This is a genomic window from Paraburkholderia panacisoli, from assembly GCF_008369935.1.
Classification (GTDB): domain Bacteria; phylum Pseudomonadota; class Gammaproteobacteria; order Burkholderiales; family Burkholderiaceae; genus Paraburkholderia; species Paraburkholderia panacisoli.
The window spans coordinates 114,318-170,637 of the sequence record NZ_VTUZ01000016.1; the positions used below are offsets into that span (position 1 = coordinate 114,318).

54 protein-coding genes and 2 pseudogenes (1 of these 56 running past the window's edge) are annotated in these 56,320 nt (G+C 63.8%); 27 read left to right on the forward strand and 29 right to left on the reverse strand.

What is annotated here, in order from left to right; all coding sequences use genetic code 11:
- Window positions 1–579, reverse strand: partial view of a tetratricopeptide repeat protein gene (locus tag FVF58_RS23740; RefSeq protein WP_149672272.1) — the start only. Its footprint begins 1,611 nt before the window's first position; only the first 579 of its 2,190 coding nucleotides appear in the window; the start codon lies at window positions 577–579; the stop codon falls past the left edge of the window.
- Between the two features lie 190 nt (window positions 580–769).
- Between FVF58_RS23740 and FVF58_RS23745 the strand changes: the two genes are divergently transcribed.
- The 5 genes from FVF58_RS23745 to FVF58_RS23765 all read left to right on the forward strand — a co-directional run bounded on the left by FVF58_RS23745 (window position 770) and on the right by FVF58_RS23765 (window position 7,387).
- Entirely contained in the window at window positions 770–1,171 is a 402-nt protein-coding gene (locus FVF58_RS23745) for a DUF2946 domain-containing protein (RefSeq protein ID WP_149672273.1), read from the forward strand.
- 82 nt (window positions 1,172–1,253) lie between these two features.
- Window positions 1,254–3,632 (forward strand): TonB-dependent receptor, encoded by a 2,379-nt coding sequence (locus FVF58_RS23750; protein WP_149672274.1) that lies wholly within the window; start codon window positions 1,254–1,256, stop codon window positions 3,630–3,632.
- 67 nt (window positions 3,633–3,699) lie between these two features.
- Complete coding sequence (locus FVF58_RS23755; RefSeq protein ID WP_149672275.1) at window positions 3,700–5,217, forward strand: PepSY-associated TM helix domain-containing protein; 1,518 nt, start codon at window positions 3,700–3,702, stop codon at window positions 5,215–5,217.
- A 212-nt stretch (window positions 5,218–5,429) separates the two neighbouring features.
- Window positions 5,430–6,224 (forward strand): DeoR/GlpR family DNA-binding transcription regulator, encoded by a 795-nt coding sequence (locus FVF58_RS23760; RefSeq protein WP_149672276.1) that lies wholly within the window; start codon window positions 5,430–5,432, stop codon window positions 6,222–6,224.
- Window positions 6,221–7,387 carry an MFS transporter gene (locus tag FVF58_RS23765; protein ID WP_149672277.1) on the forward strand — a complete coding sequence of 389 codons (1,167 nt, stop codon included), beginning with the start codon at window positions 6,221–6,223 and terminating at the stop codon, window positions 7,385–7,387. Before FVF58_RS23760 ends, FVF58_RS23765 begins: the two co-directional genes overlap by 4 nt.
- Window positions 7,388–7,444: 57 nt before the next feature.
- Here the strand turns inward: FVF58_RS23765 and FVF58_RS23770 are convergent, their stop codons facing one another.
- The 5 genes from FVF58_RS23770 to FVF58_RS23790 form a co-directional block, all read right to left on the reverse strand.
- Entirely contained in the window at window positions 7,445–8,311 is an 867-nt protein-coding gene (locus FVF58_RS23770) for a sterol desaturase family protein (protein WP_149672278.1), read from the reverse strand.
- A gap of 876 nt (window positions 8,312–9,187) precedes the next feature.
- Window positions 9,188–9,955 carry a M23 family metallopeptidase gene (locus FVF58_RS23775; protein WP_246217175.1) on the reverse strand — a complete coding sequence of 256 codons (768 nt, stop codon included), beginning with the start codon at window positions 9,953–9,955 and terminating at the stop codon, window positions 9,188–9,190.
- A 623-nt stretch (window positions 9,956–10,578) separates the two neighbouring features.
- Window positions 10,579–10,806, reverse strand: coding sequence for a hypothetical protein (locus FVF58_RS23780; protein ID WP_149672279.1), 228 nt, complete (start codon window positions 10,804–10,806; stop codon window positions 10,579–10,581).
- 351 nt (window positions 10,807–11,157) lie between these two features.
- Entirely contained in the window at window positions 11,158–11,448 is a 291-nt protein-coding gene (locus FVF58_RS23785) for a hypothetical protein (protein WP_149672280.1), read from the reverse strand.
- A 286-nt stretch (window positions 11,449–11,734) separates the two neighbouring features.
- Window positions 11,735–12,067, reverse strand: a complete 333-nt coding sequence (locus tag FVF58_RS23790) for a DUF2322 family protein (protein ID WP_149672281.1) — start codon at window positions 12,065–12,067, stop codon at window positions 11,735–11,737.
- A gap of 122 nt (window positions 12,068–12,189) precedes the next feature.
- Here FVF58_RS23790 and FVF58_RS23795 point away from each other — a divergent pair.
- A pseudogene (locus FVF58_RS23795) lies at window positions 12,190–12,402 on the forward strand (hypothetical protein); the annotation flags it as partial.
- Between the two features lie 274 nt (window positions 12,403–12,676).
- Here the strand turns inward: FVF58_RS23795 and FVF58_RS52945 are convergent.
- On the reverse strand, window positions 12,677–12,892 hold the full coding sequence (locus FVF58_RS52945) for a hypothetical protein (RefSeq protein WP_246217176.1): 216 nt from the start codon (window positions 12,890–12,892) through the stop codon (window positions 12,677–12,679).
- Window positions 12,893–12,967: 75 nt separating this feature from the next.
- Between FVF58_RS52945 and FVF58_RS52950 the strand changes: the two genes are divergently transcribed.
- Window positions 12,968–13,351 (forward strand): hypothetical protein, encoded by a 384-nt coding sequence (locus FVF58_RS52950; protein ID WP_246217177.1) that lies wholly within the window; start codon window positions 12,968–12,970, stop codon window positions 13,349–13,351.
- 44 nt (window positions 13,352–13,395) lie between these two features.
- On the opposite strand, the gene FVF58_RS23805 is transcribed toward FVF58_RS52950, so the two are convergent.
- From FVF58_RS23805 to FVF58_RS23830, 6 genes are all read right to left on the reverse strand, one after another.
- Window positions 13,396–14,310 carry a PhzF family phenazine biosynthesis protein gene (locus tag FVF58_RS23805; protein ID WP_149672283.1) on the reverse strand — a complete coding sequence of 305 codons (915 nt, stop codon included), beginning with the start codon at window positions 14,308–14,310 and terminating at the stop codon, window positions 13,396–13,398.
- A 240-nt stretch (window positions 14,311–14,550) separates the two neighbouring features.
- Entirely contained in the window at window positions 14,551–15,402 is an 852-nt protein-coding gene (locus FVF58_RS23810) for a carbohydrate ABC transporter permease (protein ID WP_149672284.1), read from the reverse strand.
- An 11-nt stretch (window positions 15,403–15,413) separates the two neighbouring features.
- Window positions 15,414–16,391 carry a carbohydrate ABC transporter permease gene (locus tag FVF58_RS23815; protein WP_149672285.1) on the reverse strand — a complete coding sequence of 326 codons (978 nt, stop codon included), beginning with the start codon at window positions 16,389–16,391 and terminating at the stop codon, window positions 15,414–15,416.
- A 263-nt stretch (window positions 16,392–16,654) separates the two neighbouring features.
- A complete protein-coding gene (locus tag FVF58_RS23820) occupies window positions 16,655–17,911 on the reverse strand; it encodes an ABC transporter substrate-binding protein (protein ID WP_149672286.1) in 1,257 nt (418 codons plus the stop codon).
- Between the two features lie 72 nt (window positions 17,912–17,983).
- The gene (locus FVF58_RS23825) at window positions 17,984–19,969 is read right to left on the reverse strand and encodes a beta-galactosidase (RefSeq protein WP_149672287.1); all 1,986 of its coding nucleotides are present in this window, start codon (window positions 19,967–19,969) and stop codon (window positions 17,984–17,986) included.
- A gap of 21 nt (window positions 19,970–19,990) precedes the next feature.
- The gene (locus FVF58_RS23830; RefSeq protein ID WP_149672288.1) at window positions 19,991–21,145 is read right to left on the reverse strand and encodes an ABC transporter ATP-binding protein; all 1,155 of its coding nucleotides are present in this window, start codon (window positions 21,143–21,145) and stop codon (window positions 19,991–19,993) included.
- 193 nt (window positions 21,146–21,338) lie between these two features.
- On the opposite strand from FVF58_RS23830, the gene FVF58_RS23835 reads away from it, so the two are divergent.
- Window positions 21,339–22,373 carry a LacI family DNA-binding transcriptional regulator gene (locus FVF58_RS23835; RefSeq protein ID WP_149672289.1) on the forward strand — a complete coding sequence of 345 codons (1,035 nt, stop codon included), beginning with the start codon at window positions 21,339–21,341 and terminating at the stop codon, window positions 22,371–22,373.
- A 301-nt stretch (window positions 22,374–22,674) separates the two neighbouring features.
- Here the strand turns inward: FVF58_RS23835 and FVF58_RS23840 are convergent, their stop codons facing one another.
- A complete protein-coding gene (locus tag FVF58_RS23840) occupies window positions 22,675–22,920 on the reverse strand; it encodes a hypothetical protein (RefSeq protein ID WP_149672290.1) in 246 nt (81 codons plus the stop codon).
- On the opposite strand from FVF58_RS23840, the gene FVF58_RS23845 reads away from it, so the two are divergent.
- The 4 genes from FVF58_RS23845 (at window position 22,903) to FVF58_RS23860 (ending at window position 27,170) form a co-directional block, all read left to right on the forward strand.
- On the forward strand, window positions 22,903–23,907 hold the full coding sequence (locus FVF58_RS23845) for a sugar ABC transporter substrate-binding protein (protein ID WP_149672291.1): 1,005 nt from the start codon (window positions 22,903–22,905) through the stop codon (window positions 23,905–23,907). The two genes, FVF58_RS23840 and FVF58_RS23845, sit on opposite strands and share 18 nt — an antisense overlap.
- A gap of 87 nt (window positions 23,908–23,994) precedes the next feature.
- The gene (locus FVF58_RS23850; RefSeq protein ID WP_149672292.1) at window positions 23,995–24,981 is read left to right on the forward strand and encodes an ABC transporter permease; all 987 of its coding nucleotides are present in this window, start codon (window positions 23,995–23,997) and stop codon (window positions 24,979–24,981) included.
- A gap of 130 nt (window positions 24,982–25,111) precedes the next feature.
- Complete coding sequence (locus tag FVF58_RS23855; RefSeq protein WP_149672293.1) at window positions 25,112–25,909, forward strand: ATP-binding cassette domain-containing protein; 798 nt, start codon at window positions 25,112–25,114, stop codon at window positions 25,907–25,909.
- Between the two features lie 31 nt (window positions 25,910–25,940).
- Entirely contained in the window at window positions 25,941–27,170 is a 1,230-nt protein-coding gene (locus tag FVF58_RS23860; RefSeq protein WP_149672294.1) for an ROK family transcriptional regulator, read from the forward strand.
- A 56-nt stretch (window positions 27,171–27,226) separates the two neighbouring features.
- Here the strand turns inward: FVF58_RS23860 and FVF58_RS23865 are convergent, their stop codons facing one another.
- Together FVF58_RS23865 and FVF58_RS23870 are read right to left on the reverse strand one after the other, a co-directional pair.
- The gene (locus FVF58_RS23865; protein WP_149672295.1) at window positions 27,227–30,307 is read right to left on the reverse strand and encodes a transglycosylase domain-containing protein; all 3,081 of its coding nucleotides are present in this window, start codon (window positions 30,305–30,307) and stop codon (window positions 27,227–27,229) included.
- 193 nt (window positions 30,308–30,500) lie between these two features.
- The gene (locus FVF58_RS23870; protein WP_149672296.1) at window positions 30,501–31,484 is read right to left on the reverse strand and encodes a LysR family transcriptional regulator; all 984 of its coding nucleotides are present in this window, start codon (window positions 31,482–31,484) and stop codon (window positions 30,501–30,503) included.
- A gap of 145 nt (window positions 31,485–31,629) precedes the next feature.
- Here FVF58_RS23870 and FVF58_RS23875 point away from each other — a divergent pair, with 145 nt between their 5' ends.
- The 5 genes from FVF58_RS23875 (at window position 31,630) to FVF58_RS23895 (ending at window position 36,632) form a co-directional block, all read left to right on the forward strand.
- Window positions 31,630–32,562 carry a dihydrodipicolinate synthase family protein gene (locus tag FVF58_RS23875; protein WP_149672297.1) on the forward strand — a complete coding sequence of 311 codons (933 nt, stop codon included), beginning with the start codon at window positions 31,630–31,632 and terminating at the stop codon, window positions 32,560–32,562.
- A gap of 473 nt (window positions 32,563–33,035) precedes the next feature.
- Window positions 33,036–33,605 (forward strand): RNA polymerase sigma factor, encoded by a 570-nt coding sequence (locus tag FVF58_RS23880; protein WP_149672298.1) that lies wholly within the window; start codon window positions 33,036–33,038, stop codon window positions 33,603–33,605.
- Window positions 33,605–34,387, forward strand: a complete 783-nt coding sequence (locus tag FVF58_RS23885) for an anti-sigma factor (protein ID WP_149672299.1) — start codon at window positions 33,605–33,607, stop codon at window positions 34,385–34,387. The genes FVF58_RS23880 and FVF58_RS23885 overlap by 1 nt, the downstream gene beginning before the upstream one ends.
- A gap of 165 nt (window positions 34,388–34,552) precedes the next feature.
- Window positions 34,553–35,842, forward strand: coding sequence for an NAD(P)/FAD-dependent oxidoreductase (locus FVF58_RS23890; protein ID WP_149672300.1), 1,290 nt, complete (start codon window positions 34,553–34,555; stop codon window positions 35,840–35,842).
- 94 nt (window positions 35,843–35,936) lie between these two features.
- The gene (locus FVF58_RS23895) at window positions 35,937–36,632 is read left to right on the forward strand and encodes a TetR/AcrR family transcriptional regulator (protein ID WP_149672301.1); all 696 of its coding nucleotides are present in this window, start codon (window positions 35,937–35,939) and stop codon (window positions 36,630–36,632) included.
- 88 nt (window positions 36,633–36,720) lie between these two features.
- Here the strand turns inward: FVF58_RS23895 and FVF58_RS23900 are convergent, their stop codons facing one another.
- The 3 genes from FVF58_RS23900 to aroQ all read right to left on the reverse strand — a co-directional run bounded on the left by FVF58_RS23900 (window position 36,721) and on the right by aroQ (window position 39,525).
- Window positions 36,721–38,082, reverse strand: a complete 1,362-nt coding sequence (locus FVF58_RS23900) for an MFS transporter (protein ID WP_149672302.1) — start codon at window positions 38,080–38,082, stop codon at window positions 36,721–36,723.
- 85 nt (window positions 38,083–38,167) lie between these two features.
- The gene (locus tag FVF58_RS23905; RefSeq protein WP_149672303.1) at window positions 38,168–39,073 is read right to left on the reverse strand and encodes a shikimate dehydrogenase; all 906 of its coding nucleotides are present in this window, start codon (window positions 39,071–39,073) and stop codon (window positions 38,168–38,170) included.
- On the reverse strand, window positions 39,070–39,525 hold the full coding sequence (aroQ, locus tag FVF58_RS23910) for a type II 3-dehydroquinate dehydratase (protein ID WP_149672304.1): 456 nt from the start codon (window positions 39,523–39,525) through the stop codon (window positions 39,070–39,072). Before aroQ ends, FVF58_RS23905 begins: the two co-directional genes overlap by 4 nt.
- A gap of 310 nt (window positions 39,526–39,835) precedes the next feature.
- On the opposite strand from aroQ, the gene FVF58_RS23915 reads away from it, so the two are divergent.
- From FVF58_RS23915 to FVF58_RS23925, 3 genes are all read left to right on the forward strand, one after another.
- Entirely contained in the window at window positions 39,836–41,719 is a 1,884-nt protein-coding gene (locus FVF58_RS23915; protein ID WP_149672305.1) for a bifunctional sugar phosphate isomerase/epimerase/4-hydroxyphenylpyruvate dioxygenase family protein, read from the forward strand.
- Between the two features lie 280 nt (window positions 41,720–41,999).
- Window positions 42,000–42,332: a hypothetical protein gene (locus FVF58_RS23920; RefSeq protein WP_149672306.1), complete on the forward strand. Its 333-nt coding sequence runs from the start codon at window positions 42,000–42,002 to the stop codon at window positions 42,330–42,332.
- A 154-nt stretch (window positions 42,333–42,486) separates the two neighbouring features.
- On the forward strand, window positions 42,487–42,747 hold the full coding sequence (locus FVF58_RS23925; protein WP_149672307.1) for a hypothetical protein: 261 nt from the start codon (window positions 42,487–42,489) through the stop codon (window positions 42,745–42,747).
- Between the two features lie 157 nt (window positions 42,748–42,904).
- Here the strand turns inward: FVF58_RS23925 and FVF58_RS23930 are convergent, their stop codons facing one another.
- The 6 genes from FVF58_RS23930 to FVF58_RS23955 form a co-directional block, all read right to left on the reverse strand.
- Window positions 42,905–43,234, reverse strand: coding sequence for a hypothetical protein (locus tag FVF58_RS23930; protein WP_149672308.1), 330 nt, complete (start codon window positions 43,232–43,234; stop codon window positions 42,905–42,907).
- Window positions 43,235–43,244: 10 nt separating this feature from the next.
- The gene (locus FVF58_RS23935) at window positions 43,245–44,012 is read right to left on the reverse strand and encodes an AraC family transcriptional regulator (protein ID WP_149672309.1); all 768 of its coding nucleotides are present in this window, start codon (window positions 44,010–44,012) and stop codon (window positions 43,245–43,247) included.
- 137 nt (window positions 44,013–44,149) lie between these two features.
- Window positions 44,150–45,442, reverse strand: a complete 1,293-nt coding sequence (locus FVF58_RS23940; protein ID WP_149672310.1) for an FAD-dependent oxidoreductase — start codon at window positions 45,440–45,442, stop codon at window positions 44,150–44,152.
- Window positions 45,439–45,714, reverse strand: coding sequence for a (2Fe-2S)-binding protein (locus FVF58_RS23945; protein ID WP_149672311.1), 276 nt, complete (start codon window positions 45,712–45,714; stop codon window positions 45,439–45,441). The genes FVF58_RS23940 and FVF58_RS23945 overlap by 4 nt, the downstream gene beginning before the upstream one ends.
- A complete protein-coding gene (locus tag FVF58_RS23950) occupies window positions 45,701–46,834 on the reverse strand; it encodes an NAD(P)/FAD-dependent oxidoreductase (RefSeq protein WP_149672359.1) in 1,134 nt (377 codons plus the stop codon). The genes FVF58_RS23945 and FVF58_RS23950 overlap by 14 nt, the downstream gene beginning before the upstream one ends.
- Window positions 46,831–47,787, reverse strand: coding sequence for a 4-hydroxyproline epimerase (locus tag FVF58_RS23955; RefSeq protein WP_149672312.1), 957 nt, complete (start codon window positions 47,785–47,787; stop codon window positions 46,831–46,833). The genes FVF58_RS23950 and FVF58_RS23955 overlap by 4 nt, the downstream gene beginning before the upstream one ends.
- Window positions 47,788–48,134: 347 nt before the next feature.
- Here FVF58_RS23955 and FVF58_RS23960 point away from each other — a divergent pair, with 347 nt between their 5' ends.
- Window positions 48,135–49,040, forward strand: coding sequence for a dihydrodipicolinate synthase family protein (locus FVF58_RS23960; protein ID WP_149672360.1), 906 nt, complete (start codon window positions 48,135–48,137; stop codon window positions 49,038–49,040).
- Window positions 49,041–49,056: 16 nt separating this feature from the next.
- Here FVF58_RS23960 and FVF58_RS23965 read toward each other — a convergent pair.
- Window positions 49,057–49,386: pseudogene (locus FVF58_RS23965) on the reverse strand (winged helix-turn-helix domain-containing protein); the annotation flags it as partial.
- A 157-nt stretch (window positions 49,387–49,543) separates the two neighbouring features.
- Complete coding sequence (locus FVF58_RS23970; protein WP_149672313.1) at window positions 49,544–49,882, reverse strand: hypothetical protein; 339 nt, start codon at window positions 49,880–49,882, stop codon at window positions 49,544–49,546.
- A gap of 1,517 nt (window positions 49,883–51,399) precedes the next feature.
- On the opposite strand from FVF58_RS23970, the gene FVF58_RS23975 reads away from it, so the two are divergent.
- Window positions 51,400–51,639 (forward strand): hypothetical protein, encoded by a 240-nt coding sequence (locus FVF58_RS23975; RefSeq protein WP_149672314.1) that lies wholly within the window; start codon window positions 51,400–51,402, stop codon window positions 51,637–51,639.
- 31 nt (window positions 51,640–51,670) lie between these two features.
- Window positions 51,671–51,973, forward strand: coding sequence for a hypothetical protein (locus FVF58_RS23980; RefSeq protein ID WP_149672315.1), 303 nt, complete (start codon window positions 51,671–51,673; stop codon window positions 51,971–51,973).
- On the opposite strand, the gene FVF58_RS23985 is transcribed toward FVF58_RS23980, so the two are convergent.
- A complete protein-coding gene (locus tag FVF58_RS23985) occupies window positions 51,948–52,154 on the reverse strand; it encodes a hypothetical protein (protein ID WP_149672316.1) in 207 nt (68 codons plus the stop codon). The two genes, FVF58_RS23980 and FVF58_RS23985, sit on opposite strands and share 26 nt — an antisense overlap.
- A 14-nt stretch (window positions 52,155–52,168) precedes the next feature.
- Between FVF58_RS23985 and FVF58_RS51580 the strand changes: the two genes are divergently transcribed.
- Both FVF58_RS51580 and FVF58_RS23990 read left to right on the forward strand, forming a co-directional pair.
- A complete protein-coding gene (locus FVF58_RS51580) occupies window positions 52,169–52,321 on the forward strand; it encodes a hypothetical protein (RefSeq protein ID WP_188130915.1) in 153 nt (50 codons plus the stop codon).
- 73 nt (window positions 52,322–52,394) lie between these two features.
- Complete coding sequence (locus FVF58_RS23990; protein ID WP_149672317.1) at window positions 52,395–52,613, forward strand: hypothetical protein; 219 nt, start codon at window positions 52,395–52,397, stop codon at window positions 52,611–52,613.
- A 54-nt stretch (window positions 52,614–52,667) separates the two neighbouring features.
- Here the strand turns inward: FVF58_RS23990 and FVF58_RS23995 are convergent, their stop codons facing one another.
- Complete coding sequence (locus tag FVF58_RS23995; protein ID WP_149672318.1) at window positions 52,668–53,036, reverse strand: hypothetical protein; 369 nt, start codon at window positions 53,034–53,036, stop codon at window positions 52,668–52,670.
- 320 nt (window positions 53,037–53,356) lie between these two features.
- Here FVF58_RS23995 and FVF58_RS24000 point away from each other — a divergent pair, with 320 nt between their 5' ends.
- Complete coding sequence (locus FVF58_RS24000) at window positions 53,357–54,394, forward strand: IS481 family transposase (protein ID WP_149672319.1); 1,038 nt, start codon at window positions 53,357–53,359, stop codon at window positions 54,392–54,394.
- A 330-nt stretch (window positions 54,395–54,724) separates the two neighbouring features.
- Entirely contained in the window at window positions 54,725–56,188 is a 1,464-nt protein-coding gene (locus FVF58_RS24005) for a mechanosensitive ion channel family protein (RefSeq protein WP_149672320.1), read from the forward strand.
- Window positions 56,189–56,320 lie beyond the last annotated feature (132 nt).

Sequence of the window (56,320 nt, forward strand, 5' to 3'; positions counted from 1 at the left end):
GTTGCCGAGGTTGTTGTGCACCTCGGGGTGGTTTTGCAGTACGGGCAGCGCCCGGCGAAAAGCGGCTTCGGCTTCATGCGGGCGGCGCAGATCGCACAGCAGGATGCCGTGGTTGTAGTGCGCTTCCGCATAGTCGGAGCGCAGCGTCACCGCCTGGCGATACGACGCCTCGGCTTCGTCCTTGTAGCCGAGTCCGTAGAGCACGTTGCCGAGATGGTGATGAGCGGCGGCGTGATCGGGCCGCAGCGCGACCAGTTGCCGATACATCGCCTTCGCCGCGGACAGGCGCCCGAGCGACTGGAACAGCGAGCCAAGGCTGCCGTACACGTCGGCGTAGTCGGGCTTGACGCGCAGACAGTGGCGCCAATGGCTTTCGGCATCGGTCATGTTGCGCAGCGCGAAACAACACGCGCCGGCGATATTCAGCGAGTCGGCCCGCGCGTCGTTCGGCAGCGTGGCGTCGTCGAGCCACGGCGTCACCATCGTCAATGCCTCGCCGAACTGTCCGGCCGAACATAACGCGACAGCCCGCTGGTTGAGGTCGGCTATCGGAGAGGCAAGCGTTTGCGTGAGCGTCATGAGTCCTGGCGAGTGGGGTCGGCGCCGTCGGTGCGATCGGCATTTCACCACGCAGCTTAAGGGATTCAAGGTGGTTCCAACGCGGAGAAATGAGCGGCTTTTAGCCGTCTAATCCACCGCTATAACCGGCATCACGCGAGAAAAGATCGTGCGGCAATGTTAGAATCGCCCCGCCTTTATCCCGACCATCATGACGCTACGATCCCGCAACCGCATGACCGCATGGCTTGGCCTGTTCGCCATGTGGCTCGTCGTGTTCGCGCCGCTCGCGAGTCAGATGCTGATGTCGAGCCGCGCGCACGAGCCCATTGCCGCGCTCTGTTCGGCACTGCAGCCGTCCGGCGCGAGCGAGGCGGGTCTCGTCGCGCACGCCGCTGCGGAGCCGGTGCATCTAAGCCACGACGATGCATTCGGCGCGTGCGGCTACTGTCATCTGCTCCAACATCACGTCGCGATGCCGACGATCGCCGCCGTCGAGCCGCCTGCCGCTCTCGCGCTCGCCGGCACCGCGCCGCCCGCGCTCTCCACCCGCTTCACGCCACTCGGCGCGTTCCCGTCTGGACGCCCCAGAGCCCCACCTGTCGTTTCCTGATCGCTGCCGGTCCTGATCGCGCATTCGTCGCACCCGTCGAGGGGGCGCGCGATCGCCTGTTCAATGCATCAAGGAAACGTTCATGTTCAACTTCGCCCTGCGAAGGCTGCCCTTTTGCGTCCGCCGTGACGCTCGCGGCGTCCCGTTTCGACGGCTAGCCCAGCCGCTTTTTCCAGCGTATTGGCCCGCGCTGATTCCGGCGTTCGTGCCGGCCTTCGTCTCGTCGCCCGCCCACGCCGACAACTCGGCCACCGACGCCACGCTGCCCGCGGTGAGCGTCACCGCAAGCGCGAGCGCCTCGCCGCGCGCCGTCGATCCGAACCTGCCTGCGTCCGTCGAAACCGTCACCCGCGAGCAGTTCGACAACTGGAACGTCGTCAACACCGAGGACGTGCTGAAGTACATGCCGAACCTCGCGGTGCGCAAGCGCTTCATCGGCGATCTGAATTCGCTTATCGCCGTGCGCGGCACCAGCAACTCGCAAAGCGCGCGCGGTCTGGTGTATGCAGACGGCCTGCTGCTTTCCAACCTGCTCGGCAACAGCTTTACGTTTGCGCCGCGCTGGTCGATGGTCTATCCCGATGAGATCGAGCAGGTCGATGTGATCTACGGGCCGTTTTCCGCGCTGTATCCGGGCAACTCGCTCGGCGCGACGGTGCTCATCAGCACGCGCATGCCGAAGCAATTCGAAGCCAACGCGGACGTCAAGGCGTTCACTCAGCACTTCAGCCTGTACGGCGTGAACCGGAATTTCAACGGCAGCGAAATGAGCGCGTCGATCGGCGACCGGGTCGGCAAGTTCTCGTATCTGCTCGGCGCGAACCATCTGGAGAACACCAGCCAGCCGCTGCAATTCGCCACGCTCGCGCAATCTCGCACGCCCGCGAAACCCGGCGACACGCCCGTGACCGGCGCGTATTTCTACAACAACCAGACCAATACGCCGACCGCCGTACTGGGTGTGAACGGCGAAGGCATCGAGCACACGGTGCAGGACCAGCTCAAGCTGAAGATGCAGTACGACTTCACGCCGACGCTGCAGGCGGGCTTCACGCTCGGCTACTGGCACCAGACCTACGACAGTCAGACATCGAGCTTCCTGCGCGATGCGAACGGCAACGCCGTATACAGCGGCACGGTGTCGATCGGCGGCTACCGGTACACGATTCCCGCTGCCGCGTTCGCGCCGAGTCTCGGCCACAGCGAGAACTGGCTATACGGCGTGTCGCTGAAAACGCGCAACGCCACCGGCTGGAACGGCGAAGCGATTGCCTCGTACTACGACATCGGCAATAGCGTGGCGCGCACGGCAATTGCAGGCGCGCCGGGCAATGGTCCGGGCACGGTCATCTTCGGCGACGGCACCGGCTGGAAAACGTTCGATCTGCGCAGCACCTACACGCCTGCGACCACGCAAGCCGGTCTCGCGAATCACGCACTGAGCTTCGGCTATCACTACGACAACTACTTTCTCGACAACCAGAGCTACAACACGCTGAACTGGCGCGACGGTGACGCGGCCTCGTTTGCCAACGCGTTCGTCGGCAAGACGCAGACCCAGGCGCTGTACGCGCAGGACGCATGGCGTTTTCTGCCGCGCTGGAAGCTCGTCTACGGCGTGCGCTATGAAGACTGGCAAGCCTATGACGGATCGCAGTCGCTGCCCGGCCAGACCATTGCGTTCAGCGATGCGAGCCAGCGTCACTTCTCGCCGAAAGCCTCGCTGTCGTTCGACGTGAGCGACGATCTGACCTTGCGCGCTTCCATCGGCCGGGCGTACCGCTTTCCGACCGTCAGCGAATTGTTCCAGGGGCAAATCAACGGCTCGTCGATCGTCAACAACAATCCGAACCTAAAACCCGAGGACGATCTGTCGAAAGAACTGAGCGCGGAATGGGCGCACTGGAACGGCGTGTTCCGCTTCTCGCTGTTTCAGGACGACGTGAAGAACACGATCTTCAGCCAGACCGACACGACCGTGATTCCCAACGTGACGAACTTCCAGAACATCGGCAAGGTCCGCTCGCGCGGCGTCGAAACGAGCTACTCGGGACAGGACGTGCTGGTGCGCGGACTGGACCTTCTGGCGAGCGTGGCTTACACGCAGTCGAAGATCATCGCCAACGCGCAGAACCCGGCTACGGTCGGCAAGTACTTTTATCGGATTCCGCTGTGGCGCGCGGATGTCGCGGCGACCTATCACTTCGACGAACGCTCGGCGCTCACGCTTGCCGCGCGCTATTCGGGGCGTCAGTACAACACCCTCACCAATACCGACACCAATCCGGATGTATTCGGCGGCACCAGTTCGTACACGGTGGCGGACGCGAAGTTCACCTTCAGGCCGACGAAGCTCAGCGAAGTAGGCATCGGCGTCGACAACCTGTTCGACGCGCGCTACTTCGTCTATCACCCGTATCCGGGCCGCACGTTCTTTGTCGAAGCGAAGCTGCGCATCTGAGTACGCGACATGAGTGATTCACGCACCCGCAAACCGATCGACCCATTTCCGCCCGAACGAGGATTCCATGTCCACCACCACCACCGCTGAACGCATCGGCTCTGCAACCGGCACGACGAACCCAGGCTATCGGACGCTCTGGCGATGGCACTTTTACGCCGGCCTGTTCGTGATGCCGTTTCTGGTTGTGCTCGCGATCACCGGCACGCTGTATTGCTTCCAGCCGCAAATCGAACCGCTGCTTTATCGTCAGCGCCTCGTCGTCGAATCGCAGGCGACACCCCGGCTGCCCGAGAACGCGCTGCTTGCGAGGGCGCGCGCGGCGATGCCGCCTGGCTCTGCAGCGGTGACCGCGACCATCACGAACGATCCGCGACGCAGCGCCGAATTCATCTTCCGTCTCGCCGACGGCGAAAAACAGAGCGTCTATCTGAACCCGTACAACGGCGACGTGCTGGGCACGCTCAGTGTCGAGCGCCGCTTCATGCAGGTGGACCGGATGCTTCACCGCAAGCTGCTGCTCGGCAAACCGGGCGAGCTGCTGATGGAGTTGGCCGCCTGCTGGACACTGGTGATGATCGGCACCGGCATCGCACTCTGGTGGCCGCATGAGAAAACCAGCGCACGCGGCGCGCTACTGCCGCGCTTCGCGCTGAAGGGGCGCGCGCTGTGGAAGAACCTGCACGCGGTAATGGGCATCTGGCTCGCGCTCGGCGCACTCGCGTTCGTATTGACGGGCCTGCCCTGGTCGGGTTCGTGGGGCAAGCAGTTCAAAGCGCTCGCGAGCGCCGCAAATCTCGGCGCGCCGCCGGGCGCCTGGGGCGGCTTGCCGTTGCACTCCGCGCGGCCGGCTGCGCGCGACGAGCGGGACTCGACAGTCGAGACGCATGTCGCGAACCCCACCCAGCAAGCGCACGATGAACATAGCGCCCATTCGGCGCAAGTGGACTCGATGCCCGGCATGGTGATGGACGATCTGCCCCTTCCGCTCACACCATGGGCGGTCGGCAATTCGCGCGTGCCCTCTTCCAATGCGGACTCTGCCGCCGCGGACGCGCCGCAACCGGTGCCGCTCGGACGCATCGTCGCGATCACGGCATTGCTAGGCGTGACGGACGACTACAGCATCGTGCTGCCAACCTCGGCGACCGGCGTCTACACGGTGTCGTACTTTCCTGGCAATCCGAAAGATGAGCGCACGCTATACATCGACCAATACAGTGGTGCGGTGCTGAAGGACATCCGTTACGCCGACTACGGCGCGGTGTCGAAGGCGGTGTCGTACGGCACGTCGCTGCATATGGGCCGCTATTTCGGCGTCGCCAACCAGATTCTCTGCGCGGCGATTTCGCTCGGCCTCGCCGCGATGGCCGTGACCGGATGTGTGATGTGGTGGAAGCGGCGGCCGCAGCGCTCGCTCGGCGTACCGTCGCGCGAACGCGCCGCGCCGCCGATGCGCGGCTGGGGAACCGGCCTCGTCCTGCTCGGCATCGTGTTTCCGTTGATGGGCGCGACGCTCGTCGCGGTATGGGTCGTCGACCGGGTGTTTTTTGGGCGGACCATGCGGCGGCTGAATAGCGTCTAGTCGTCACACGGGCAAAGCAGGCACGGAGGCGCGCGGCGCGGCAAGCTGATCAGGCTCGCGCACCGCCCGCCCAGCACTCGTGCGCCGCAGCTATGTGGGACTTCAATTGTCAGGAGATTTCGCACCGTTGTAACGCAAATTGCAATCTCTGCACGTTTACGCTATATTTTGCTCGTTTATGATCGATTAACAGCCGACGGCAAGGTGGCCCCATGCAGCGAACGCGAGAAGACGCGATGAACGGACTATTGCCCGAGCAGCGCGAGCAGGTGATTCTGGAGCGGCTACGCACGCACGGGCGCGTACTGGCGGCGGCGCTGGCCGCCGAACTGCAGACCTCGGAGCACACGGTGCGCCGCCATCTGCGCGATCTGGCCGAACAGGGGCACTGCAAGCGCGTGTACGGCGGCGCCCTGCTGATCTCGCCCGCCGACAAGCCCGCCGCGGTCCGCATGAGCGAAGCCGTGGATCGCAAGGCGTGCCTCGCCGACGCCGCGGCTTCGATCGTCCGCCCAAAGCAGGTGATTCTGCTGGACGCCGGTTCGACCAACGCCGCCATCGCGGCCGCGCTGCCGGACAACGCGGACCTGACCGTCGTGACGAATTCGCCCGACGCATGCACCCGCCTGCTGAATCGGCCCGGCTTTGACGTGATTCTGATCGGCGGGCGCATCGCGCGAGGTGCGGCGGGCTCGCTCGGCGCGACCGCTCTGCTGCAAATCCAGCAAATCCGTGCCGATCTGTGCTTCCTCGGCGCCTGTGCGTTCGACCCTGACGAAGGCGTCGCCGCATTCGACGTCGAAGATGCCGAACTCAAACGGGCCATGGTGAAAGCAAGCGGTCAGATCGCGATCGCACTGACTTCGGAAAAGCTGATGACCGCCGCGCCCTTCGCGGTTGCGCCCGCATCGGCCGTCGACTATCTGTTCGTCGAAGCCGATGTGCCGGCCGCGCGGCTCGCGAGTCTCGAAGCGGTCTGCGACAACGTGATGGTGGCGCGCTCATGACCACGCTTGCCACTTCTCACATCAAGCCGCTGAACGAGCGCATCGCGACCGTCGGCGTGTTTCTCGCGAACGGCTTCGGCATCGGCGCGTGGGCAGTCGAAGTGCCGCGCATCAAGGAAAGCCTGGCGCTCAACGACACCTCGCTCGGCCTCGCGCTGTTCGCCTTTGCGCTGGGCGCGATCGTCGCGATGCCGCTCGCGGGGCAACTCGCGCCACGCTTCGGCAGCGGCCGCGCGACCGCGCTGCTCGGCGCGGCGTTCGTCATCACGCTGCCGCTGCCCGCATTCGCGCCCAACCTGGTCACGCTTTGCATCGTGCTGCTCGCGCTTGGCGCGGCGAACGGCGCGCTGGACGTGTCGATGAACGGTCACGCCAGCACCATCGAAACGCAGTGGCGCGCGCCGATCATGTCGTCGTTCCATGCGGCCTGGAGCGCGGGTGGACTGCTCGGCGCGGCCACCGGGGCGATGCTGCTCAAAAGCGGCGTCGGCGTGAGCGGCGGCCTGCTGGCGCCGACCGGGTTCATCGCAGTCCTGATCGTCTGCGCCGCGTTGCTGGCATTGCGCGACCTCGGCCCGCGCGCGGCCCCTGCGTCGAGCGGCTTCGCGTGGCCCAGCGGCGGCGTGATGAAACTCGCGCTGCTCGCGTTCCTCTGCATGCTGGTGGAAGGCGCGGTGGCCGACTGGAGCGCGGTGTACTTGCGCTCGACGCTGAACCAGGAGGCCAGTGTTGCCGCGATCGGCTATTCCGCGTTCGCGTTCTCGATGGCCGCGTGCCGCATCGTCGGCGATGTGTCCGTGCGCCGCTTCGGTTCGAGCCGGGTCGTCGCGCTCGGCGGTCTGATCGCGATGGCCGGGCTCGCCCTGGTGCTCAGCATGCCGACGGTGCTCACCGCGTGCGTGGGCTTTGCGATGGTCGGCGTCGGCCTCGCGAATATCGTCCCGGTGATTTTCAGCGCGGCGGGCCGCTCGACTGTCACGCCCGCGATCGGTGTGTCGATGGCGGCTACTGCGGGTTATGCCGGATTCCTGGTTGGGCCGCCGTTGATCGGTCTCGGCGCTGGCCTGCTCGGCTTGCGCGTTGCGCTGTGCGTGCTCGTGATGGCTGCGTTGATTGTGTGCGTGCTGGGCGGCAAGGCAGTGCGCAGCGCGCGGCTCGCGTAGAGCGGCGCCGCTTGCCGCGCGTCAACTCCAACTGGGCCTGCCCGCAGCCAGCGGTGTTTACTTCGTCTCTTTGTCCAGCAGCGCGGCGGGCTCGCGACTGAGCGCCGCCGCGCGTCCTGCATGCAGGTCCAACGGCCAGCTGATGACGCCGAGCAGCGAGTGCGGCTGTGCTCCACCGTCGAGCCCCGTTGCCGGCCACTCGTGCTTCGCCGGCACCCACAACGTGCCGAACAGGTGATCCCACAGCGGCAGCAGTTGCGTGAAGTTGTGGTCGAGATGTTCGGCGCGGATCGAATGATGCAGGCGGTGATATTGCGGATTATTGACCCACGTGACGAAGCGGCCCAGGTCCACGCGCAGATTCAGATGCGCGAAGTAGTTGCCGAACATGAACACGAAGGAAGTCAGCCCGACGATCCACGGCTCGACCTTGAACAGCACGCCCACCAGCGGATAAAGCAGACAGCCTTTGATCAGAACTTCGAACCAGTGATGCCGCAGCGTCACGGTGACATTGAAGTCGACCGCGCTGTGGTGCAGCGAATGCAGCTTCCACAGTACGGGCCAGGTATGCTGCAGACGGTGAAACGCGTATTCGAGCAGGTCGATGGTGAGCAGCACGATCACGAACGACGCCAGCGCGCCCCATCCGCGCGACACCAGCACGACCATGCCGCCGCCGAGCGCGTTTACGATGGCGACGCTGGCCGCGGCCGTCAGCGGCTTCACCGCTTCCACGAGCGCCAGATACAAGGCGGCATAGGCCATGTTCAGACGCTGCGCCGAGCGCGATTGCAACAATGCGGCCGGCCAGCGGCGCTCCAGCGTCGCACCCACGGCCATCATCACCAGCACGAGCGCGTACGCCTGGAGCCAAAGACTCGCGTGGTGCAGCAGGCCGGCAAACGGGCTTGACGCAAACATGTGATTCCCCGGGGATACGGTGCATCGAGAGCCGCTGGCCTTGCGCTGCGCACGGTTGCGGGCAACCTCACGGGAAGCGCCGGAACGCTCTACGTCAGCAGGGCAACAGGCGCGTTAATGCGATCTTCGCAGTCCGCTGGGCCGCGCGCAAGCGTCGTGTGGCGCGCGGTTCGTCGATATGGACACCCGGCGAAGCAGCGCCCAGGCCCCTCTATGGACTCGAAAAAAGTGGCGAGGTCGCCGCTTCACGTCGTCACGATCACGGGCGGTCGATACCTCGAGTACTGACCGCCCCTGTCGCTGTTTTATCGACATCCGTTTTATGTTGACCCCGCCGCACCTCGCAAACGCGTTGACCTCCCCGAACGCTATCCGCGAGACGGTACTGCCGCCGGAATTTGTTCACTACTTGTGCTGGTCCGTTGCCGGCTGCAACGTGTTTTTGTTTTGTGAGTCTCATAACGCAACGGCCATGCCATGAGGCCTCAAAGCCTTGCCCGACAACGACGTTCGGTTCAACGCGCGGTCTGGAGCCCACTCAACGGCACTCGATGAATCGTAGTTGAGACGCTGCCGTGCGCCGTGGCAGCGCTTCCGCGCGAGCGACGGCCTGTCATCTCGCGGACGCTGGAAAACCCGTAGGCGGGTTGACTGGCAGAGCTTCGGCGAACGCTTCGGTCAGATATACCGCTGCCTGATCGATCGAAGCAGCAGTGCCGGGCGCGGTCCTATGTGTCGCAGAACTGAGACGGCGACGTGGGGCCTTTCCAACAACCTGCATGCAGGCAACGCAGGCCAGTTTCATCGCAAGCAGTTAGCGAACTGCAACCGCTCAGGCGCCCGCGAATAGCGTGCCTGGCAATGTCACGCGCCGGTTCACAACAGTGCCGACAACTGCGCCACGCGGGCCTTGAACTGCTGCATTTCGGCGGCCTGCAACGGCGTCTTCTGCGGCAACTCGACCGTCAGCGGATCATGCGGCGCGTGATGCACATGAACCTCGTAGTGCAAGTGCGGGCCGGTCGCCCAGCCGGTTTCGCCGACATAACCGATCACCTGATCCCGACTCACGCGGCTGCCACGGCGCAGCCCATTCGCGAAACGCGACAGATGGGCGAAGGTCGTCGAATACGGCGGCGGGTTCTGAATCACGATCACCTTCCCGTAGCCGGTCTGCCGGCCGATGAAGCGGACCACGCCGCGCGCCGTCGCATGCACGGGCGTGCCGATCGGCGCGGCAAGATCGACGCCGTCATGACTTTGCCAACGATGCAGGACGGGATCGAAACGACGTAACGAGAAGTCCGAGGACACCCGCGTAAAGTCCAACGGATAGCGTTCGAAAGAAGGGTTGGTACTCGCGCCGTCTTTCGAATAGTAGAAGGGCTTGCCCTGGAGATCCTTGTGCAGGTACACGTCGTGCGCGGTTGCGCCGCGAACGACGCGAACCGCCAGTGGTTCACGCGCGGCTTGGCTGTCGCTGCTTTCGTCGAATACCGCGCTCACGCGATCACCGGGCTGCAGATCGCGCGAGAGGCTTGGATCGCTGCGCAATGCGCGGGCCAGCATCGCCGTCGTTCCCGCGTCGACGCCCATGCTTTGCGCGGCGGCGGCAAAACTGTGCTCGATCGAGGCCTTCTTCACGGTGAACGCGGGGGGCTTTGTCGCCGGTGCACCCGACGCGCCAGGTGCAGCGTCGGCAGCCGAGGACGCGGCGGCTGGCGAAGCTGCGGCGGCGGGCCGGGAGGAATCTTTGCTTACCAGGGAGACGTCGGGTTCATCGGTACGCGCAGCACGCTCATGGCTCACGAGGTAAGCCGCGCACACGGAACTGATCGCACACACAAAAACGATTTTGCCGACGCGCCCGGGCAGGACGCGAGCTACGGAGAGAGGCATTGACTGGAACTAAGCGGTCGACCGTCACATGCGCCGACGACGCGCACGTACAGGTGGGTTCATTGAATCAGCGCCTGCGGGCACTGCGTAAGGCGCTGCTTAAAAGCTGCTGGCAAGCCTAGGGAGGCTTTCTTAAGTCAGACTTAAGCTGCCCCTAATAAGCGAGTGAGCGCTTGACGGAGTGCATGACGACGAGCTTGCGCGGGTGCGGGCCGCGCGCATCATTGTTGGCCGGCCTGCTTCTCATGTTCCCCGCCGCTTACGCGCCCTTTCCCTTCGCGCGCGAATCGCGAGTCAGCGCTGCTTCCAGCGGTTTCTTCTGGCGGTCGCTCTGATCACCGCTTGATGCTTCGTGTCGCCGTCTTCTGTCAAGACAACGAAGCCAGCATGTTCGACAGCCGTCTCATATGAGCCTTGAACGCGTCGCTCGCTTCGCGATCGGTTGTCGGGTTCAGATGCGACGTCTCGGCGAGTTCGGCCTGCTCGTGAAAATCGTTGGCGAGGGTGCGTTTGATGTCGGCGGGCAACGACCGCACGATGGAGACCAGCAAAGCCTCTTGGGCATGCATCATGCCGAGAATCGAATGAGTGTCCATGCGAAAACCTCCGGTGAAGGCATCGTCAGCGCAAGCCAGCGTGAGCGCTGGCGCACTTCATGTTACCCCGCCGGCTCGCGCGATGGCGGCGCGCATCGGATGGATTGGCTGGCGCGCGCAAGTGCTAACCCCCGGCCTGCGCGTGAACGCCGTTACTCCGCGATCGAATAGCGCGACGGACGGCTTTGCGGCGCTTTCGCCGGGCGCTCGACGCGCGGACTGGCGCCACGGATAAAAAGGATCACGCACAGGGCGACCATGGCCCAGATGCAGAGAATTATCGTCAAAGCGCTCATTTCGGTATTCGGGAAGGTCGAGATTGCGATTGATACGGTCGGGCCAGGCGGCCGCTCAGTGCGTCGTCGGTTGCCCGGAGTCGCCGAACAGAAGCTCGTCGATCATTTGCGTGGTCTGCGTCAGTTGCTTTTCGAGCGACGCGCGCGCCGCTTGCGCGCCAGCCATGTCGCTGCGCGCGACCGCTGCGTGCGTCTGCGTCGCGAGCTGCAACACCATTTCCGACGCGCGTTGCAGCTCGTGCATCGTGCCGGCGTCGGCGCCCGCCGACGGGCGGTTCCAGTCAGATGCGCCGATTTCCGGCAAGCTTGTTTCGAACTGGTGATCTTTGTCGTGGCGGGAAGACATCGCAGGCTCCTGGCGGGATTGGACGAGGTCAGTTTGCGCCGGACCCGCGATTTTCAATCTCTCGAACAGAAGCCGATTTTCAAGCCAATCCAAGGCGTTCTGGAAAACGTGGCTTTCTACTGAAGAATAGGCGGCCCGCCAGGGACCGCGAGCGGCTTGTGTCAACTCGCGGGTTCGCTGCGCGAGGGGCGCATTCGTCGCCCTCCAGCGGGAAAATCCGCCGAGGACGACGGCGCTCTCGACGTCAGTAAATAACGGCAACTAGCCCGACACGAAATGCCTCGCCTCAAGCAGCGGGGATCACGTCGACGCGCAATGCGTCGCCGCCGGCCGCGATCGCGAGCAGAAGGTCGACGTTCGGATGCGCGCCGGGACGGTTGCGCGCGTCGGCCGTGTGTTCGGCGAACAACGCAAGACCGTGTTCAGCGGCGATCGCGTCCAGCGAGCCGAATGTCTCGCGCAGATAGTTGTATACCGTGAGCGAGCCCTGCTTGCCCGGCTTGTTCTCGATGCTCGCGACCACGGCGCCCTTGCCATCCACCAGATCGATACGCGCGATGCCGTCGATGGCGGGCATCTGGGCGAGGTTCTCCTTGAACACGCTGCTCGGTTGAATCATTGAAAAACACTCCTTCCGTTCTAAAAAATTGCATGGCGGGCCGTATCTTATCCGATAGGGGTTTGCACGGCCGCGGCGGGGCGATCGGGTGATTACGGCGAGCACAGTGTGCCGGGCAGAACTTGCGCAACTGGCTTGGTCGACGCAACCTGACGTTCTCGTCCGCAACCGACCCGGCTATCGCCACGATGGGCGCACGTGACGCGCTGCTGTACACGCTCACCAATCACATCCGCAATGATTCTTCCGGCGGCTTTTCCGACGAAGCCGCGAAGACCCACACGACCTATTGCGACCAGGCCCGTTTCGATCGCTACAGTACGCTGCTGATCGGTGGCCTATTCGTTCATCTACAAGGCAGCCTATCGTTTCGACACATTCTGACGCTGACGTGAACTGAGCGTAGCAACTCGCGCCGGCCTTCTTCGGAGGGCCGGCGTTTGTACATGCATTGCGGCTCGAACGAAGGGAGGTAGCAGTCATACCAGTAGCAGAGGTTGCCTTGTTAGCCATGAATGTCATCGCAACAATGCTGATGCAGCTATCGACCCAGCCATCGACGCCACGCATCAAACCAGCATCGACACGATGAATCCGACTCAGACAACTTCATTGAGGTAACGCGCAATGCGCATTTCTTTTTTGCATACGATCGACGGGAACAGGCAGGTATTCGAACAGGCCGCCCGCGACCTTGGTTTGCATGCCGACGATCTTCGCCATGAAGTAAGGGCGGATTTGCGCGAGGCGGTTCAACAGGCGGGAACGTTTCCCATCGACTTGCGCAAAGAGACCAGCCGCTGCCTGCTGGAACTCGCGGCCCATGCCGATGCCGTCGTTTTGACTTGCGCTACGCTTGGCCCGGCTGTCGCGGAGATCGAAAATTCGCCCGCGCCGATCGTGAGAGCCGATGCCGCGTTGGCCGCTGCGTCAGCGAAAGCCGGCGGAACCATTGCCGTGTTGTGTGCCGCTGAATCCGCGATCGAGTCCACGCGCAAGCTGTTCACCGAGCACGCGCGCGAAAACAACGCATCCGTCGAAGTCGTCCATCTCGCGCACGCTTGGGCGCTGTTTCAGAGCGGTGATCTCGACGCATGCTTCACGGCGATCGCATCGTCGGCGGAGCAAGCGTATGACGCAGGCGCAACCGTCGTCGCGTTCGCTCATCCGTGGATGTCGCCTGCCGTGCAACTCGCCGGCAAACGCAGACGGCCGCTCGACAGCGCGCACGCCGCGCTACGCGCCGCGATGCAACAGTTCAACGAACGTTCGGCGGGCGACTGACTGGAACGCACATCGCGAAGTTGAAGCACCAGCCGGAACGGCGGTCAGTGCTCACCTGCGAGTTCGAACGAGCCTTCCATCACGCTGACGCATTTTCCGCCGACCCGAACCTCCGCCCGATCATCACGCGTATCGACCTTCACGGACAGGATGCTCGGGCGTCCCATATCCACGCCTTGCGCGACGCACAACGACAATTCCGACAGCCCGCGCACCTCGGCAATGAGGGCGGCCGTCGCGGCTGTCGCGCTGCCGGTGGCGGGGTCTTCGGTCATGCGCGGCGTGAACATACGCGCGTCGAGATCGCAGATCGTTCCGGACCTGGCCGGGCCGACCTCGCGCGTATAAGCGTAGATGGACACCGCGCCGTCGATAGGCAGCACACCTTTGTACGCGCCGAGATTCGGCATACACCGCCGCAACGCGTCGCGTGAAGCGAGTTCGACCACGAGAAACGGCAGGCCGACCGACGCAACCTGTGGTGCATGCGTGTTGACGAGAACATCGTCGGCTGTGAGCGATAGACAGGCCGCGACCCGCCCGGCGGAAACTTGCGACAATCGCGTCAACGGCTCCGGCGCGACGAGTTCGGCGCCGACCACGGTGTCGCCCTCTTTCAATTGCCTCACCGGAACGAGGCCCGCTATCTCCTCGAAGACGAGCAGGTCCGGCAACGGCTGCTGCCTCATCGCCGCCTTTTCTGCGAGCACGAATGCCGTGCCGATGTTCGGATGTCCCGCGAAAGGTATTTCGCGGCTCGGCGTGAAGATTCTCACCCATGCAGTGTGAGCGGGATTGCGCGGCGGCAGTACGAATGTCGTTTCGCTGTATCCGAACTCGCTCGCGATGGCCTGCATCTGGGCGCTCGACAAGCCTTGCGCATCGAGCACGATGGCGACCGGATTGCCGCTGAATTTCGTGTCCGTGAAGACATCGGCAGTGACGTAGCGGCGATTCATGGCATTCCTCGGCTGGGTAATGGCTTTCCAATGTTATGCCTATTTTCGCCATGAGTCGCCGATACGACAGATACAGTTTCATCCACCCGAACCGGGCCAACCCGGCCATTGTCCGCCTCATCGGGTTCGATGAGTCAGAAGAAAAAACATCGAAAAAAAAGCCCGCTTTCGCGGGCAACCCTTCTCCTGGCAACAGGCAACAGGCAACAGACAACAAAGCAACAGCTAACGCCTACACCCTCACCCCTTCGTCGCCCCAAACGTCAAGCCGGCGACAAAATGCTTCTGCATTGCAAAGAACATCGCAACCGACGGCAGCGCGGCCAGAATCGACCCCGCCGAAACGAGATTCCACGCCGTCGTCCACTGCCCTTTCAACGCGGCGACGCCTACCGTGATCGGCGCGGCATCATCGCCTTGCGTCAGACAGAGCGCCCAGAAATAGTCGTTCCACACGAACGTAAACACGAGAATGGCCAACGCCGCGAGCGCCGGACGAATCAACGGCAGCACGATCCTGAAGAACACCGTCCACTCGTTCGCACCTTCGATCCGCGCTGCCTCGACCAGTTCGAACGGCAACTGCTTGATGAAGTTGCGCAGAAACAGCGCGCAAAAACCCGTCTGAAACGACACATGAAACAGAATCAGCGCGCTTACCGTATTGAACAATCCGAGTTGCAAGGACAGATCACGCACCGGAATCATCAACACCTGCACCGGCACGAAATTCCCCGCGACGAACGTTGCGAACAACGTCGAATTGCCGCGAAACCGGTAGATCGCCAACGCGAATCCGGCCATCGCCGCCAGTGCAATCGAACCCACCACGGCAGGTACCGTGATCAGCACGCTGTTCCAGAAGTAATGCAGCATCGGCGACGTGGTCAACGCCTCGCGATAGTTGTCGAACATCGCGAAGTGCTTCGGCCAGCCCCAGTAATTGCCCTCGCTCAGTTCCTCGGTCGAGCGCACGGAGGTGACGAGCACCGCGATCATCGGCAGCAGCCAGATCAGCAGCGCGATGGGCAAGGTCAGTTTGTACGTCCGGCGCGCGGCCGGCTTCCATTTGTCGATCGGAATCGGAAACATGATCGGTTCCTTTATTGCTCGGTGCGCAGCATGCGCCGCAAGTGATAAATGATGTACACCAGCATGATGCCGAACAGCACGACCGCCACCGCCGCCGAATAGCCGATGCGGTAATACTTGATCGCCTGGTCGTACATGTAATACGCGAGTACGGTCGAACTTTCGAACGGGCCGCCGCCGGTCATCACCGAGATCAGATCGAAACTGCGCAACGCGCCGATGATGGTGACGACGATCGCCATGAACGTGGTCGGGCGCAGTTGCGGCAGGATCACGTGCCACAACATCGACCAGCCGTGCGCGCCTTCCATGCGCGCGGCCTCGATCTGCTCGCCGTTCAGCGCCGTCAGCCCGGTGAGGTACAGGATCATGCAGTACGCGGTTTGCGGCCAGAGCGCTGCGAATACGATCCCGAGCGTCGCGTAGCGCGGGTCGCCCAGCACCGGCACGCCGTGGCCGAGAATCAGCGCGAGCAGGCCGAAGGTGGGGTCGTAGAACCACGAGAAGATCAGGCCGACCACCACGCCCGACAACACGAACGGCGCGAAGAACAGCGACTTGACGATGCGGATTCCGGCCACCGCCTGGTTCAGATACAGCGCCACCGCGAGCCCCATCGGCGGAGCGAGCAGGAACAGCACCAGCCAGATCAGGTTGTTCCTGAGCGCCGTGTAGAACGTCGGCGTGTGAAACAGCTCGATGTAATTCGCGAGACCGATGAACGACGGCTCGGTCATGCCGTCCCAGTTGAAAAAGCTCAGGCGGATGGTCGACAGGATCGGCCACACGACGTAGATCGCGACCATCACACAGGCCGGCGCGAGAAACAGGAACGCGGCGCGCCGCTGCCGCCGCGCGGTCGGCGTGGGACGGCGCCGGCGCTGCGCCGCCGGCGGTCCGCCGCGCAGCGCGCCGCCCGATGCGGGCAGGCCAGCGCCGCCAGGCTCTGCGGGACCGCCGACAGTTTGACGGCTGACGGAATGCGACACTATCGTTCTCCTGTGTCGACCAGAGTTGGCGCTTTAGCGCCTTACTCTGGTCCCATGCAAAGCTGTCGATCAGAGTTGGCGCTTTAGCGCCTTACTCTGATCCCATGCAAAGCTGTCAATCAGAGTTGGTACTGAGCATGGGACCGGAGTAGGCGCTAAAAAGCACCAACTCCGGATCGACACGCTTTAGCGCCTTACTCCGGTCCCATGCAAAATAGTTGCCAATCCAATACAACGGATAGCGGCCTCACGGCCGCCACCGCTCACTTCTTGTAGATGCGCTTACGGGTCTGCTCGAGTTGCGCGAGCACGTCGTCAAGCTTGGTGGGATCGGAGACGAACTGCTGCATTCCCTTCATCCCTTCGTCGGCCATTTCCTTGGTCATATCGCGATCGTAGAACTGCGCGATGCCGCCCTTCGTGTTCGCCAGAATCTGGAAGCCGATCTTCGAGATCGGATCTTCAGGTTCGGGCGACTTGCTGTTCGCCGACAGCGAGCCGAGCCCGGTCGCGAGCTGCGCGCCGATCTCGGGCGTTTCGACGAACGCGAGGAACGCATGCGCATCCGCCTTGTTCTTCGCCTTCGACGGAATGTGCAGCGATTCGACCGGGCCGTCTTCCGCCGTCGGCACCTTCGAGTCGATCACCGGGAACTGGAAGTAGCCCATTTGCGGTTTCACGTTCGGCGGAAAGCCAGCGGTGATGAACGTGCCCATCAGCATCATCGCGGCCTTGCCCTGGAACAGGAACGGCTGCACCGCGTCCAGATCGTACGACAGCGAGTTGTCGATGAAATAACCGGCGTCGAGCAATTGCTTCCACGTCGTGTAGACCTTCTTCACGCGCGGATCGGTGTACGGAATCTCGCCCGCCATCAGCTTCTGATGGAACGCGTTGCCGTTCAGCCGCAGATCGAGATAGTCGAACCAGCCGGCGAGCGTCCACGCATCGCGCCCCGCGACGGCGATCGGCGTAATGCCGGCTGCCTTCAGCTTCTTGGCGGCGTCGAGAAACTCATCCCACGTTTTCGGCTCGCCCTTGATGCCGGCCTTCTCGAACAGATCCTTGCGATAGAACATGCCCCACGAGTAGTACACGGTCGGCGCGGCATACTGTTTGCCCTTATACGACGACGCTTCCTTGGTGGACGCATACATGTCGTTCCAGCCGTTCTTCGCCCAGTCGCCGCTCAGGTCCTCGAACAGGCCGCGCTGTGCATAATACGCCATGCGTTCGCCGTCGTGCCAGTTGACCACATCGGGCGCGACGGTGGAGAGCCAGCCGGGCAACTGCACCTTGTACGCTTCCTCGTCGATGAACGAGACCTTCACGTCGACACCGGGATGCGCCTTCTTGAACTCGTCGACCACCGACTGCCAGACCGCGCGCTGGCTTGCCCCCTTGTACGCGATGTTGATCGCGAGCGTGCCGGCCTGCGACGCCGTGCTCACGGCCGAGGTCCCCACAGCCGCCGCAGCCAGTGCGAGTGCCAACAGAATCTTGCGTGGTTTCAGTTGCATGTTGCCTGTCTCCTTTATCCCTTGATTTTGCGTCGTTGTCGTTACTGCGTGGAATCCTCTGCAGGCCGCGCGTCAGCGCGACCGGTACACGGCCACACCCTGCGGTGCGAGTGCGCGTGAACCTATCACGAATGCGTCGTCGGCGACATCGGTGAGCGTATGGGTATCGTCGCCGTAGTTGAACGCGTAGGTCAGCGCGCCGCGCCGGCTGATGCGCACGCTGTCGCCCAACTGCATGGTCGTGACGCCGGCCTCGCGCGCGATCCGCTCGAATAGTCGCACCGTGAGCGCGTCGTCGAACAGGCTCGCGAAGTAATGGAACGCGCCGCTGCGCACATACGCGGGGTGGCCGTCCGCGAAACGCGCGCGCACGTCGAGCGAGGCCGCCGCATCGCTGTCGATGAAATCGCGCCAGTGACGCGCGTGGCCGTCGTCGACGCTCGCCTCCTGGCTGTGCGCGAGACGCACGCCTTCGGTCACGTTCGGCCGCATCGATTCGACGCGCCAGATGCGCGCCGGCAGCACCGAGGCCAGCGCACCGGGCGGCAAATTCGTCGGAATGCGCACGTCGCGGGTCTTCGAACCGGTGCGCGGACCGAGCACGACCTGCGCACCCGAGCGCGCGAGGCGCACCGCGAAATCGTCCGGCACGACCGGCAACGGCGGCACGACGACCAGACTGTAGCCGTCCAGCGGCGCGTCCACCGGCACGATATCGACATCGAGTCCGAGCGCGCGCAACGCCGAGTAGTACTCGAACGCGAAACGCGGATAGTGAAAGTCCGCCCCTTGCGGATGGATCTCGAACAGCCACTTCGCCTCGTAGTCGTAGACGAGCGCGACTTTCGAACGGATCGCCGCGTTCGCGTCGCCATTCGACGCGAGCACCGTGCGAATCTCGTCGGCAACCTGGCCCGCCTCGTTGCCGCCGACATCGAGCCGGTTATCGGGCGTGTTCAGCCCCGCGTGCATCTGCTCCTGCGCGAACGGCGCCTGACGCCAGCGGAAGTACGACACGCAGCCCGCGCCGTGCGCGAACGCCTCCCAGCTCCACAGGCGCACCATGCCGGGCAGCGGCGCCGGATTCCACATTGCCCAGTTCACCGGACCGGGCTGCTGCTCCATCACCCAGAACGGCAGCTTCGACATGCCACGGTAGACATCGTGATTGAACGACGCGAAGTCGGGATGGCCGCTGCGCAGCCAGCGCGCCTTCACGTCCGGCGCGAACCATTGCTCTTCGAGCGCGCCGAGCGGATAGCTGTCCCAGCTCGCGACATCGAGATCGGCCGCGACCTTGTAGTGGTCGAACTCGGTGAACAGCTGCATGAAGTTGTGCGCAACCGGTCGCCCCGGCGAATGCGCGCGAATGATCTCGACCTGCATGCGGTTGTAGCGCGCCACTTCGTCGGACGCGAAACGCCGGTAGTCGAGACGGTGCGAAGGATGCGCTTCGGTCACGGTCGCCACCGGCGCGTCGATCTCGTCGAAGCTGCGGTACTCCATGCTCCAGAACACCGTGCCCCACGCGTCGTTCAATGCGTCGATCGTGGGATAGCGCGCCTTCAGCCACTCGCGAAAGCGCCCCACTGCCGCCGGCGAATAGCTGACCACCGTGTGATGGCAGCCGAATTCGTTATCGGTCTGCCAGTATGCGACCGCCGGATGCTGGCCGTAACGCTCGGCGACCGCCGTGCAGATGCGTTGCGACGCCTCGAAATACGACGGCGACGAGAAGTCGTAATGACGCCGCGAGCCGAACGCGCGCGGGCGGCCGTCCGCGCCGATCGGCAGGATGTCCGGATGACGGTCGATCAGCCACTTGGGCGGCGTCGCGGTCGGCGTGCACATGACGACCTTCAGGCCGGCTGCGCCCAGCACGTCGATCGCGCGATCGAGCCAGCCCCAGTCATATTCGCCAGGCGTCGGCTCGATGCGGCTCCACGCGAATTCGGCGATTCGCACCTGTTCGATGCCGAGTGCTTTCATCCGGCGAGCGTCGTCTTCCCACATCGACTCAGGCCAGTGTTCCGGGTAATAACAGACTCCAAGGCGCATCCCAAGGTCTCCTGATTTTCTTTACGCGTAGTGTTCGACGGATTCGAGCGAAGCGGCGGCAAAGCCGTCTTCGGTAAACAGATGGCAAGCGGGACGGGGCACGCGCAGGCTTGCGCGATCCCCGGGCGCGAGGCGCGTATCGCCCGGCGCTTTGGCGATCAGCACGGCGCCGCCGGGCTGATCGAGGTGAACATAGCTGTGTTCGCCGAGCTGTTCGACGAGCGACACGGTGCGCACGAGCACGCCGTCCGCGGGCAGGTCGGACGATGCGTCGACGAACTCCAGGTGTTCGGGACGCACGCCGAGCGTGACCGGCTGCGCGGCTTGCAGACGCTCGCCGCTCACCGGTACGTTCACGTTTTCCGCGGTGTGATCGAGCGTCACGACCACGCCTTGCGGATCGATTGACGCCACTTTCCCCGGCAGAAAATTCATCCGCGGCGAGCCGATGAACCCGGCGACGAAGCGGCTTCTCGGGCGGTGGTACAACTCCAGCGGCGCGCCGATCTGCGCGATGCTGCCGTAGCGTTCGGTGTCCTTGCCCGCGTGCAGCAGCACGATCTTGTCGGCGAGCGTCATCGCCTCGATCTGGTCGTGCGTCACATAGACCACGCTCGCTTTCGCGAACTGCCTGTGCAGCCGCGCGATCTCGACGCGGGTCTGCCCGCGCAGCGTGGCGTCGAGGTTGGACAGTGGTTCGTCGAACAGGAACACGCCCGGCTCGCGCACGATCGCCCGGCCAATCGCGACGCGCTGCCGCTGCCCGCCCGACAACGCCTTCGGCCGGCGCTCCAGCAGCGCCTCCAGTTGCAGGATGCGCGCGGCTTCGCGCACCTTGCGGTCGATTTCGTCCTTGGGGGTTTTGGCGAGCTTCAGGCCGAAGGCCATGTTCTCGAACACGGTCATATGCGGAAACAGCGCGTAGCTCTGGAACACCATCGCCACGCCACGCAGCGCGGCGGGCACGTCGTTGACGAGGCGCCCGCCGATCGACAGGTCGCCGTCGCTGACGTCTTCCAGGCCGGCGATCATTCGCAGCAAGGTGGACTTGCCGCAACCGGACGGCCCGAGAAACACGCAGAACTCGTTCTCCGCGATCTCCAGATCGACGTCGCGGATCACGGGCGCGCCATCGCCGTACGCCTTCTGCACGCCTCTTAACGAAATGCTCGCCATTGCATCGACTCCGTGATTTAATCAGCTCGAAGTCGGAGATTAAGCGCTTAATCAGCGAGGCCGAAAAAAGCGATCGCAGGTGCGATCGTTGGGCCTTGCCTGTCTCCGATGTCGTTTGTCTGTGCGACAGATGGTGCCGCGCCTTGGACGGCGACGCAAATGTCGGGCAGTCATCCCAAATACTGAAAACATCATGCCCACACTCAGCGAAGTCGCGCGTCACGCGGGCGTCACCCCCGCGACGGTATCCAACGTGCTGCGCAATCGCGGCCGCGTCGGCGCGACGACCCGGCAGCGCGTGCTCGACGCCGTGGAGGCGCTCGGCTATCGCCCGCATCTGGCCGCGCGCGCGCTCGCCGAGGGCCGCGCGCCGACCTTGGCGTTGATGGTGTCTAGCATCGCCAATCCGTTCTATCCGGAGTTCGCGCTCGCCGTCGAACGCGCGGCGCGCACGAGCGGCCACTTCGTGATCATCTGCAATACGAACGAAGATCCGCTGACCGGCCGGGCATATCTCGACCAGATCGCCGGCACGCTTTCGGAGGGCGTGCTCGTGACGAACGCGAACCTCGACTTCGCCGACCTTCACACAACCGAAGCGCGTGGCACGCCGGTGGTGCTGTGCATGTGGGAGCGGCCGCACGAGCCGCCGGGACTGCCGTGCGTCGCCGTCGATTTTCGCCGCGCGGGCGAGTTGGCCGGCGAGCATCTGCTGGATCTCGGGCATCGGCGGATCGGCGCGATCGTCGGCAGCAAGGCCTCGGGGATTCACGCGGCGCGCTACGAAGGTTTCGTCGATGCGCTGCGCGCGGCGGGCGCACCGAAAAACCGCGTCCGACACGCAGCCGATACGATCCACGGCGGCTACGTCGCGGCACGCGCGCTGCTCGAAGCCGATCCGAAGCTCACCGCAATCTTCGCGACCAACGACCTGCCTGCGCTCGGCGCGATGCACGCGGCCGCCGATCTCGGCCTGGGCGTGCCCGGCGACCTCTCGGTGATCGGCATCACCGACATTCAGCTTGCGCGCGATTCGCGGCCCGCATTGACGACGGTGGCGGTGCCGACGGTCGAAGCCGCGGGACTCGCGGTGTCGCTGTTGCGCGAGCTGATCGAGTCGTCGTATGGCCAGGCGGGTCGCGGCGCGGCCAGCGTGCCGATGCGGATTTCGTCCGCGCCCGAACTCGTCGTGCGGGCTTCGACCGGCGCGCCGCGTGCATGGCCTTAGCCCCGGCGTGCACGCGACGTAGCGAAGCGTTCGGGCGCGGCTGATTCCGACCGTCCTCTAGCCCGCAAAAACCTGCGGCAAGCCGCTGAATTCGCAGCGCTCGGCATCCGCACACGGTAGCGACGGTTTTTTGCCGCCGACGCGTGAGTGAACCTCTCGACGCACGCCATTTGCGGCCCAATACGCATCGTTCAGTCTCCAAACGCCTTTCGTACGAGCCAGGACTTTCCCGAAGCCCGGCTCTTCCACCTTGCATCGCACCACCGCGTCCACGTCTCGCCACGAAAGGCTCGCGGCCTTTTCACAGGTTGCGCGCGTCGACTTCCGTCCAAAACTCTGCCTTGACGCGGGTCGCCTCACTGCTGTAGTAAATCAACCAAAATGATTTAGCCGACCAGTTGCGAAGAACCGCGCTGCTAGCCGCCGTCGCTTCGGAGCACACAGAAACCAGCTTGCGAACGCGCAGCGTTCGCGCCGCAAGCGCCATGCAGTCCACAACGTCGTTGCGAACAACCGGAGGAGCATCCCCATGAATCTGAATTCCCACAGGCATCCTGTCGCCAGGAAAATCGTGTCGATGTGCGTCGCGGCATCGGCGGTGTGGTGCGCGAGCGCGAGCCAGGCGGCCGATCAGCCGGTCGTCGGCCTCATCACCAAGACCGACACCAACCCGTTCTTCGTGAAGATGAAACAGGGCGCCGAGGCGGCCGCGTCGAAAGACGGCGCGAAGCTGATCACCGCCGCCGGCAAGTTCGACGGCGACAACGCGAGCCAGGTCACCGCGATCGAAAACATGATGACGGCCGGCGCGAAAGCGATTCTGATCACGCCGAGCGACACCAAGGCCATCGTGCCGAGCATCAAGAAAGCCCGCGCCGCCGGCGTGATGGTCGTCGCGCTCGACACGCCGACCGACCCGCAGGACGCCACCGACGCCCTCTTTGCCACCGACAACTTCAAAGCCGGCGTGCTGATCGGCAAATACGCGAAGGCCGCGCTGAACGGCAAGCCCGCGAAGATCGCCACGCTCGATCTCGCGCCCGGCGTGTCGGTCGGCGTGCTGCGTCACAACGGCTTCCTCGAAGGCTTCGGCATCAAGGAAGGCGATGCGTCGGTGGTGTGCAGCCAGGACACCCGCGGCGATCAGGCGAAGGGCCAGACGGCGATGGAAAACTGCCTGCAGAAGTCGCCCGACATCAACGTCGTCTACACGATCAACGAACCGGCCGCGGCGGGCGCGTACCGCGCGCTGAAGGCGGCTGGCAAGGACAAGAGCGTGATGATCGTGTCGATCGACGGCGGCTGCGAAGGCGTGCGCAACGTGAAGGCCGGCGCGATCGCCGCGACCTCACAGCAGTATCCGCTGAAGATGGCCTCGCTCGGCGTAGCCGCAGGCGTCGATTACGCGAAGACCGGCAAGAAGGTCTCCGGCTATCAGGACACGGGCGTGACGCTGATCACCGACAAGACGATGCCCGGCATCGACAGCAAGGACACCAAGTACGGCCTCGACAACTGTTGGGGCAACAAGTAACGCACTGCTAGCGGCCCGCCGCAACGGGCCGCCATCTGATTTGCCGCGTGGCCTCGCCGCCACGCTTATGTAGCGAGGACATCCATCATGTCGACACCTTCCGCGCCCGCCGGCCATTCACGCTCCTTTACCGACCGTTTGCCGTCGCTCGCCGAGGTCGGGCCGCTGATTGCGCTGGTGCTGGCGTGCGGCTTCTTCATCTCGCAGAGCAGCCGCTTCCTGTCGTTCCAGAATCTCTCGCTGATCCTGCAGCAGACCATGGTGGTCGCGGTCATCGCGATCGGCCAGACGCTGATCGTGCTGACCGGCGGCATCGACCTGTCGTGCGGGATGGTGATGGCGTTCGGCTCGATCATCATGACCAAGTTCGCGGTCACGCTAGGCGTGCCGCCGATCCTCGCGATTCTGTGCGGGATCGCCGCGAGCACGCTGTTCGGCGCGCTCAACGGCGTGCTGATCACGCGTATCAAACTGCCCGCGTTCATCGTCACACTGGGCACGCTGAATATCGCGTTCGCGCTCACGCAGATCTACTCGAATGCGGAGAGCGTGTCGAACCTGCCGGACGCGATCATGTTCTTCGGCAACACGTTCAAGCTCGGGCCGGCAGATGTCACCTACGGCACGGTCCTGACCTTGCTGATGTATCTGGCCACCTGGTTCGTGCTGCGCGACACGGTGCCAGGCCGGCATCTGTACGCGCTCGGCAACAACGCCGAGGCCGCGCGGCTGATGGGTCTGTCGTCGCAGAAGATTCTGCTCACCGTGTACTCGCTGGCCGGCGCGATCTATGGCATTGCCGCGCTGCTGTCGGTGTCGCGCACCGGCGTGGGCGATCCGCAGGCGGGTCAAACCGAAAATCTCGACAGCATTACCGCGGTCGTGCTCGGCGGCACGAGCCTGTTCGGCGGACGCGGCTCGATTGTCGGCACGCTGCTCGGCGCGTTGATCGTCGGCGTGTTCCGCAACGGCTTGACGCTAATCGGTGTTTCTTCGGTCTACCAGGTATTGATCACCGGCATGCTGGTGATTCTCGCGGTAGCCGCGGACAAACTTTCCCATCGTCGCGGTTGAGTACCACCGCAATTGTCTTGCATGGGGCCAGAGTAAGTGCTGAAGCACTAACTCTGGCCGACCGCAATTGTCTTGCATGGGGCCAGAGTAAGTGCTGAAGCACTAACTCTGGCCGACACAGGAGCACGTGATGTCGACCACTACTTCCGGTTCCGCCGCAATGCCCGTTCTGCAGGCGCGTGGACTCATCAAACGCTATGGCAATGTGACCGCACTCGACGGTTGCGATTTCGAAGTGCTGCCCGGAGAGATTCTCGCGGTGATCGGCGACAACGGCGCGGGTAAATCGTCGTTGATCAAGGCGCTGTCCGGCGCGACGGTGCCGGATGAAGGCGAGATCCTGCTCGACGGCAAGCCGGTCAAGTTCCGCAGTCCGCTCGATGCGCGCGCGCAAGGCATCGAGACCGTCTACCAGGAACTCGCGGTCGCGCCGGCGATGAGCATCGCCGAGAATCTGTTCCTCGCCCGCGAACTGCTCAAGCCCGGCTGGCGCGGCTCGCTCTTCAAGATGATCGACAAGCGCCGCATGCTCGAAGAGGCAACCGCGCATATGAAGGACCTGCAGATCGGCATCCGCTCGATGCGCCAGGCGGTCGAAACGCTCTCGGGCGGCCAGCGCCAGGGCGTCGCGGTGGCGCGCAGCGCGGCCTTCGCGCGGCACGTGGTGATTCTCGACGAACCGACCGCCGCGCTCGGCGTGAAGGAAGGCAACATGGTGCTCGAACTGATCCGGCGCGTGCGCGATCGCGGCCTGCCGGTGATTCTCATCAGCCACAACATGCCGCACGTGTTCGAGGTCGCTGACCGCATCCATATCCAGCGGCTCGGGCGGCGCGCCGCGCTCGTCAACAGGAGCGACGTGCACATGTCGGAAGCGGTCGCGATCATGACCGGCGCGAAGGAAGCTGACGTCAAGGCGATTGCATGACGCGGGCTTCCTGCTGAGCGGGCACGCGACCATGGACACCACCGGCGCCCGCTCCCCTCTCAAACGCACGGTCGGCTCGAATCAGGTCGGCATGCGGCAATTCAACGAGCGCATCGTGCTGCAGGCGATCCGCTTGCACGGGCCGCTGCCGAAGGCCGACGTGGGCCGCCTCACGCGTCTGTCGATGCAGACGGTGTCGATGATCGTCGACCGCCTGATCGACGACGGCCTGCTCGAAAAGCAGGCGCGCGTGCGCGGCAGGATCGGCCAGCCGTCGGTGCCGATCGCGTTGCACGCGGACGGCGCGTACACCATCGGCATCAAGGTGGGACGCCGCAGTCTCGACGTGCTGGCGATGGACTTCTCCGGCCGCGTGGTGTGCCGCGATGTGTTCGAGTACGCGTATCCCGATCCGCGCACGCTGTTCCCCGCGCTCGAAAGCAAACTGGCGCGCGTGAATCAGACGCTCGGCGCGAAGGCCGGCAAGGTCGTCGGCATGGGCGTCGCGGCGCCGCTGTGGCTCGGCGGCTGGCGCGACTTTCTCGGCGCGCCGCCCGACGCGCTGGAGGCGTGGCACGAGATCGACTTGCGCACCCGCATCGCGACGATGACGGGCCTGCCCGTGGAGTTCGCCAAGGACACCACCGCCGCGTGTGCCGCCGAACTCGTGATGGGCCAGGGCCGCGGCATTCACAACTTCCTGTATCTGTTCGTCGGCACGTTCATCGGTGGAGGCCTCGTGATCGACGGCCGCTTGCACGGCGGACCGCACGACAACGCGGGCGCGGTCGGCTCGATTCCGCTGCGCGACGGCAGCGCGCGCAAACCCGCGCGGCAACTGCTGCACGCGGCATCGGGCTTCGTGCTCGAAAAGCTCTTCAGCGATGCGGGCGCGCCGGCCGCCGCCGCGCACGATCATCGTGCGCTGTCACCGGAGTTGTGGCGGCATACGGAGCAATGGCTCGATAGCGCGTGTCCCGCGATCGCCAACGCGCTGACCAACGCGGCCGCGTTGCTCGACCTCGAAGCAATCGTGATCGACGGCGAACTCGACCGGCAACTGCTGCGCGAAATCATTCGACGCACCGAGCGCGTGCTCGATCGCTTCGAATGGGAAGGGATGGTGCGTCCGCAATTGCTCGAAGGCGCGATCGGCGCCGATGCGCGCGCGATGGGCGGCGCGATTCTGCCGCTCTACGCACATTTCGCGCCGGTGCATGAGTTGTTTCTCAAGCCGGCGGCGTCGGACGCGCAGTATTGAGCGCGGATTGGGCAGTTAACGTCCGCGCTTTTTATTACGCCTCGCCGCTCACGCGCTCACTGCGCGGAAACCTTGGTGACCGTCGCCTTCTTCGCAGCCGGATTATCCAGCAACGGCTGCAAGGCCGGCGCCAGCGACTTCAGCAACTGCACCGACAGCGCGCTCGTGAACTCGTAACGCGCCGCGTACGGTTCATGCACCCACGCGGTCAAGGTGCCGTAGAAACGGTCGCCCATCGCGAACACGAAGGTGGCGCTGCGGTTCACCTTGCGCGACTCGATCAGCCGGGCGCCTTTGGCGAACACATTGAAGCGCTGGTCGCCGGTGCCCGTCTTGCCATACACCGCAAGCGTCTGGCCGTTGGGGAACGTCATGCCTTGTGCGAGCCGCCTCGCCGTGCCGCCCGTCACGACATCGCGCAGCAGCGTTCTCACCACGCCCGCGATTTCCGGCGACAACTGCTGCTGCGGCGCGATCGCCGCGCGCTGGAAGTGCGTTTCGTACGGCGTGTCCTTCGCGAAGTCGAGTTGCGTAAGGCTTTCGGTCGGCACCTTGTTGCCGTCGTTGGCGATCACGCCGATCAGTTGCGCAAGCGCGGCGGGCCGGTCGCCCGATGCGCCGATCGCCGCCGCATACGAAGGCGTGAGCGTCCCGAACGGATAGCCGAGCGCCTGCCACGATTTGCCGATCGCGTCGTACGCCCGCAATTCGACCATGCGTTTGATGCGGCGATCCTGCGTCGCGTGATAGCGCGTCTTGAAGAGCCACGAATACGTCGACAGACGCACGTCGCGGCTCGCGTTCTGAATCTGGTCGAGCGTGGTGGCCGGGTGCGCGCGCAGATAGTTGAGCGTCCACAGTTCGAGCGGATGCACGCTCGCGATGTAGCCACGGTCGTTCAGATTGAAGCGGTCGATCGCATATTTGGCGTACAGGTTCGCGAGGTCTTCATCGTCGAGCATCGACGCGGCCGGCGTGTTCTTCAACGCCGCGCGCATCTTCTCGTTGAACCAAGCATTCGACTCGTCCGGCGCGACGCTGCGCAACACGGTCGCCAATTTGGGCGGCGACTTGCGCACACCGAGCAGCAAGAGCGCCAGGGCCTGATCGGGCGCCTTGCCGTGATACTTCGTGTAGAAGCGCTTCATGTACACGCGGCTTTCCTGATCGGCGAAACGCGTCAGATACATTTTACGGACCGCCGGATCGCCGAGCCATTGCTCCGATGGTCCGGTCGTTTGGACCATCTCGTAGTGGACGATGTCGCGCATCAGCCGCACGAACACCAGGTTCACCGAATGCTGGAAGGCGCGATGAACGGTCAGGATGCGGCTGTTGTCGTCGGACTCGAAGTTGTTGAAGGTCTGCGCGCCGCCGCCCGTATAGAACGTCTCACCGGGGCTCGCCGAGTATTTGCGTTCGACGGCCGCGTCGAGCATCGCTTGCAGCGAGCGGTCCGAGGTGTGCGAGAGATAGTCGAGCGCCCAGCGCGTCAAGTGATCGTTCGGGTCGGGCTTTACGGCTTTCAGCTCCGCTGTGCTCAGCGATGCATAACGCTGGTGCAGATCGGACACGATCTGCAAATACGTGACTACGGTACGCAGTTTCGCGGTCGAACCGAGATTCAGACGCGCGCCGGAATTGATGTCGAACGGCTGGTTGACGCTGTCCGTTTGCACCCGCACGAGGTTCGCGCCGTCACGCCGTTCGAACAGCGTGAAGCTGTACGCGATTCTCGACGGATCGTCTGACGGGCGCAGCATTTCGAAACCGACGAGGCCCGCGGCTTTCGCGCCGTCGCGCGTCGCGGCAGCCGCGAGCCGTTCGCTGACGGCCTGCTGCACCGCGTTGTTGAGCGTGCCCGTGGCCTGCAGATCGAGTCGATCGAGTTCATAGAAACTCGGAATGCCGAGCGCGGCCAGCAGATGCGAGCGCATCGACGTGACGGCCTTGCGCGACACGAACGAATCGATACTCGGCGTTCCGGCGGGCGCGCGGTGCAGTTCGACATGCGCGGCCAGTGCCGCGTCGCGCAGGGGAATCGAAACAACGCCGCCCGTCGCCAGCAATCGCAGATAACTGTCGGTCAGCCGTTCGAGTTCGGCATAGCCGTGATGCAGGAAATACGACGGCGCGCGTTGCGCGATCATCAGCGACAGCACTTCGCGGAACGCCTTGCCCTGCTCGTCCAGGTTCTGTTCGGTCGACGGCGCTCTCAGCACGCGGTTGATGTCGCCGAAATCGCGTCCGTACCACGCGGCGAGACCGTCGCCGATCCCGTTGATCTCGCCGATCCCCGGTTGCGCGGCGAGCGGCACCGAGTTCAGATAGCGCACGACGATCTGCTGACGCGCGATCAACGTCTGCGGCCCGTTCAGATACGCGCGCACCGAAGCGGATGCGATCTGCCGCAATTTCTCCGGCGGGGTCGCCGTGCGGCCGCCGGCGGAGTGGCGGAATTTTTCGATCTGCGTGGCGAGCGTGCTGCCGCCTGGCGTCGCCTGATGATGGTTGAAGATGCGCGCGCCCTGGTCGGCGAGCGCGCGGCTGAAGCGGCCCCAGTCGATCGCCGGATTGCGGTTCGGCTGGCTCGGATCGAGCAGATAGCGGTCTTCGATGAACAGCAGCGAGTTCACGACCAGCGGCGGAATCGCGTCGAAGCTGTCATACACGCGGCCCGGATACTGTGCGCTGAATAGCGGCGCGCCGGTGCCGTCGAAAAGTTGCAGGCCGGCGGTGTCTTTTTCCGCGTAGGGCAGGAAAAGCCCGTTATCGGCCAACGACAACATCCGCTCGGAATCGCGCGCCTGTGAGCTGATTTCAAAGCCGCGTTGCAGCAAACGCTGCTGGATTGCAGGCAGCAATGCGTAGCCGAAGCGGCTGTCGTAAGGGCCTTTGTCGGCCTGAGGAAAACGGATCGAATGACTGGGACCGGCGTCGACGGAAAAACCCACGTCGCGGGTCAGTTCGGAAAGGTAGCGCGCCTGCAATCGTGACGTTTCGATCTCGACCTGGACGAGGCGCGCCAGCAGAGCCAGCCCGAGCAGCAACGCTGCCGCCAGCCCCCATTTGAGCCACCTCCAGACAGGCGTTGTGCCGGTCGCGCGAAGCGGAAACCGAAGCAGTGGCCGATTCATGGCTGCTCTCCCCGAGCGTTACCAGGTTCCCGGACCTGGCTCACTTTGAAGGAGTGTAGCGCGGAAACGCGCCGCCGCCATGGGTTCGAATTAACCCACAGTGTCGCGCCTACAACACCTCTTCATGTCACATGGCAAAACGCGAACTACCGTGAGATATTCGGGATCTTTCAGGATCGACAAAACCGCCGCTTCAGGCGGTTTTGCGCTTATGCGGCGTGGGTTTTTGCGCTTGCGCGGGCAGCTGCTGCGCCACCTGCCCTTGCAACAACTCGATGAACTGCGTGGCCGGCGGCGACAGCACGCCGCCTTTGCGCGTTACGACGCCGAAAGTCTGTGAAGGCGACTTCAGCGTGACCGGCACCATGCGCAGCATCTTCTGCCGCACGAACATCGCGGCGATCGCGCTCGGCAACAGCGAAACCAGTTCGGGGCTGCTTTGCAGCAGCGCGACCGTGACGAACGTGGAGGCCGTCGAAATCGGATTGTCCGGCATATCGAGTCCGGCCAGATCCATCTCGCGTTCGAGCAGTGTGTGCAGCGGCATGTGCGACGGATACATCACCCAACGGTGACCCGCCAGATCGCGCAGTTGCACCTGCTTCTTCGGCAACGGCGGATGACCGTAGCCCACGACCACCGACAACGGCTCGTCGCCAAGCGGGCGATATTGATACTTCGACGGATCGGCCGCCACCGCCGCGCGCCCGATTACCAGATCGAGCCGGCCGTCGTCGAGTTGCGGCAGCATGCGCGCACTGGTGTCTTCCACTACCTCGATCGACAGGTTCGGTTGCCCCGCATGCAGGCGGTTCAGCGCCGGCACCACGCACTCGGGAATCGCACCCATGATCGCCCCGATCGCGAGCCGCCCGCCGCGTCCCGAGCGTATTTCGGCGACGTCCTGGCACAGCGCGGTGAGATCCGTGGCGACGAGGCGCGCGTAGCGGATCACGCAGTGGCCGAGCTGGTTCGGGATCATGCCGGTCTTCGAACGCTCGAACAGCGGCGCGTCGAACATCGATTCCAGTTCCTGCAGCGCCTTGCTGGCCGCCGATTGTGTCATCGACATCGCGCCGGCGGCTTTGTGCAGCGACTTCAGGTCATCGAGCGCGATCAGCAATTGCAGCTGCTTCATGCGGAGTTTCGACAGCAGCACGTTCAGGGTGTCTTTCATTGGCGCGCAGGTGCGTGGGTGGTGAGTCGCAAAAGCGATCACAAGATGGAAACAATTCAATATACCTGCGGTACGCGCCGCCGTATAGTCGGCGCTGGAGACATTCAAACACCTTCGCGATTCCCTCACCGACAACGACATCACCATGACCCAGGCATCCCATTCTGCCGCGTTGCGCGGCGTGTTCCCCGTCGCGCCGACCATCTTCGACGAAGCCGGCCGGCTCGATCTGGAGGGCCAGAAACGCTGCATCGACTTCATGATCGATGCGGGTTCGAACGGCCTGTGCATTCTGGCGAACTTCTCCGAGCAGTTCGCCCTTTCCGACGACGAGCGCAACACGCTGATGCACGTCGTGCTCGACCACGTGGCGGGCCGCGTGCCGGTGATCGTCACGACCACGCATTTCAGCTCGTACCAGTGCGCCGAACGCAGCCGCAACGCACAGGCCGCGGGCGCCGCGATGGTGATGGTCATGCCGCCGTACCATGGCGCGACGATCCGCGTGGGCGAGCGCGGCATCTACGAGTTCTATCGTACGGTGTCCGACGCAATCCAGATTCCGGTCATGATCCAGGACGCGCCAGTCAGCGGAACCGCGCTGTCCGCTGCGTTTCTTGCCCGCATGGCGCGCGAGATCGAGAACGTGTCGTACTTCAAGATCGAAGTGCCGCAAGCGGCGAACAAGCTGCGTGAGCTGATCGAACTGGGCGGCGACGCGGTGGTGGGTCCGTGGGACGGCGAAGAAGCCATCACGCTGATGGCCGATCTCGACGCGGGCGCAACCGGCTCGATGACCGGCGGCGGCTACGCGGACGGCATCCGTCTGATCATCGACGCATATGCGGCAGGCGATACGGAAGCGGCCGCCGCGCACTACCAGCAATGGCTGCCGCTGATCAACTACGAGAACCGTCAGGGCGGCCTCGCATCGTGCAAAGCGCTGATGAAGGAAGGCGGCGTGATTCGCTCGGACGCGGTGCGTCATCCGTTGCCGGCGATGCACCCGGCCACGCGCGAAGGCTTGCTGAAGGTCGCACGGCGGCTCGATCCGCTGGTGTTGCGCTGGGGCCGCTGAAGCTCGTCGTTCGACGCCCGCGCTCGCGCATATCCGCTTGAAGCGCGGGCGGCAAAACCCATTCCGGTCCCCACGCTTGCCGATCAGTCGGCATGCGTCAGGACCTGCACAGGAATGAGCCCTGCTGCGGCGAACAACCTCAAACGCACCCGCGCTGCTTTATTCTTCGCGCCACGCGTGGCTCCGTTGCCGGCCGACGATTCAGGTTCGCACAACAGCACTGCCCTCACTGCACAAGGACCGGGTGTCCCTGCCGCCTGGCTGCACCGCGCCGGTCAGTTCGCGTTCCCGCAAGAGCGCATACATCGACCCATGTGCAATCGCACAGCATCACTCACGTCACACGTAGGATGCGGGCCTCTGCTGCCCCATACGCGTCGAATCGTCGAACGGATGCCGACCACGAAAAAACCGCCCATGAGGTCGGGAAGAAGTGAGTAACATAAGCCCGCAAGCTCAACCTACTTCCCTCCATGACCGCTCATCCCCGAGAACTGACGCCGGAGACCCTCGCCGAGCTGCTCGAACGCATTGCCGGGGAAGATGCCGCGGCACTGCGTGAGCTATATGATCTCGTCGCCCCGAAACTGTTTGGCCTCGCGCTCCGTATATTGAACAGGCAGGAGTGGGCCGAAGAAGTCTTGCAGGAGAGCTTCGTCAATATCTGGCGCTTTGCCGGCGACTATCGGCGCGCGCTGTCCGCGCCGATGACGTGGATGTCGGCGATCGTGCGCAACCGTGCTCTCGATCATCTGCGGCGCCTCGACACGCAGGAAACGGAATGGAGCGATGCGTTGGACGATCTCGTGGCGACCGGCGACCCCGATCCCGAAGCCCTCACCGCGGTCAGCCTGCAGGCGCGTTTGCTGGCCGCCTGCATGCAGCAGCTGGAGCCGGCGCAGCGGCAGGCCGTCGCGCTTGCCTACCTGCGCGATCAGAGTCATAGCGAGATCGCTGAAATGCTGACGGTGCCGCTCGGCACCGTCAAGTCGTGGATCAGGCGCGGCCTGGCCAAGCTGAAGACCTGTCTGGGAGGCGAGTGATGAATCTGACTCGCTATCCTCAGCTCATCGATCGGCTGGCCGCCGAGTACGTGCTCGGCACGTTGCGCGGCGGCGCGCGGCGGCGCTTCCAACAGTACGCCGACGAGGACTCGGCAATCCGCCGCGCGATCGACGAATGGCAGCGGCGCCTCGCGCCGCTAGCCGAACTCGCCGCACCACGCATGCCGCCGGCGGCCGTGTGGGATGCCATCGAGCGGCGTCTTGGGCTGAGTGCTGCACGCAACGCCGCGCGGCCGCGCGGCGTGCAGGAAACGCCGGCGCGTCCATCGCGCGGCCTGCTCGACAACCTCGCGTTCTGGCGCGGCTGGGCGATCGGCGTCACGGCCCTGGCTGCCATCGCCGTGGTGGTCGCGGTGCGCGCGCTGTTGCCGTCCACGACCACGCCTGCCACTGCGCCGAGCGTCGCGCAGCAACCGGAAGCGGCCGTGTCGCACGTTGCCGTGCTGAACGACAAGGACGCGCATCCGGTCATGCTGATCGCATGGGACGAAGCCCATTCGACGATGACGCTGCATCCACTAGGCCTGGTCGATCTGCCGCCGGGCCGCGCAATGGAGTTGTGGGGTATTCCGGCGAGCGGGCATCCGATGTCGCTCGGCATGCTGCCGGACAACGCCAGCGGCAAGGTGTCCGCCGGTCAGCAGAAGCCGGAGAATTACGCGGCGCTGGCGGTGTCGATCGAAGCGCCGGGCGGCTCGCCCGATCACAACGCGCCGAGCGGTCCGGTGGTGTTCAGCGGCAAGCTGCTGCCGGTGTCGTGAGCCGGATGGTTCGTTGTCGGCCAAGGCTGGCATTCGCAGAGAGCGGATGTCGGCCTTTTCATTTTGCGTCTGCTTTGGCTCGAGCCGTGACCTTCCCGCTCCTTTCGACGCCATCACGCGACGGCTGGCTGGACGCGAGCGCGCGATTGCCGCTACCCTAGCCGTATGCAAAGCTATTACGAAGCCACTGTCAGCCGCTCGTCAGCCCATGCGCCGCTCGCCGGCCGACGCAGCGCCAATGTCTGCATCGTCGGCGGCGGCCTTGCCGGCTTGTCGAGCGCATTGGGACTCGCCGAGCGCGGCGTCTCCGACGTCGTCGTGCTCGAAGCGCAGCAGGTGGGCTTCGGCGCGTCGGGGCGCAACGGCGGCTTCGTGTTCGGCGGCTATAGCCTCGATTGCGCCGACCTGCTGAAAACCCTCGGCCCGGTTCGCGCGCGCGAACTCTATACGCTGACCACCGACGCCGTCGACTTGATGCGTGAGCGCATCTCTCGCTACCGCATCGACTGCGACGCGACCGATGCCGGCGTGATCCTCGCGAACTGGTTCGACGACCCCGCCCGGCTCGACGCGCAGCGGCGCCTGATGCGCGATTCGTTCGGCGTCGACTGGGAACCCGTTTCCGCCGCGCAGCTCGCCGGGCAACTGAAGACCCGCCGCTATCACGGCGGCCTGTTCGAGCGCAACGCGTTCCACTTTCATCCGCTCAAATACGTGCTCGGTGTCGCCGCGGCCGCGGCTCAGGCAGGCGTGACGATCCACGAGCGCTCGCCGGTCGTGCGCCTGCAGCGCGCGGGCGCGGGCTTCGTCGTGCACACGCCGCAAGGCGCGATCGAAGCGCGCCACGTCGTGATGGCGGGTGGCGGCTATGCGCGCAACGTCTACGCGCGCGTCGAGCGCGCGGTGCTGCCCATCGCCACCTATGTGATGGCGACCGAGCCGCTCGGCGCACGCCTGCAAGACGCGCTCGACACTCGCGCCGCCGTCTACGATACCCGCTTCGCTTTCGACTATTACAGGCCGTTGCCCGACACGCGCATCCTGTGGGGCGGCCGCATCTCGGTGCGCGACCGCGCGCCCGACACGATCGCCCGCCTGTTGCGGCGCGATCTGGTGAAGGTCTATCCGCAGTTGCACGACGTGCGTATCGAACATGCGTGGGGCGGCCTGATGAGCTACGCGCGGCACAAGATGCCGCAAATCGGCCGCAGCGCCGACGGCGTCTGGTACGCGGTCGGCTTCGGCGGACACGGCATGGCGCCGACCACGGTGTCCGGCGAACTGCTGGCGGCCGCCATCTCCGGCGAGCGCCCGGTGCCCGATGCGTTCGCGGCCTTTGGTCTCACGCCAGCCTACGGTGCGCTCGGTCTCGCCGCCGCGCAACTGACCTACACGGCGATGCAGACGCGCGATGCACTCGCCGCACGCCGCCGCAGCGCGCGCCCTGTCGTATGACGCATCGCAAACGGCCGCCATTTAGGCCCGAAACCCGCGCCGGAGGCCAATTTCGCCATGCTAGAATGCGCCGTCACTGCCGCTCGAATACACAATGAAAAAGGGAAGCAAGGCCGCCGAGCCTGATACCAACGGCATCCTGTCCGACACGCCGCGTGGAGACGCCCGGCGCAAGTACGACCCCGAACAGACGAAGCGCAACATCCTCGACGTCGCGACGCAGGAGTTCTCCGCGATGGGACTGACGGGGGCACGCGTCGACGCCATCGCGGAACGCACGAACACCACCAAGCGCATGCTGTACTACTACTTCGGCAGCAAGGAAGGGTTGTACCAGGCCGTGCTGGAAAAGGTGTACGGCGACATTCGCGCGCTCGAACAGGATCTGCACGTCAGCGAACTCGACCCGGTCGAAGGCATGCGCGCGCTGGTCGAATTCACGTTCGACTATCACGACCGCCAGCGCGACTTCGTGCGCCTCGTGACGATCGAGAACATTCACGGCGCAAAGTACGTCGAGCAGGTCAAGTCGTTCAAAGGCCGCAATGTCACCGTCATCCACACCATCGAAGATCTGCTTGCGCGCGGTATCGCGGCGGGGCAGTTCCGCAGCGACATCGACCCGATCGACCTGCACCTGCTGATCAGCTCGCTGTGCTTTCACCGTGTCGGCAATCGCCATACGTTCGGCACGGCGTTCGGCCGCGATCCGTCGCATCCGCGCCTGCGCGCGCGGCATCGCGCGATGATCGTCGATGCGGTGCTGCGTTTCGTGCGCAAGGACGATTGACGCGCGCCCGCGCCGAGGCGGGCTACGCAATGGAAAACGGGACGTGGCTTGCGCCACGTCCCGTTTTCTTTTGGCCGCTAAAGACCGCTCAATCCACCAGCACGATCCGCTTGATATCCCCGACGATGAAGATGTACGACAGCGCGCCGATCAGTGCGATCGCGCCGATGAACACCAGCGCGCCGACGAACGAGCCGGTTGCCGCGACGATGAAGCCCACCACCAGCGGCGTCACGATGCCGGCCAGGTTCGCGGCGAAGTTGAAGATGCCGCCGGTCACGCCGAGCAGGCCGTCGGGCGCGATGTCCGACACCAGCGTCCAGCCCAGCGCGGCCATCCCCTGCGCGAAGAACGCCACCGACAGAATCGCGATCACCACCACGTTGCTTTCCACATAGTTCGCGAGAATGATGGTCGAAGCGAGCAGCAGGCCGGCGATGATCGGCAGCTTGCGCGCTACGTTCGGCGACTTGCCGCGGCGCAGCAGCCAGTCGGAGAAGAAGCCGCCGAACATCACGCCGATCGACGCCGCGATGAACGGCATGATCGCGAAGAAGCCGATCTTCAGCCACGCCATATGGCGCTCGGTGGCGAGATACGTCGGAAACCAGGTGAGAAAGAACACCAGCGTCGAATTGCCCGCGAACTGGCCAAGGCAGATGCCGGTCAGTTGACGATGCTTGAGCAGGCGTCCGATGGTGCGCCATTCGAAGCCGGTCTTCGCCGGTGCGTGCGTCGCGTCGGCGGCTTTCTTGCGATGCGTGAGACCACCGCCGGCTTCGATATAGTCCAGCTCCTGCTGATTCGCGGATGGATGATCGCGCGGCTCGCGATAAAACATCCACCAGATCACGCCAAACACGATGCCCGCGCCGCCCACCACATAGAACAGCGAGCGCCAGCCGAACGCGCCCATCAGCATGAACAGGAACGGGCTGAAAAACGCGAGGCCGATATATTCGCCGACCGTGTACGTGCCGGTCGCCATCGCGCGTTCGCTCTGCGGGAACCACGTGGCCACCACGCGGCTGTTGGTCGGAAAGCAAGGTGCTTCCGATACGCCGAGCCCGAGGCGGAACGCGAACAGGCCGCCCACGCCGTGCACCAGCCCTTGCGCGAGCGTGCACAGGGACCAGAACGTCATCGACAGGAAGTAGGTCAGCTTGCTGCCGAAGCGGTCGAGAAACAGGCCGCCCGGAATCTGCGCGGCCACGTAGCTCCATGAAAAGACGGAGAACAGCAGACCCATCAGCGCGGCGTTGATGCCGAGCTCCTTGGTCAGTTGCGGTGCCGCGATGCCGAGCACCGTGCGGTCCAGATAATTGATCATCGTCCCTACGGCGAGCAGCGCGAGAATCTGATAACGAGCTTTCGAGCGGCGTGTGGTGCTCACCGTGACGTCCTTTTGAAGGGGGGCGTCGGCGGGACTGGTTTGAATCGGTTGCGGCATGTCGGGCTAGTCTCCTCGATCTGGTTGTGTACCGGTCACACGCTACCGGTTAGCGAGTTTCTATGGGCGTCCCCCAGGGGACTTCCTATGGGCGTTGCAACAACGACTGAAAGTGGGTGTACACGCGTTCGGCGTCCGGCTCGAGGCCGGTGAAGATGCGCATCGCGTCGACCGCCTGATAGACCGCCATGCCGCCGCCGCTCAGCGTGCGGCAGCCGAGCGCTTCGGCCGCCTGCAGCAGCGCGGTGCGGATCGGGAAGTACACGATGTCGGCGACCCACAGATCGCGATGCAGCAATTCGGCCGGCAACGGCAAACCGGGCAGTTTCGCCATGCCGGTGGGCGTTGCGTGAATCAGGCCATTGGCGGCCGCGAGCGACTCCGCAAGCGAGCTGCCGCCGCTGACCTTGCTGGACGGGAAACGCTTTTGCAATTCGTCGGCGAGCGACGCGGCGCGTGCGGCGTCCACGTCGAACAGCGTGAGCGATTTCGCGCCCATTTGCAGCGCCGCATGCGCGACTGCCGCGCCCGCGCCGCCCGCGCCGAGTTGCACCACGCGCTCCAGCGATACATCCGGCAAGCCGCGCTGGAACGCGCGTGCGAAACCGGACCAGTCGGTGTTGTGGCCGATGCGCTTGCCGTCCTTGAACAGCACGGTGTTGACCGCGCCGAGCGCGCGCGCGTCGTCGGACAGTTCGTCGAGCAACGGAATGACCGCCTGCTTGCACGGGTACGTGATGTTCAGGCCGTTGAAGCCCATGCGTTCGGCGGCCTGCAGCAGGTCCGGCAGCGCGGCGACGTCGAGTTTCAACGCCTCCAGATCGATGCGCCGGTACACGTAGTGCAGGCCGAGCTTGCTGCCCTCTTCTTCGTGCATCGCCGGAGTCAGCGACCCGCCGATGCCCGAGCCGATCAGACCGACCAGATACGAATGGGCGGTGGCCTGCGAGCCGGCCTGCGCGTTCGCTTGTGTGTTTGCTTGTCCGTTCATTTTGCCGCCCTATTCTTGAGAATGGTCGCCATGCGCTCCAGAGCGAAGACATAGCCCTGCGTGCCGCAACCGACGATGATCGCGTCCGCCACGGCCGACACGTACGAGTGATGCCGGAACGCTTCGCGGCGATGCACATTTGAAATGTGCACCTCGACGACCGGCTTCTCGATCGCGGTGAGCGCATCGGCGATCGCGACCGAGGTGTGCGTGTAAGCCGCCGGATTGATCACGATGCCGTCGACCTTGGTGCGCGCCGCATGCAGCCAGTCGATCAGCTGATGCTCGGCGTTCGACTGGCAGAACTCGATCGAAAGGCCGAGGCGTTCGCCCGTGTCGCGGCAGAGTTTCGCGACGTCGTCGAGCGTTTCCGAGCCGTACACGGCCGGCTCGCGCGTGCCGAGCAGATTGAGGTTCGGTCCGTTGAGGACCAGGACGGAGGCAAAACTCATGACAGCGGCTCCTGCGAAGTAAGGCGCAAAGCACACCACGGCACCCGTGGCGCTCTGCAACGTATAGCGAAGTGTGCGCGCATTGGCGGCCGCCGTCATTCGGGGTTTCTCCGAATTTGTACCATCTAGTTAGTTTGTATAAACTGTCGCCATATTCCGTTAACGTGGGCAATTCTGGCCTGCGTCTTGCTCGCGCAGGTAACGGACTCGCTCATTTTGCGCATCGCAGCATACCGGGCCGCAACGCCTTCGCGCTCGCCGCCGCGCGCGTTTTCCCATCGCCGTTCTGATTGTTTTTGCAGGAGCCTCCATGCAGCGTTCGATTGCCACCGTGTCGATTAGCGGAACCCTCGTCGAGAAATTGACCGCGATCCGCGCGGCGGGCTTCGAAGGCGTCGAGATCTTCGAGAACGACCTGCTGTATTTCGACGGCTCGCCCGCCGACGTGCGCCGCATTGCGGAAGATCTCGGGCTGAAGATCATGCTGTTCCAGCCGTTTCGCGACTTCGACGGCGTGAGCCCGGAGCGCCTCGAACGCAACCTGGAGCGCGCGAAGCGCAAGTTCGACGTGATGCACGAGCTGGGCACGGACCGCATTCTGGTGTGCAGCAACGTGTCGCCGGACACCATCGGCGACGATTCGCTGATGATCGACCAGCTCGGCGCGCTGGCGCGCGCGGCTGAAGCCGCCGGCGTGATCGCCGGTTACGAGGCGCTGGCGTGGGGCCAGCACGTGAAGACTTACCGTCACGCGTGGAAGCTCGTCGACGCGGTGAACCACCCGAGCCTCGGGCTCGTGCTCGACAGCTTTCACACGCTTTCACTGAACGATACGGTGGATGCGATCGTAGAGATTCCGGGCGAGCGCATCGCGTTCGTGCAGATCGCCGACGCGCCGAAGCTCGCGATGGACGTGCTCGAATGGAGCCGCCACTATCGCTGCTTTCCCGGCCAGGGCGATTTCGATCTCGCCAACTTCACGGCGCAGATCATGAAGACGGGTTACAAGGGGCCGCTTTCGCTGGAGATTTTCAACGACGGCTTTCGCGCCGCGCCCACCACCATCACGGCCGCGGACGGCCACCGCTCGCTGCTGTTCCTCGAGGAGCAGACCCGCACGCTGCTGGAGAAGCAGCAGCAACCGGTCGGCGACCTGTACCGCTCGCCGGCCGCGCCCGCGCACGTCGGCTATCAGTTCCTCGAATTCGCGGTCGACCACACTACCCGCGCGCAGCTTGCCGACTGGCTCGGCAAACTGCGTTTCCGCCAGGCCGGCGAGCATCGGTCGAAAGATGTGACGCTGTATCAGCACGGTGCGGCGTCGATCGTGCTGAACGCCGAGCCGGATTCGTTCGCCAACGCGTTCTTCCAGCAGCATGGCTTGTCGCTGTGCGCGTCGGCGTTTCGCGTGGACGACGCCCATCAGGCATTCGAGCGCGCGGCCGGTTTCGGCTACGCGCCGTTCTCCGGGCAGATCGGCCCGGACGAGCGGGTGCTGCCCGCGGTGCAGGGGCCCGACAGCAGCCTGAATTATTTCGTCGACGAAACCCCCGATCAGCCCACGCTGTTCGAAGCCGATTTCGTCCTCACCGATATCAACGGCCCGACCGAAGTGGGCCCGCTGTCCCGCATCGATCACGTCTGCCTGTCGGTGCCGGCGAATGCGCTGGATACGTGGGTGCTGTTTCTGCGGACCGCGCTGGGCTTCCAGGCCGAGCCGGGCGTGCTGGTGCCGGACCCGTACGGGCTGGTGCGCAGCCGCGCGCTGCGCAGCCGTGACGGGTCGGTGCGGATCGTGCTGAACGCGTCGTTGGATCGCCATACGGCGGTGGCCGAGGCGCTGCACACGTACCACGGCTCCGGGCTGAACCACGTCGCGTTCAGCACGGGCGATATTTTCAGCGCGATTCCCGAATTCGTCGCCGACGGCTTGCCGGTGCTGCGCATTCCGCGTAATTACTACGACGATCTCGCCGCGCGGTATGCATTGCCGGACCCCATGCTGGAGACAATGCGCGCGAACCACATCCTGTACGACCGCGACGAACATGGCGGCGAGTTTTTCCACGCTTACACGGAACAGCTGGACCAGCGCTTCTTCCTTGAGATCGTCGAGCGGCGCGGCGGTTATGACGGATATGGCGCGGCTAACGCGGCGGTGCGGCTTGCTGCGCAGGCGCAGCGGCGGAAGTAGGCGGTTCGGGTGGTGGCTTCGTAGGCAGATCTTGGGCTCTCGCGCATCTCCGCCAATTCGAGCAGTTCGGACGGGTCAGGCTGATCGCGCGGTGCGGGCAGTTCGACTGCGCTTCAACACTCCCACGCTCCAGCTCCCCAGGCACGCCACATGCGACCTCGAATCGGACAGCCGCGCGGCCCCGATATAATGGCCCCCTGATTTGCGGCCCACGCCGCGCGGCAGCGCCCTGGCCGGGCGCCGCATCCACCCGTCAGCCGAATGAAACGCCAGGAGAGATATGAAGAAGTTTGCTGTAGTCCTGTCAGTTCCCGTGCTCCTCAGCGCTTGCGCGTACTTCCAGAAGGATCCGGATGCCGGCGAGCCCGTCACGGACACCACCACTCAACGGTCCGTCAACGACGTCGTCGCCTGCATGACGCAAGTCGCCACCCGCCACGACGCCGCGTTCAAATCCACGGCGATCCCGCAGGGTCAGATGCTCGATTTCGGCGATTCGAATATCGTCAAGGTGCGCAGCGACAATGGCGCGACAACTTACCGCTTCTATGCGGGCAAGCGCCATGTCAACACCCTGTGGCTCGAAACGGCCGGCAAAACCTGCGCCCCGTAAGGCTTTGCGGGGTAAGAAACAGTAAGTGGGACGATCGGGAAGTTGCTCCGCTGCCTTCTTCATGTCACGGTGTTACAGGACAATGGAGTCTTAAGAATCGTTTAAGACTTCGTCCGCATCATCGCCGGACACTATCCAGCACGAGGGGCGCACCATGAACCAACCCGATCAAAATACGAACGACACATCGGCGCCGGGCAAGCGGCCTACCATCCTGCGCCGTCTGCTGAGCCACCACGAACTGGCGACCCTGTTGCTGTTGCTGCACGCGCCGATCGACGCATCCGCGAAACCCGAGATTCCGCAACTGTACGAAGCGGGCCTCGTCGAAACAGTGTCCGGCGACGCGGGCGCCTCGCACATCCGTCTGACGAGCGAGGGCAATGCGGTGCTGCGCGGGCTCGGCGTCAAGTAACGCCGGCCACCCGCGCGAAGCCGCCGGCTCACGCCTGATCCGCCGCACAAAGCACAAGAATCAAAGCGCAACGCGCAAAACCTGACGCTTGGGCCCAGGCATCCACCGTCGCGCAGGCCCGCAAGCATCCCCCTCGCGAGCAACCAGACAAACTGCTTCAGGCTTGCCACACGCCATAACCCGCTTCACGCAGCCCAATCGCGAGTTCCACTTCCATATCCTGAGCGCCGCGATACGGCATCGGATTGAACACTTCATACAACTCGGGCACGAGGCGCAAGCCGTAATCGCGCACATAGCGATTGGCCTGAATGCCGGCCTTATGACGGTCGAAACGCAGGTCCGGGTCCAGCCCCGTCATTCCCACGTACACGCAGGGCTTGTCGAACCGGTAATCCGGATTCGCGCGGCGAAAGCGCGCCTCGTTCCAGACCGCGTCGTCCAGCATGACGACGTACACGTAATAGTGATGCCTGCGACGGACCATGTGCGGCGGCTCAGCTCCGCGAAGTGCCGTGCAGCATCATCCGATATTCGGTCGGCGTCACGCCGACGGTCGCCTTGAATTGCCGCGTGAACGCGCTGTGGTCGGTGTAGCCGCACAGCGCGGCGACGTCCGTGACCTTGTCGTGCGAGACCAGCAGCGCGGTGGCCGCATCCAGACGCGTCTTCAGCAGCACCTGACGCGGTGTCAAATGAAACACTTTGTGAAAGTAGCGCTCCAGCTGCGCGACCGACATGTCCGCCATCGCTGCAAGCTGCTTCAGATTCAACGGCTGCACGTAATTTTCCTGGATCGACTGCACGACCGCTGCAAGCCGGCTGTAGGCCGGGTGGCTGCTTTCGTCCGCCCTCAGGTCGCGGGAAATCCCGGCGAGGCCGACCACTGTGCCCGCCTCGTCCCGCAGCGGCTGCTTGCAGGTCAGGCACCAGCCAGGCTGGCGGCCGGGATAAAGATGCAACTCCAGTTGATCGAGCATCTGGCTGCCGGCGCCGATGATCGCCTTGTCCTGCGCCGTATAGATGCGGCCGAAGCGGCGCGGAAACACGTCCTCGGCGGTCTTGCCGAGCAGCGCGGCCTTTTCCTTGAAGCCGCAGCGCGAGGCCAGCGTGCGGTTGACGAGCGCGTAGCGCGCGTCGGCGTCCTTCACGAAAAACACCACGTCGGGCATCGCGTCGAACACCGGCTCCAGCAACCGGAAGTGCGACAGCATGCCGGACAGCGTGGAGTCTTCGGATTCGAGCGGATGAGCCGGCGTGTTCATCGTGTGGGTCCGTTGGTCCGTGGAAGGCTGCATTCCCGAAGGGATTCGTCGGCGCAACCGCGTGGGTGGCGCGCGGCCCGTCGATTATAGAGCCGCGCGGTGGCCGACAATATCCGCAACGCGGGCGGGCGCGGACTTCATTCGACCGGCGGCGGCTCGATGCCCGGTGTCATCAATGTGCCGATTTGCGCGGGACTGAACGGCGGGCGCGGCGCGGCGGCTGGCCAGCCGAAGTAAAGGTTCGCGGCCGCGCCGCAGATTCTTCCCTGGCAGGCGCCCATGCCGCAGCGGGTGTGCAGTTTGGCTTCGCACCAGTCCGCGCAGTGGCGCACCTCGCCGACGCTCACGTCCTCGCAGCGACACAGCAGCGTGGCGTCGGCAGGCGGCGTGCGCGCGGCGTCCTGCAATGCGAAGGCGGCTTCGACGCGCCGGCCGAAGCGGCGCCAGCGCGCTCGCCGCGCATGCAGTGCGTCCAGAGCGGCGCGCTCGGTGGGCGCCCCGCCGCTCGCGGCCAAACCGGCGATCTCGCCTTCCACGCCGGCCAGTTCCGCGCCGCCGATGCCCGTGCATTCCCCCGCCGCGAACACAGTGTCGACCGACGTTCGCTGCTCGCCGTCGACGACGATCTCGCCCGCCTCGTTGACCGCGCAGCCGAGCGCCTGGGCCAGCGTGACGTTCGGCACCAGTCCATAGCCGCAGGCCACGCGGTCGCAATCGAGCGTCACGTCCCGCGCGCCGCGCCGGATGGTCACGCGCTGCACGCGGCCATCGCCCTGCGCCTCCCGCACGATGCTGCCGGTCCAGTAACGCAAGCCGGCGAAACCGCGTGTCATGGCGATCGCCTGCCGCAACTTCGTGGGTTCGGTCAGCAGTGAAGCGCCGAAGCGCGCAACCTCGAACGCCGACGCCTGCTCGACCACCGCGAGCGCCCGCGCGCCGGCCTTGCGCGCTGTAGCGAGCGCGGCAATCAGCAAAGGACCGCTGCCGGCAATCACGATCCGCTCGCCGCGCACCGGCATCCCGCCTTTGATTAGCGCTTGCAACGCGCCCGCGCCGGTCACGCCTGGCAAGGTCCAGCCCGCGAACGGCAGCAGCCGCTCGCGCGCGCCGGTCGCGAGAATCAAGCGCTCGTAGGTGATGCACACGCCGCCTTGGCCGGCCGATTCGAGCAGCAGTCCGCAGAGCCCAAGCGGCGCGATCACGCGGGTCGACGGCCAATGCGTGACATTGCCGTACGGGTGCAATGCATCGAGCAGCGCGGACAGCGGCGCTTGCGGCGCATGCCCCGGACCTTGACGCCAGATCTGGCCGCCTGCGCGAGGATTGTCGTCGAGCAGCGCGACGGTCGCGCCCGCGCGCGCCGCCGCATGCGCGGCGCTCAAGCCGGCCGGCCCGCTGCCGACCACGACTATGTCGAAGTGTCGCGTCATCGCGGGTCCGCCGGGTCGCAGGCTTGCACGGTCTGGCCTTCGCGGCACAGGGTCTGACAGGCCAGCGCGTGCGCCCGGCCGTCGATCGTCACGCGGCACTCCTGGCACACGCCCATGCCGCAAAACGCGCTGCGCGTGTCGCCTTGCACCGACCGCCGCGTGCCGCCGACGCCCGCGATCACCAGCGCCGCGGCCACGGTCGTGCCGGCTTCGACAGCGATGTCGCGGCCGTTTATCGTCACGTGGATGCGCGCCGCGTCAAGACGGGTCATGGGCCACCTGTTCAGCGAAACGGACCGGCAGATAAGGCTCGACAGGGATCGGCGCTGCACTCGCCATGATCTGCGCGGCGAGCAGTTTGGCGGTGGCGAGCGAGGTCGTCACGCCCAACCCTTCATGGCCGACCGCGAGCCACACGCCAGGCGCGAACTCGCCGGCTGGTCCGATCAGCGGCAGTCTGTCCGGCGACGCCGCGCGAAAGCCGGTCCACGCGCGAATGCCGTTGAGCGTCGGCAGCACCGGCAGATAGCGCGCGGCCCGTTGCAGCATCTGCGCGAGCACGGGCATCTCGACCGCGGGATCGGTGGTGTCGAACTGGCGCGACGAGCCGATCAGCAGTTGTCCCGTGGGACGCGGTTGCGCATTGAACGCCACCGACGTGCCGGCCGCATGATGCGCGCTCTTGATATACCCGAGTTCGAGCAGTTGATGACGGATCAGTCCCGGATAGCGGTCGGTGATCAGCAGATGGCCCTTCTTCGGTTGCAAGGGCAGCGACGGCACGAGTTGCCGCGCGCCCAGTCCACTGGCGACGATCACGTGCTTCGCGCCGATGCGCTCGCCGCTGGCCAGTGTGACGCTGCCTGCGTCGACCGAAGCGACCGGCGTCATCAGGCGCACGCGGATGTTCGCGGCATGCGGCGATTGCGTCAGCAGCCATTCGGCGACGGTGGGCGCGTACACGATGCTGTCGTGCTCGATGCGCAAGCCGCCCGCCAACGACGCCGCCAATGCCGGTTCGCAGGCGCGCAGTTCCGCCGCGCCCAGCAGTTGCGCGGCGACGTCTTGCGCGGCGAACGCCTTCTGCATCGCGCGGGCGGCTTGCCATTCTTCTTCGTCGGCGGCGACCCACAGCGTGCCGCAGCGCGCGAACGCGTCGCGCGCGCGCAGGCGCGGCGCGAGTTGCAGCCACAAGTCACGCGAATAGCGGCTCAGCGCGAATTCCGCCGGCGAGTCGTTCATCACGACGAGGTGGCCCATGCCCGCCGCCGTCGCGCCGCCGCCGATGCGCTGCGCGTCGAGTACCTCGACGCGCATGCCGTGCGCGGCCAGTTCCGCCGCGCACGCGGCGCCGACGATACCCGCGCCGACGATCAACGCGTCCGCGCTCATGCCGTGCGAATGCCCCACGCGAACGGATCGCGCTCGTCGAAACAGAGTTGCCCTTGCGCGGTGATATACGCGTGGCCGGTAATGGTGGGAATCACCGAGACGCCGTCGCCCGCATGGCGATAGCTCGCTTCGAACACGCTGCCGATGATGCTTTCCTGCCGCCACACCGCGCCTTCGGCCAGCTTGCCGTCGGCCGCGAGACACGCGACTTTCGCGCTCGTGCCGGTGCCGCACGGCGAGCGGTCATACGCGTTGCCGGGACACAGCACGAAGCTGCGGCTGTCGATGCCGTCGCGCGAACCGGGTCCGAAGAGTTCGATGTGGTCGATCAGCGCGCCGTCCGCGCCGGTGATGCGCTGCGCGATCAGCGCGTCGCGAATCGCCGAACTGAATGCGGTCAACCCGGTGATATCCGCCGCATCCAGCGCGCGCCCATGATCGGCGACGAGAAAAAACCAGTTGCCGCCCCAGCCGATATCGCCCGTCAACGCGCCGTAACCCGGCACGTCGACCCGCACGGCTTCGCGATACCGATAGGCCGGCACGTTGCGCACAGCGACGCTGCCGTCCTCGTTGAGCGTCGCCTCGACCACGCCGACCGGCGTCTCGATCCGGTGACGCCCCGGCCCGATCCGTCCCATATGCGCGAGCGACACGACAAGTCCGATCGTGCCGTGCCCGCACATGCCGAGATAGCCGACATTGTTGAAGAAGATCACGCCGGCCGCGCAGGTGGGATCGTCCGGCTCGCACAGCAGCGCGCCCACCACCACGTCCGAGCCGCGCGGTTCGGTGATGATGCCCGCGCGCCAGTCGTCGAAGCGCGTGCGCAATACGTCGAGCCGTTGCGCGAGCGTGCCGCCGCCAAGATCCGGGCCGCCTGCCACCACGAGGCGGGTCGGTTCACCGCCGGTGTGCGAGTCAATGATGTTCAAGGTTTTCATGACGCCCATGGTAGGAACGGCGAGCCTCGGGGTCTTGGTGCGCGTGCGCGTCGATTGTGACGATTTCGGCATAGTCAGGCGTTGAGATCGAGGCGGATTTCGCCTAGGGAACTGGCATGCGGCACATAGGTTCAGCATGCGCGCGCCATCATCGCGCGCATGCTTGAATGAGCGCCATCGCGCAGCGTCAATGGATCGCACCCGGTCCGGTGAACGCGCTATCGACCAGCTTGCAGCAGCATTGCACGCTGCCCCGCTATGCTGAAATCGTCATCCGTCACGCGCGATTCGCGCAAGACGCCGACATTTTCCCTGCTTACACTGCGCTTCGACACATCACACTCAGGAGAGCAGTCGTGGCGCATATCTGGGAAGGCGTATTGCCCGCAGTCACCACCAAGTTTCACGCGGATTTCAGCATAGACCGCGCATGGACCGGCAAGAATATCGAAGCGCAGATCGACGCGGGAGTGGACGGCATCATCGTGTGCGGCTCGCTGGGTGAAGCGTCGACGTTGTCGCTCGACGAAAAGCTGCAGGTGCTCGACGTCGCGGTCGAAGCCGCGCGCGGCCGCGTGCCGGTCCTGCTGACAATCGCCGAAAACAGCACGCTCGACGCCTGCCGTCAGGCCGAAGCCGGCAGCCAGCACGGTGCGGCCGGCTACATGGTCCTGCCGGGGCTGCGCTATCTGTCGGACCGGCGCGAAACGCTCAACCATTTCCGCAGCGTCGCGCAGGCAAGCGCTCTGCCGTTGATGATCTACAACAATCCGCTCGCCTATGGCGTCGACATGACCCCCGACATGTTCGCGGAAATCGCCGATGAGAAGAAGATTGTCGCGATTAAGGAATCATGCGGCGACGTACGGCGCGTGACGGAACTGATCAACGCGGTCGGCGACCGATTCGCGATTCTGTGCGGGGTCGACAATCTCGCGATGGAAGCGATGCTGATGGGCGCGCATGGCTGGGTGGCCGGTCTGGTGTGCGCGTTTCCGCGCGAGACGGTGGTGATCTACAAGCTGCTAAAGGCGGGACGCCTCGAGGAAGCCCGCGCAATTTACCGCTGGTTCGCGCCGCTGCTGGCGCTCGACGTGTCGCCGAAGCTGGTGCAGAACATCAAGCTGGCCGAAGCGATCGTCGGCCTGGGTACGGAGCCGGTGCGGCCCCCGCGTCTGCCGCTGGCCGGCGACGAGCGCAAGGCGGTGGAAGCATTGATCCGCCGCGCGATCGAAACGCGGCCGACGCTGCCGGCCATCTGACACGACGGCCGTGACTTCAGGCCGCCTGCTTCTGCGCCTGGTCGACGGACCGCTCGACTGATTCTTCCTGGCGCAGATGCAGAAGCCGGTAGCCGCTCTTATAGACCGGCTGCAGCCGGAATTCGTTTTGCGGTTCGATTTCGAGCAGCAAGCGCAGCCGCGACACGTGGCTGTCGATCGTGCGGGTGAGTTCGCGGAACTCGCGGCCCCAGACCATCGCGAAGATGTGATCGCGCGACATCACTCGGCCGATGTTGGAAAAGAACAGCGCGGCGAGCCGGAACTCCGTGCTGGATAGCGTCACGGGCTCGCCGCGCAGCAGCACGAGCTGGCGACGAGTGTCGAAGTGTTACATCCCCGAAGACACCGAATAGCCCAATATATTCAATAACATAAGACTGCTTTTGCAAGCGATTTTCAGGTGCAAAAACGTCCTATCGCGTCCCAATAGAATCAACGAGTTACGCAGGGTTTTGAACAGGTCGAGCCACCTTATTTGTTGCTCAGTCGAGCGGCGCAGACCCCATGGATGTCGCAGACGATCGACGATCGATAGTCGAGCATCCAGCCATCCGTGAAAGCGGTGCCAATGACTGCTCAGTCGCGAGTTGAAACGAAGCGAGCACCTTCGGTGCAAGTTCGGCCGCGGTTTGTGCGAGTGCCACGCGGTCTTGCCAATCACACTTCGCGCCGTTCGCTGTCATCCAGATCCGCGCGGATTCGACGAGGTGATCTGTCCTTAACCACTCACCTGTTCTTGCCATAGCCACGAGTTCGCCTATCACGAGATAGCAAAGCATCTCGGCGCGCGCTTCATCGTCGAAACTGAGCATCTGCGACATGATTGGCTAATTGTTAAGTAGCCCAACGATTATCCGCCAGGAATGAACCTCCGACCGCCCGCACCCCATGCTGGGTTTCGCTCGTCTGCGAAGCACGTCTACATTGCCTTTCGACGAACGGCGTCTAACCCATGGCTATTTTTGTGGCGCACCGGAAAGCCCCATCACATCGACTTATGTGCCCTCATATTAGACGGCTCGATAGATCTCAAGCGATCAAAAAGGCGCGGGATCCTGCACAAACCGGACATTCCCCTTGACTTGCGGCACCAACGCAAATGCGATTAGCGGACCATTAAACATGCAGGCTAGCGTGCCCGTGGTTGGAACGAAGTAGTGGACCACCAGATCCTTGCCATCTGAAGTCGCGCCTGTGATCCTCGGCGCGAAACACCATCTTCCGATACCGTTGGACAGGCCGACGACGGTGTACTTCGTAAAGTCATATGTCGGCATAGCGGGCTCTACCGTAACGAGCCCGATCGGGTACTGCTCCAAAGGGGCCGCTGCCCATGCGCTAGCCAGCTCAGATTGGCTTCGGAAGACATATGTTCCGGGGGCGAAAGAGCGGAAAAACGTCACCGTGACGTCTTGGACTGCCACGCTCTGCGGAGCCGCCCCCCCCCGTTTTCGACCCCACCACCGCCACAACCCACAAGAAGAACGGCCAGCAGGGGAAACAAATATTTGACGCGCTTGACATTCATCGCCCTGCCCCTTCAACGTAAGCTCACGCTAACAATAAGCCTATGGTCTCGCGCATAGCGATAGTTTGACTCAGGTCAACTATGATCGCGCTGGCATGAGAAGCTGAAGCATAGCCGGCCGCATGAGTAGGTGTGCACACCCATCGCGGATGCATATACTGTATATCCATACAGCATATGCGCTATGGCACTCTTTCCAATCCGATGATGACCAGCACCGCTGCCGGATGTGTGAGCATTGGGGCGGTGACGTCGCCGGCGGATCGCATGCGCGGTCCGCGCGGCACGGTCAGCAAATCGTCGCGCGCCCTGGGTTCGGCTGTTCGTTCTGGATAAGGGCTACTGGCGTGGATGACGAGCCGGCGCGCTCGATGGATAAACGATCGAGGGAGTGATGTCCATGCATTGCCCACTCTGCGACGAAAAGCTTGAGGCGAAAGACCACCGCGAGGCATATGGCGAAGTGCCGGCGCACTGGCTGTGCAAGGCATGCGACTGCCGGGTGAATCTGTGGGACGATGAGTATGATTTGCCGGATTCGGCTAAAGACGCGCCAGCGGAGCTGGGCTAGGGGATAGTCAAGGAGCGTAGCAGTGGGAATCGCATTAACAGCGGTAGCGATTGCTGAACGCAGCAGCGCCAATGGCGTTGGCGGTGGGACTCATACTTGGGCCATTGCTGTCGGCGTCGTGATATTTATGCTCCTACTCGTTGCCTTGATGGTTGGAGTGATAGCGCGGATCGAGCGCTGACGAAGACGAGCCGCTAGTCCGGGCTGATTGATGTGCGCTCAAGAGCGCGGGAGGCGCGATGAAATTATCGGAATACATCGCCAAACTACAGGCAATCTTGGAGCGTGAGGGCGATCTGGACGTCGTCAAACAGAACCCGTACGGCGACATGGTGGCTGGCGGCGGATCATTTTCAAGTGCGCTGACGCCATTGACAGCGGACAAGTTCAAGTATCACGGCAGGGAGTTCGTGAAATCCAATGACCAACCGTTGCCGCCCGAATCTGAGTCGAATGGAAGAGTCGTCAAGGTTAATTGATTCGCCACCATAGGAGGAATGGGAGATGGGTATGAGCGACTTTGACGCATGGTTCCACGCCGAGGTTATGGCTGACCGTCTTTACAGTGCCGATGAAGACGTAGCGCGGCATACGTGGGACGCCGCCATGGCGATGGCAGCCAAGGATACGGGGCGCCTCGACTTCCTGATCACAAATGACGCGCGGGTCGCCGAGGACGTGAAGGGCTTCTATCACGTGTGGGCGGGCCCATTGGGCGATCCCGAAAACCTGGAGCCGCCCGGCTCGCTCCTGCGGACCGGGCGAGACGCAATCGACGCGGCGATGACTAGGAAGAAACGGCCTCGGGCCTAACCACCTGCCCTGCCGCGATCGCCACAACCCGCTGCTGCACCAGACTGACATCATGGTCAAGCGGATTCACCCCGCCGGGCCACTGCGATTCCGGGATCAGATCGAAGCCGACATCGTTCAGCCAGTAGTGTTCAGGCTGCGGCCGCGCGACCCAGCGCGGGTCAAGCCGAACGAGAATCAAGGCTTGTCGACGCCTTGTACAAGGCGCGCAATCTGATTTCGATGCACAACGGCATGACCGTGCGCTGTGACGGCGAGGAATGGCCACTCGATTTCGAGCAGGAGTTGAAAATGCTCGACGCCACGTTGAACATGGCTGGAATCGACACCCGGCGCTTCAAGCAGTAGAAACTTGTCGAGGCGCTCAAGTCGAGGCAACTATTGATGGGAATCGATGTGGAGGACCTTTAGAGGTCAGCAGATGCAAACTGAGAAATATCGTGGATACACGCTGTGGGGTCATTCCATCCTGCAGCAGGAAGACATCCTGCACTCGGAACGGTTCGCGGGAAGCGGCACAATCATGCGCGACTCGAAGGTTGTGGAAGTGTCTGGGGTCCTCGGAAGCTTTGATACCCGCGAAGAAGTCGAGCTGGTGGGCCTTTCGTGGTGTCGTGCTTGGGTCGATAGCCACGGGTAGCGCAGTGCGTCACGCGGACGCCCACTTCAACCTCGTCCGTCTCCTGATGTGGATTCAGCCCGCCACTTGATACGCATGGGTTGGACCACGCATGAACAGCATTTCGTAGGTGTTGAGAATTCCTAGATGCCTTTGCCGAACGGAGTTGACCCCATCGGAAACGTTCATCCTGTCTGCCCGTCCGCAGGCTGGATGGGCAATCGTGGATTGCTTCACGACCGGGAGGGCCGCATCGTCTGCGATTGGCGAATTCGAGCATGGATAACATGCAGGCTTGCCTACAAAAACTGGAGCCGAAAGCCTCTCATGCGGCCAGGAAAGTACACCGAGCTGTTTTTTCTTGACGAGGCCACTGCCTTGAGCGCGGGCCATCGTCCGTGCGCAATGTGCCGTCGGGCCGACTACCTCAGCTTCAAGGCTCATTGGTTATCCGCAAACGGACTCGTTTCAGATATGAGCGCCCAGGAAATGGACGCAAGGCTCCATACTGAACGGCTCCGCCGTGGGGCAACGAGCGAATGGCGACAGTCACTGCAGGCACTACCCGCCGGCGTCACTGTCGTTTGGGACGGCGCTCCACATCTCTGGGCAGGCACCAAGCTGTTTCGGTGGTCTGACACAGGCTATGTTGCAATGGACTAGACTAAATCTGACAGTGGTCGGTTTCTCGTGCTTGTGCGCGTTGGCGCGGAGGGCGTAGCCCGAAGCGGTAACGCGCACAAGCGAACCGCAAGGAGTCCACCATGACTCAGGAACAAAAAGTCATCCGCGCCAAGGTCGGCATGCTCGAACTGGCCCGGCAACTGGGCAATGTCAGCCAGGCCTGCCGCGTAATGGGCTATTCCCGCGACAGCTTCTACCGCTTCAAGGAACTGTACGATAAGGGCGGCGAAGCCGCCCTGCAGGAAATCTCCCACCATCGTCCGTTGCCGAAGAACCGCGTGGATCCGCAGGTCGAGGCAGCGGTGGTCGAGCTGGCTCTGGAACTGCCTGCCTACGGCCAGATCCGTATTGCCAACGAAGTCCTCAAGCGCCATGCCCTGAGCGTCTCGCCGCAGGGCGTGCGCAGCATCTGGCTGCGGCACGATCTCGAGACCATGAACAAGCGCCTCAAGGCACTGGAGGCGAAATCCGCCCAGGAAGGACTGGTGCTGACCGAATCGCAGCTCTGCGCGCTTGAACGTGCCAAACTGGAAAAGGAAACGCACGGCGAGTTCGAATCGGAATGCCCCGGCTACTGCGGCGCCCAGGACACCTTCTATGTCGGCACGCTCAAGGGCGTGGGCCGCGTCTACCAGCAGACCTTCGTCGACACCTACTCGAAGGTGGCGTTCGCCAAACTCTACGATCGCAAGACGCCGCTGCCGGCGGCCGATCTGCTCAACGATCGCGTCGTACCGTTCTTCGACAGCTACGGCATCCCGCTCACACGCGTGCTCACCGATCGGGGCACTGAGTATTGCGGCAACCCCGAGCATCACGAATACGAACTCTACCTGGCCGTCGAGAACATCGATCACACCCGCACCAAAGCACGTTCGCCGCAGACCAACGGCATCGTCGAGCGGCTTCACAAGACCATGCTCAACGAGTTCTATCGCATCGCATTCCGCAGGAAGATCTACGACTCGATCCCGGCGTTGCAGACCGATCTGGATGCATGGCTTGACCAGTACAACAATGAGCGAGAACATCAGGGAAGATGGTGCTACGGCAAGACGCCCATGCGAACCTACCTTGATTCACTCGAACTCGCCAGGGAGAAACTGATCCCTCACTGAATCAGTTTCTCCCTTTGCTTCCCCGACTACCTGTCAGGTGCAGTCCAGGCTAATACAGCTATGTTGACAGCATACATCCTGGAATCTCTACTGCGACGGTTGAGCTGCTCACACCTCCCTCGGTATCGAACGCCATTAGCCACGGTTACGTGGTGCAGCTACATCCAACCTCATCAATGGAAACGCGCACGGCTGCGGGGTAGCGTCCTGCCAGATGACGCAGAAGTCCTTTGCTCCGCGCTGCCGCCTTAAGTCTCGGTCCCCCCAACCATATTCCGCTTCCGCCGTGGTATGTGTATCCTCGGAAGGTTGCCTTCAGGGGAACCGCCTATGAAGTACCCGCTGATTCTGGGATTCGGTATCGTCGCTATTGACGTAGTCGTGTGGCGTTTCCGACTTCCCTCGAGTGAATTTGCCCGTCTCCTGGTACGGCTTGCGCTTTTTTCTGTATTGAGTTGGGTACTTTTCTCGTCCGGCCTGAACCCGTTCACACAAGCATCCTACGCGGACGCGGTCGAACTGCACTGGTTAGGGCAGGTGCTCGAGATAATCTGGTGGTTGATGGCAGCGCGGCTGCTCACTCTCTCCCTCGATACACTGTTGCTTCCGAGCGCGTGGCGACGGCAGCGGCTATTCTCAGACGTTTTCGGTGCGGTCGTCTTTCTCGCTGCGGTCGTGGCCGCCCTCGGCTTTGTACTGGAGTTGCCGGTGCGTGGGCTAGTCGCTACATCGGGTGCCCTCGCTATCGTGCTGGGTCTGGCAATCCAGAGCACACTCAGCGATGTCTTCGCGGGCATCGTGCTTAACACCACCGAGCCTTATTCTGTTGGCGACTGGGTGATGATTGATGACGTTGAAGGCCAGGTGATCGAGATGAACTGGCGCGCCACGCATTTGCTGACCGGCCAAGGAAACACCGTGATTGTGCCCAATGCTGTCGCCGCGAAGGCAAAGATTTCCAACAACAGCAGGCCAGCGACAGTTCACGGTCTATCGTTAGTACTGGAGATTGAACCGGAGGCACGGCCGAAGACGGTATTCGATGCCCTACGCCGCGCGCTGACTGGTTGCCACGCTATCCTTGATACCCCGGCTCCCTTCGCCCGCATGAAGCGCACTACGCTGAACTCAGTGCAATACGAAGTGGTTGGCTTCGTCGATGATATGAACAAAAAGCTCTCTGTATCCAATGAGCTTTTCGACCTCTGTTATCGACATCTGGCCGCATCAGGCGTGGCACTTCGCGCGTTAGGAATGCCCGCGCCGGCCTCCACCGCGCTTGACGCCAAAGAAGCACTTTTAAAGCGAGTGGCCTTGTTCGAAAGCCTGACAAGCGACGAAGTCACACGTCTTGCCTCGCGACTTTCGCGGCACGAATACCAGGCCAATCAACAGATTCTGGCATCTGAAACGGTCCCAGATAGTCTTTGGATTGTCCACTCCGGCGTACTTGCCGTAATTTTTGCTGAAGCGTCCGGCAGCCGTGAAATTGCTCGTATCGGGCCAGACGAAACGTTTGGCGAAACTGGACTGCTCGCTGGACTTCCAATGCATGTTTCCATTGGGACGCTTACCCCCTGTCTGCTATATCAGGTCAGCAAAGACGATATGACTTCGTTCCTGAAAGAGCATCCGGAAGTGGCGAAGCAGATGTGCCAATTGCTGGCCTACCGTCAGGATGCGATTAGCAAACTCATGAACCCGATTCCTGCGGCGAAAGAGACAGACCATTCGCTTTTCCAGTGGCTGTACGACAAAGTTCGGCAACTGCACTCCCTGCACGACGATTCGTGAACCGTTTCCGAGTACGAACACCTGTCTTGTTTCATCGAACGCAGCGACTCGTAGTATGCCAGCGTCGTGATGACGCAGTGGCTAAATCGTATGGCGTCGTTCGACGTCCACCCACAGTTGTGAACAGGGACC

Coding starts and splice junctions, on each gene's coding strand:
- FVF58_RS23745 (WP_149672273.1), top strand. CDS start 770: ATGACGCTACGATCCCGCAACCGCATGACCGCATGGCTTGGCCTGTTC.
- FVF58_RS23750 (WP_149672274.1), top strand. CDS start 1,254: ATGTTCAACTTCGCCCTGCGAAGGCTGCCCTTTTGCGTCCGCCGTGAC.
- FVF58_RS23755 (WP_149672275.1), top strand. CDS start 3,700: ATGTCCACCACCACCACCGCTGAACGCATCGGCTCTGCAACCGGCACG.
- FVF58_RS23760 (WP_149672276.1), top strand. CDS start 5,430: ATGCAGCGAACGCGAGAAGACGCGATGAACGGACTATTGCCCGAGCAG.
- FVF58_RS23765 (WP_149672277.1), top strand. CDS start 6,221: ATGACCACGCTTGCCACTTCTCACATCAAGCCGCTGAACGAGCGCATC.
- FVF58_RS23770 (WP_149672278.1), bottom strand. CDS start 8,311: ATGTTTGCGTCAAGCCCGTTTGCCGGCCTGCTGCACCACGCGAGTCTT.
- FVF58_RS23780 (WP_149672279.1), bottom strand. CDS start 10,806: ATGGACACTCATTCGATTCTCGGCATGATGCATGCCCAAGAGGCTTTG.
- FVF58_RS23785 (WP_149672280.1), bottom strand. CDS start 11,448: ATGTCTTCCCGCCACGACAAAGATCACCAGTTCGAAACAAGCTTGCCG.
- FVF58_RS23790 (WP_149672281.1), bottom strand. CDS start 12,067: ATGATTCAACCGAGCAGCGTGTTCAAGGAGAACCTCGCCCAGATGCCC.
- FVF58_RS52945 (WP_246217176.1), bottom strand. CDS start 12,892: ATGGGCCGCGAGTTCCAGCAGGCAGCGGCTGGTCTCTTTGCGCAAGTC.
- FVF58_RS23805 (WP_149672283.1), bottom strand. CDS start 14,310: ATGAATCGCCGCTACGTCACTGCCGATGTCTTCACGGACACGAAATTC.
- FVF58_RS23810 (WP_149672284.1), bottom strand. CDS start 15,402: ATGTTTCCGATTCCGATCGACAAATGGAAGCCGGCCGCGCGCCGGACG.
- FVF58_RS23820 (WP_149672286.1), bottom strand. CDS start 17,911: ATGCAACTGAAACCACGCAAGATTCTGTTGGCACTCGCACTGGCTGCG.
- FVF58_RS23825 (WP_149672287.1), bottom strand. CDS start 19,969: ATGCGCCTTGGAGTCTGTTATTACCCGGAACACTGGCCTGAGTCGATG.
- FVF58_RS23830 (WP_149672288.1), bottom strand. CDS start 21,145: ATGGCGAGCATTTCGTTAAGAGGCGTGCAGAAGGCGTACGGCGATGGC.
- FVF58_RS23835 (WP_149672289.1), top strand. CDS start 21,339: ATGCCCACACTCAGCGAAGTCGCGCGTCACGCGGGCGTCACCCCCGCG.
- FVF58_RS23845 (WP_149672291.1), top strand. CDS start 22,903: ATGAATCTGAATTCCCACAGGCATCCTGTCGCCAGGAAAATCGTGTCG.
- FVF58_RS23850 (WP_149672292.1), top strand. CDS start 23,995: ATGTCGACACCTTCCGCGCCCGCCGGCCATTCACGCTCCTTTACCGAC.
- FVF58_RS23855 (WP_149672293.1), top strand. CDS start 25,112: ATGTCGACCACTACTTCCGGTTCCGCCGCAATGCCCGTTCTGCAGGCG.
- FVF58_RS23860 (WP_149672294.1), top strand. CDS start 25,941: ATGGACACCACCGGCGCCCGCTCCCCTCTCAAACGCACGGTCGGCTCG.
- FVF58_RS23865 (WP_149672295.1), bottom strand. CDS start 30,307: ATGAATCGGCCACTGCTTCGGTTTCCGCTTCGCGCGACCGGCACAACG.
- FVF58_RS23870 (WP_149672296.1), bottom strand. CDS start 31,484: ATGAAAGACACCCTGAACGTGCTGCTGTCGAAACTCCGCATGAAGCAG.
- FVF58_RS23875 (WP_149672297.1), top strand. CDS start 31,630: ATGACCCAGGCATCCCATTCTGCCGCGTTGCGCGGCGTGTTCCCCGTC.
- FVF58_RS23880 (WP_149672298.1), top strand. CDS start 33,036: ATGACCGCTCATCCCCGAGAACTGACGCCGGAGACCCTCGCCGAGCTG.
- FVF58_RS23885 (WP_149672299.1), top strand. CDS start 33,605: ATGAATCTGACTCGCTATCCTCAGCTCATCGATCGGCTGGCCGCCGAG.
- FVF58_RS23890 (WP_149672300.1), top strand. CDS start 34,553: ATGCAAAGCTATTACGAAGCCACTGTCAGCCGCTCGTCAGCCCATGCG.
- FVF58_RS23895 (WP_149672301.1), top strand. CDS start 35,937: ATGAAAAAGGGAAGCAAGGCCGCCGAGCCTGATACCAACGGCATCCTG.
- FVF58_RS23900 (WP_149672302.1), bottom strand. CDS start 38,082: ATGCCGCAACCGATTCAAACCAGTCCCGCCGACGCCCCCCTTCAAAAG.
- FVF58_RS23905 (WP_149672303.1), bottom strand. CDS start 39,073: ATGAACGGACAAGCAAACACACAAGCGAACGCGCAGGCCGGCTCGCAG.
- aroQ (WP_149672304.1), bottom strand. CDS start 39,525: ATGAGTTTTGCCTCCGTCCTGGTCCTCAACGGACCGAACCTCAATCTG.
- FVF58_RS23915 (WP_149672305.1), top strand. CDS start 39,836: ATGCAGCGTTCGATTGCCACCGTGTCGATTAGCGGAACCCTCGTCGAG.
- FVF58_RS23920 (WP_149672306.1), top strand. CDS start 42,000: ATGAAGAAGTTTGCTGTAGTCCTGTCAGTTCCCGTGCTCCTCAGCGCT.
- FVF58_RS23925 (WP_149672307.1), top strand. CDS start 42,487: ATGAACCAACCCGATCAAAATACGAACGACACATCGGCGCCGGGCAAG.
- FVF58_RS23930 (WP_149672308.1), bottom strand. CDS start 43,234: ATGGTCCGTCGCAGGCATCACTATTACGTGTACGTCGTCATGCTGGAC.
- FVF58_RS23935 (WP_149672309.1), bottom strand. CDS start 44,012: ATGAACACGCCGGCTCATCCGCTCGAATCCGAAGACTCCACGCTGTCC.
- FVF58_RS23940 (WP_149672310.1), bottom strand. CDS start 45,442: ATGACGCGACACTTCGACATAGTCGTGGTCGGCAGCGGGCCGGCCGGC.
- FVF58_RS23945 (WP_149672311.1), bottom strand. CDS start 45,714: ATGACCCGTCTTGACGCGGCGCGCATCCACGTGACGATAAACGGCCGC.
- FVF58_RS23950 (WP_149672359.1), bottom strand. CDS start 46,834: ATGAGCGCGGACGCGTTGATCGTCGGCGCGGGTATCGTCGGCGCCGCG.
- FVF58_RS23955 (WP_149672312.1), bottom strand. CDS start 47,787: ATGGGCGTCATGAAAACCTTGAACATCATTGACTCGCACACCGGCGGT.
- FVF58_RS23970 (WP_149672313.1), bottom strand. CDS start 49,882: ATGTCGCAGATGCTCAGTTTCGACGATGAAGCGCGCGCCGAGATGCTT.
- FVF58_RS23975 (WP_149672314.1), top strand. CDS start 51,400: ATGAAATTATCGGAATACATCGCCAAACTACAGGCAATCTTGGAGCGT.
- FVF58_RS23980 (WP_149672315.1), top strand. CDS start 51,671: ATGAGCGACTTTGACGCATGGTTCCACGCCGAGGTTATGGCTGACCGT.
- FVF58_RS23990 (WP_149672317.1), top strand. CDS start 52,395: ATGCAAACTGAGAAATATCGTGGATACACGCTGTGGGGTCATTCCATC.
- FVF58_RS23995 (WP_149672318.1), bottom strand. CDS start 53,036: ATGAGCCTTGAAGCTGAGGTAGTCGGCCCGACGGCACATTGCGCACGG.
- FVF58_RS24000 (WP_149672319.1), top strand. CDS start 53,357: ATGACTCAGGAACAAAAAGTCATCCGCGCCAAGGTCGGCATGCTCGAA.
- FVF58_RS24005 (WP_149672320.1), top strand. CDS start 54,725: ATGAAGTACCCGCTGATTCTGGGATTCGGTATCGTCGCTATTGACGTA.